This window comes from Dysgonomonas sp. BGC7 (assembly GCF_001261735.1).
Taxonomy (GTDB): Bacteria; Bacteroidota; Bacteroidia; order Bacteroidales; family Dysgonomonadaceae; genus Dysgonomonas.
Map to the genome: position 1 here is coordinate 115,343 of NZ_CVRP01000013.1, position 57,671 is coordinate 173,013.

Genomic DNA, 57,671 nt, shown 5'->3' on the forward strand with positions numbered 1-57,671 from the left:
TCCATACAGGATTCAATATTTCAGTTCAATGCAAAAGACTATCCAAGAGTCGAAATTATAGACCTTCGCTAAAATAGATATTGTTTATTGCTTAATAAAAAATAAGAACCGGATAAATTTGGGCAAAATCAATACATTCTATACCTTTATATAAAATATAAACAAAACATATAATTGTAATAATATGAACGAAAAAGTACGTTGTCTTATCATTGGATCAGGTCCTGCGGGATATACAGCCGCTATTTATGCCTCAAGAGCAAACCTTTCACCTGTGTTGTATGAAGGAATACAACCCGGAGGACAGTTGACGACTACCACCGAAGTAGAAAACTTCCCAGGCTATCCAGAAGGAATCACAGGGCCCGAACTTATGGAAGATCTGAAAAAACAAGCATCACGCTTTGGAGCCGATATCCGCTTTGGTATTGCTACAAGTGTTGACTTCAACTCTTATCCTCGTAAAGTAACTATAGATGGAGAAAAGATAATAGAAGCAAATAGCGTAATTATAGCAACCGGAGCCAGCGCCAAGTATCTTGGTTTAGCTGACGAAACCAAATATGCCGGTATGGGAGTTTCTGCCTGTGCTACCTGCGATGGATTTTTCTACCGCAAAAAGACTGTAGCTGTAGTAGGAGGCGGAGATACTGCCTGTGAAGAGGCTATTTATCTGGCAGGATTGGCAGAGAAAGTATATCTGATTGTTCGCAAGCCATTCCTTCGTGCATCAAAAGTTATGCAAGACAGAGCCATACAGAACCCGAAAATAGAAATTCTATTCGAATGTAATGCAGTAGGACTATTTGGAGATAACGGAGTGGAAGGTGCTCATATAGTGAAACATCAGGGAGAAGCCAATGAAGAAAAGTTCGATATTAAAATAGATGGATTCTTCCTTGCTATAGGGCACAAACCAAACACAGACATATTTAAAGGGCAAATCAATTTGGATTCTGTAGGTTACATTATCACAGAAGCCGGAACACCAAGAACATGTGTAGAAGGTGTGTTTGCCGCAGGAGATGTAGCAGACCCTCATTACCGACAAGCTATAACAGCAGCAGGAACAGGATGTCAGGCTGCTATAGAAGCAGAAAGATACCTAAGCGAAAAAGGCTGGTAGTTGCTCTTCTACTCAAAATATTATTAAAAGCCTATAGATGCACTTTCTATAGGCTTTTTTATTATTTTTAGACGTTGAATTAATTAAACCTGCACATGAACTGGAAGAACTATTTCTATTTCCAAAAAGGTGATAAAACCGCCATTATATTACTGCTCATACTTATAAGTATAAGCGGCGTTTTCTATTTGGTGACACGGCCTCAAAAACAAACAGACACAGATGAAAAAGGCCAAGAACAAACACTCTTATTTGAAAAATTCCAGAAAGGATTAAAAGAGACCAAGCATACCGAATATATAGATAACAACACACACAATAACCCTTATAAGTACACCCCACGCCTACAAAAGCTAAAACAAGGAGAAACAATCGAATTAAACAGTGCAGACACTACAACATTGAAGACCATCCCCGGCATAGGTAGCGGATTCGCCAACAGGATTGTAAAATACAGAAACTCTCTGGGAGGATTCTGCTATATAGACCAGCTAAAAGAAGTATGGGGAATGGACGATTTTCTCTTCAACGATATTGTACCGTACATAAAAATAGAGGTCAAAGTGTCGAGAATAAAGGTCAATTCTACTGACTTTCGAGAACTCAACAAACACCCCTATATAAGCTACAAACAGGCACAGGCAATAATAGATATAAGAAAAAGAAAAGGAAGTATAGAATCTATCAAACGTTTAACCTTACTGGATGAGTTTCCAGAAAAGGATATACTACGCCTGACTCCTTACTTAGAGTTCGATTAAATATAATAATCGGCCATATCTACTAATCCCGCGCGCATAGCATACTTTGTAGCCTCATGTATGTTATTCACTTCCAGCTTTCTGAATATATTCTTTCGGTGAGTGATTATCGTGTGAAAGCTTATATTACGATGAGCAGCTATTTCTTTTGTCGTGTGCCCCAATGCAATCTCCTTCAATATTTCTTTCTCTGTAGCCGTAAGAATATGATCCAGTGTGTCTGATGCCGGCTTCTGAGTCTGGAGTAATTGATTTGTCACTCGCGCACAGATAAACCGATCTTCCTTAAGAAGATGTAACAATCCCAAATTAATCTCATCCAGATCACATGATTTTAATACAACACTAAACGCTTCGCTACTAAAGACCAGCCGTCGAAGAAATTCATTTGTTAATTCTTCCGAAAAGAGTAACCAACGTGTATCAGGGAAACGATATCCTACATTCAGAAGCTCATCCACACTGGCAAAATCAGAAAGAGTATAATCCAAAATAATAGCTACCTGAGAGTTTACAACCAGCCTTTTTATCAATTCGGCTTTTGTTTCCACGTGTTGTACAGAAGCAGTTCTTCTGGTCTCAGCCAAAAGAGCTTCTATCCCTATTCGTGTAATATCCTGCCTATCTATAATAACAACATCTTTCATCCTGCCATTGTATATTTTATAAACAAAGAAAAGAAATTATTCCTGATCAAAAAACTTAGAGAAAAACTGTAATTGATAATCTACTGCGTTATTCCAATATTCGTGCGTATGCTTACCCGGACGTATAATATAGTCATGGGGAATATTCCTATACAGCATTTCTTTATGTAGCTCTTCATTTACCTGATAAAAAAAGTCGTCTCTTCCACAGTCTATGATAATAGAAAGACTATTAGGCTCTATTTTATCCAATTGATTTATGACAGTATAACTATCCCAGATTGCAGTATTAGTTTTGTATGTTCCAAGCCTCTTTTTCATATCCCAATTGTTAGGAAAAGGACGTATATCCACACCTCCGCTCATAGAGCCGCATGCACCAAATACATCGGGATGATTTATTCCCAACCATAGGCCACCATGCCCGCCCATACTAAATCCTGTGACAGCACGACCTTTGGAAGAAGATATTGTTTTATAATTAGCATCAATATAGTTTACCAGTTCAGAACTTACATATGTCTCAAACTGCATTTTAGGATCGATCGGACTATCCCAATACCAACTGTTCTGACCATCGGGACATACAACAATCATCTGCCACTTTGATGCCTCCTGAGGTAGAGATTTCTTTGTTCTTCTTACCCAAGTATCATATGATCCACCATAACCATGAAGAAGGTATACTACGGGATATGTACGAGACGCTGATTTATCATAACCTTGGGGTAGAACAACTACATTTTTGATATTACGTCCCATTTTCTGACTAAACACCTCTATTGTATCCACTATCTGCGCCGAGATAGTACAGCATAGAAATACTACAAACAAAAATAACAGACCAATTCTTTTCATTTCACATTCTAATTTTAACTAAAACCTGACAAAGTTGTACACTTTTCACCTCGTTTTCTTATCCCTTGTTTATTCTGTATTACCAAAACAATATACTCCTAAGTATAGATAAACAGACTGGTAACTGATAAGGTCAGCTACTAACCGATTTTGTTCCAAACGATTTCTTTACCCAGCGGGGTACAATCAAAGCCCCTACAAACAAATAATTATAATAGGTCAATAAACGCCATAGTAATACAATCAGAGGAACAACCCCTGCCAATGGAATAAACTCACTGAGGTATTGCTTGAATATAAACTCACTAAATCCGCTTCCTCCAGGTGTAGGGCTCACCACCATTACTACCCACATCACAAACTGACGGGCAAAAATCAACAGATTATCATGCACTTCGAAGAAAGCCATAAAAATAGCATTCACAACCAAATAACGAGAGCACCACGACAATATAGTCGCTATTATCAAAGGATACCAATACGAAAGACCTTTTCCTCTGATTTCTCTCGAACTAACAATAATATCATCACCTGCTTTTGCCGCTCCCTTGTGCCAGCGGCGAAGCAATGGCAAACGGAAAATCTTTATTATCAGCCAGCGTATAGCCTGAGGCCTGAAAAAAAGACCTATGATAAGAAGTGTACATATCAACATCTTTATAATATACGCTGCAATAAATAGCACCAACACGCCCGACCCCAAAGCTGTATGATCAGCGAAAAGAGTATGAAATGGGAGAAACAGCAGCAAGATAGGAAAGGTTATTATAAAAAACATCTCGTCGAGCAATAATGTAACAAACACCATTGCCGTACTTCGCCCCACAGGAATATTCTCTTTGGCCAAAAAGAGAACAGCCATACTCGAACCTCCCACGACAGAAGGTGTGATAGCTGTACCAAACTCGGCCAATAGAGTAACCTTAATACACTGCATCCACGAAAGCTGCTTTTCTGTGAGATAGCGATAACGGATCGTAAAGCCAATATCTCGCCCTAACATGAAAGCAAAAGCAACAAGAATCCAGAATATAGTATTACCCGTTATATTTATTTGATTCAGATCGTCAATATTGAATTCTCGGCTAAACATATAAGCAACTACCCCCAATCCTATAAAGGTTGGTAGCAATACTTTCCAAATACTAAACCCTGACGCCGTTTTTTCCATCTTACATTTGACAATTGTACAAAAATAAGAAACTTTCTCCTTTCTTTTTGTACATTTACAGTAAAGATATAATATGAAAATATTTACCTTTAACAATAAACACTAATTATAACTGACTTTACATTATGATAGATGGATTGGGGACAAGCGAAATTGTTATTTTCGGCATCATAGGAATCATTGTTTTAGTAATTCCAATTATATTTGTTATCGGAATTATAGTATGGTTCATTAAGCGCAACAAGAAAAAGTAAATCTCTGTAAAAGAGTGGTAAAAAACGTTCTTCACATAATAAAAAAATACAGTAACAGTCTTTTTGAGAAATATAAAAAGAGCAAACTAAAATACCGGATAGGAATACCAATCTGTCTGATATTACTTATTTGGTATATCCTATGCCTGCCCTCTCCTCTTTTTCATGTACCATACAGTACCGTAGTGTCCGACAGATATAATAACCTCTTAGGCGCACGTATTGCCGACGACCAGCAATGGCGCTTTCCTACCTCCGACTCCATACCCGAAAAATATAAAATATGCCTGATAGAATTTGAAGACAGGCACTTCTTCAAGCATTGGGGCATTAATCCTCTGGCTATAGGCAGAGCCATTAAACAGAATATAAGCAGTGGACACATCGTAAGTGGCGCAAGCACCATAACTATGCAGACAATACGCCTGTCGCGAAAAGAAAGCCGCACATTTGGCGAAAAACTGATAGAAACTATACTTGCTACCCGCCTAGAGTTTTCGTATTCTAAAGACGACATATTGAATCTGTACGCATCGCACGCCCCTATGGGGGGTAACGTAGTGGGTATAGAAGCTGCATCGTGGAGATATTTTGCCCATCAGGCAGCAACCCTGTCATGGGCCGAAGCAGCAACTCTAGCCGTGTTGCCCAATTCTCCCTCACTGATGCATTTCAACAAGAACAGGGACAAATTACTGAACAAAAGGAATAAACTTCTGGAGCAATTATACAACCGCAATATTATAGATAAAGTAGATTACGAACTTGCTGTATCAGAGCCCCTACCCTTTCAGCCACAAGCACTGCCGCAAATAGCACCACACTTGGTAACAAAGCTCTATCAGGAACAAGGAGGCAAGCACATCGTGTCTACAATAGATAAGCACCAGCAAGAGCGTACCGAGTCTATCCTTAGTCGCTGGAATGCTGAATTTGCGCAAAACGGAATAAATAATATAGCTGCAATAATATTCGATGTACAGAAAAATGAAGTCATAGCCTACTGTGGCAATGTAGACTTCGAAAAAGATATCTCAGCCAATCAGGTAGATATAATACAGGCGTCAAGAAGTACAGGCAGCATCTTGAAACCGTTTCTTTACTGCGCTATGTTGCAGGAAGGACTGTTGCTACCCGACGAGTTATTGCCCGATGTACCCATCAACATGAACGGCTTTGCTCCTAAGAACTTCAGTCTGCAATATGATGGGGCTGTACATGCATCCGAAGCATTGGCTCGCTCGCTGAATGTTCCTTTCGTAGTCTCTTTACGTAAATATAATGTCCCTAAATTCTACAATATATTGAAAAGAGCAGGAATGACTACTCTGAACCGTTCTGCCGACAATTACGGACTTTCCCTAATTTTAGGAGGAGCAGAAGGCAAGCTTTGGGACATAACATACATGTATCTGCAAATGGCTCAGCAGCTAAATATATTTAACGAAGAAGGACGATACTATGATATGAAATCTCCGGCATACATACTACAAGAAAACAATAATGAACTGGGAGATCGCAATCGTAATCCACTCTTTTCGGCAGGAGCTATATGGCAAACATTCGAAGCCCTTACCAATGTAAACCGTCCCGAAGAAATAGACTGGAAATCCATTCCATCTATACAAAAAATAGCATGGAAAACCGGAACCAGTTTTGGGTTTCGCGATGGATGGGCAGTCGGAGTAAACCCCAAATATGTAGTAGGAGTGTGGGTTGGCAATTCCGATGGAGAAGGACGCCCCGGACTTACGGGAGCCCGAACCGCAGGAATGGTAATGTTCGACATATTCAATTCACTCCCTCAGAGCCGTTGGTTTACAAGACCCGATCAGGACTTGGTGCAAGTAGAAGTATGCCACGAAAGTGGATGTCTGAAAAGCATGAATTGCCCGGAAGCAGAAATAGATACTGTATGGGTATCTAAAAAAGGTCGGGATGGTGCTGTATGTACATATCACAAGCTTGTACATCTCTCGGAAGACAGAAAATTTCAAGTATATAATGATTGCGCAGGTAGCAGAGGGATCATCCATATCTCATGGTTTGTACTACCTCCTACATGGGAATGGTATTATAAACAACAGCATTCAAATTATGAGCCTCTCCCGCCTTATTCCCCCGAATGTAAAGACGACTCCGATATTAAGTTAATGGAATTTATATACCCTTTCCCTAATGCTATAATAAGTTTACCTAAACAGCTGGATGGTTCTCCCGGAAAATTGATCTTTGAATTAGCACATAGATCTCCTCAAAACAAAGTATTTTGGCACTTAGATGGTCAGTATATCGGAGAAACTGAATATTTCCATAAAAAGGAGTATTCTCCGGCTAAAGGTACCCATATTTTGACCGTTGTTGATGAAACAGGATTAAGCAGCACAATAAAATTTAATATAAAATAGTATTTTTCAAAAGCTCATAAAAAGCTCATAAAAAGCAACATACACAAATAAATAGAAAATAAATAAAAATATATTCACTTTTTCAGCAACATCAATGCAACATTTTTATGATATTAGCATCTTATATATAGAAAGCACAAAATATAGCATGATGCTTTCCTAAGACTTCCCAACCTTGATACGAAATTTGTAGAACTATGGGGAAAGAAGCGAGATTCGCACTTCCCCATGATAAGAGATTCAAGAACTAACCGAGTTCTAATGCGGCTATCTTTTCCAAGATAGCCGCTCTTATTTTATAACCAAAGAGGACTAAAAAAACAAAAAGGGATGTATTGATAAAATACATCCCTTTTCTATTTATAAGAATTTCGTCTTACTTATTCTTCTGTTTTAGGAGTTTCTTCTCCTTCAACAGCAGGCGCTTCAGAAACAACAGGTGTCTCAACAGGAGCTTCTGCTACTACTTCTTCAGCTTTTTCAGCCTTAGCTTTTTTAGCAGTTTCCTTAGCTGCTACAGGTTCATTTTCTGTAGTAGCCTTTTTAGATCTACGAGTTCTTCCTTTCGAAGCAGCTTTCTTCTCTTTCAGCATATTCTCGTTGTAGTCTACCAACTCGATAAAACACATTGCTGCATTATCTCCCAGACGGTTACCAGTTTTAATTATACGAGTATATCCACCCGGACGGTCAGCTACTTTCTGAGATACGTTTTGGAAAAGCTCAGTCACAGCACTCTTATTTTGCAAATCCTGGAAAACCAAACGTCTTGAGTGAGTTGTGTCTTCTTTAGATTTAGTAATAAGTGGTTCTACAACTTTTTTCAAAGCTTTAGCCTTAGCTACAGTCGTAAAAATACGCTTATTAGGGCTTAGGATCAAAGACGAACACATATTAGACAACATAGCATTTCTATGTGAACTTGTACGTCCTAAGTGGTTAAATTTTTTATTATGTCTCATGTCGCTTACTAATCTTTATCTAATTTATATTTAGAAATATCCATGCCGAAAGACAAGCTTAGGCTGTCCAGCAATTCATCAAGTTCGGTAAGAGATTTCTTACCAAAGTTTCTGAATTTAAGAAGGTCGTTCTTATTGAATTGCACTAGCTCACCTAAAGTTTCCACTTCTGCTGATTTCAAACAGTTAAGTGCACGAACCGAAAGGTTCATATCAGCCAACTTAGTTTTCAGCAATTGACGCATATGAAGTATTTCTTCGTCAAATTCCTCGTTTCCGTCAACTTCATTTTGTTCCAACAGAATCTTTTCGTCTGAGAACAACATAAAATGATGAATAAGAATTTTAGCAGCTTCCTTCAAAGCATCTTTTGGATGAATAGATCCATCAGTTGCTATTTCTATAACAAGTTTCTCATAGTCCGTTTTTTGCTCTACACGATAGTTTTCGATAGAGTATTTTACATTACGGATCGGAGTATAAATAGAGTCAATAGCTATAACATTAACATCGTCGGACAAATTGCGATTTTCATCGGCAGGTACATATCCACGGCCTTTGTTAATATTCAACTCGATTTGGAAGCTTGCATTCTTGTCTAAATGACAAATTTCGAAGTCAGGGTTCAATACTTCAAATCCTGACAGATGCTTTCCTATATCTCCAGCTTTGAATACATCAGTACCTGAGACAGTTATACTTACCTTCTCATTTTCTATCTCTTCTACTATCTGTTTGAAGCGTACTTGCTTCAAGTTCAGAATGATATTTGTAACATCTTCTATAACACCCGGCACGGTGGCAAATTCATGCTCAACACCGTCGATTTTTATAGAAGTGATAGCAAAACCTTCAAGAGATGAAAGCAGAATACGACGCAAAGCATTACCTACGGTAATACCATAGCCGGGTTCTAGCGGACGGAATTCGAATTTTCCGAAAAACTCATCCGATTCTAACATCAATACTTTATCCGGTTTTTGAAATGCTAATATAGCCATGAATTTAATTAATTTTTAGAATACAACTCTACGATCAACTGTTCTTTAATGTTTTCAGGGATATCAGCTCTCTCTGGTATGTGAAGGAATTTTCCTGTCAGAGAAGCTTGATCCCACTCGATCCAAGGGTATTTACTATGGTTGAAACCAGACAATGCTTCACTTACAACTTCAAGAGATTTCGATTTTTCACGAACTCCGATAAGTTGTCCCGGCTTAACTACAAATGATGGTATATTTACCACAGATCCGTTAACGGTGATATGACGGTGCGAAACAAGCTGACGGGCTGCTGCTCTTGTAGGTGCAATTCCCAGACGATAAACAACGTTATCTAGTCTCGATTCCAACATTTGCAAAAGAACTTCACCGGTAATACCACGCGAAGCTAGCGCTTTGTCGAACATGTTACGGAATTGTTTTTCAAGAACACCATAGGTATATTTTGCTTTTTGCTTTTCACGCAATTGAATACCGTACTCTGACGATTTTTTCTTTCTTCCGTTACCATGCTGTCCCGGAGGATAATTCTTTTTAGAAAGAACTTTGTCAGGTCCGAATATTGGCTCTCCGAATTTACGGGCGATTTTTGATTTTGGTCCAGTATATCTTGCCATTTCTTTTCTAATTAATAATTGATGAAAGCTAAAATTGTGCAGCCGCGATTACAGAGAGGGTCGTTGCAATCAAATTCACAATTCAAGTTCCAATTTTTAAATTTGATTAAACTCTTCTGTGTTTTGGAGGACGACAACCATTGTGAGGAAGTGGAGTAACGTCAACAATTTCTGTTACTTCAATACCTGCTGCATGGATTGTGCGGATTGCAGACTCACGTCCGTTACCCGGTCCTTTTACAAATACTTTTACTTTTCTCAATCCTAAGTCAAATGCAACTTTAGCACAGTCCTGTGCTGCCATTTGAGCTGCATATGGGGTGTTCTTTTTTGAACTGCGGAAACCCATTTTCCCTGCTGACGACCAACTGATAACCTGGCCATCGCCATTCGTGATCGAAATAATGATATTGTTGAAAGAAGAATGTACATGAGCCTGTCCTGTAGCATCCACTTTAACGATTCTCTTTTTCGCTGCGACTGTTTTTTTTGCCATATCAAATTAATTATTTTGTAGCTTTTTTCTTGTTAGCAACAGTTTTCTTTCTACCCTTACGTGTACGGGCATTATTCTTAGTACCTTGACCTCTCAAAGGCAGACCGATACGGTGACGGATACCTCTGTAGCAACCTATGTCCATCAATCGCTTGATATTAAGTTGCACTTCTGAACGTAAGTCTCCTTCTACTTTAAACTGAGCGGCGATGATTTCACGCACTTTTCCTGCCTGATCGTCATTCCAGTCTTTTATTTTGATATCTCTATCAATTCCTGCTTCAGCGAGGATTTTGTTAGCAGAGCTACGTCCGATACCATAAATGTATGTCAAGGCTATTTCGCCTCTCTTATTTTGTGGTAAATCGACCCCAACTATTCTTATTGCCATATATTTTTTAGATTAATTTGCAAAATTAATAAATTATCCCTGACGTTGTTTAAACTTAGGATTTTTTTTGTTTATTACATATAAGCGACCTTTTCTTCTGACGATCTTACAGTCATCTGTACGCTTTTTCAGTGATGCTCTTACTTTCATATCTTTGTTTATTTTTTATTTGTATCTGAATGAAATCCGTCCTTTGGACAAGTCATAGGGTGACATTTCTACACGTACTCTATCTCCCGGCAATATTTTAATGTAATGCATACGCATTTTTCCCGAAATATGAGCTGTGATTTCATGTCCGTTTTCTAGCTCGACACGAAACATAGCATTGGATAGTGCTTCTACTATGACTCCGTCTTGTTCTATTGCTGCTTGTTTAGCCATAAATATTATTAAAGATTTAAATTCCGTTATTCCCCAAAACAGCTTCTACAAATTCGAATGTAGATAATATATCAGCTTTACCTTGTCGAATAGCTACCGTGTGCTCGAAATGAGCAGAAGGTTTGCGATCTTTGGTTCTTACAGTCCATCCGTCGCTTTCGAAAACGACATTTTTACTCCCCATGTTTATCATTGGTTCTATTGCGATACACATCCCTTTTTTGAGCAAAGGACCTGTTCCTCTTCTACCATAATTTGGTACTTCAGGAGCTTCGTGCATTTTACGCCCTATACCATGACCAACAAGTTCTCGTACGACTGAATAGCCTTTTTTCTCACAATATGTTTGTACTGCATCTCCGATATCGCCTACGCGATTTCCTTCCACAGCTTTTTCTATCCCCAGATAAAGCGATTCTTTCGTTGTTCTCAGCAACCGTTTAACGTCTTCTGCAACTTCACCTACACAAAACGTATAAGCTGAGTCTCCACAGAATCCGTTCTTTTCAGTTCCACAGTCAACGGAAATAATATCACCTTCTTTCAAAACATAGTCGGTAGGAAAACCATGTACGACTTGTTCATTGACCGAAGCACAAATTGCACCTGGAAAATCTACACTACCCGGAGCTCCTTTATATCCTAAGAAAGAAGGTATAGCTCCATGATCGTGTATAAATTCTTTTGCAATCTTATCTAATTGAGCCGGAGTAACTCCCGGTTTAATATGTTTTGCCATTTCGCCCAAGGTCATCCCCACAAGGCGATTGGCTTCACGCATCAATTCGATTTCTTCGTCTGTCTTTAGAAATATCATCTAAACCTCCTTAATATGCTGCAATTGAACCTGAACGTCCTTTAATTCTTCCGGATTTCAATAAACCATCGTAGTGTCTCATCAGCAAGTGACTTTCTATCTGCTGTAATGTATCCAATACAACCCCTACAAGAATAAGCAACGATGTTCCTCCAAAGAATTGAGAAAACTCACGGCTTACACCAAAGTAGCTGGCAAAGGCAGGAAGAATAGCAACTAATGCCAAAAATAATGAACCCGGAAAAGTAATGCGGGACATTATAGAGTCTATATAGTCTGCTGTCTTCTTACCCGGCTTGATACCCGGTATGAATCCATTATTACGCTTTAGTTCGTCTGCCATTTGCACAGGGTTAATGGTTACTGCTGTATAGAACCATGTAAACGCTATAATAAGAAGGGCAAACAAAACATTATATGCAACACCATCGTGAGATGTAAGCGAGCCTACAAATCCTGTCTTTTCTGTAGAGAATCCAGCCAGTGTAATAGGAACAAACATAATTGCCTGAGCAAAGATAATAGGCATCACGTTTGCAGCATTCACTTTCAAAGGAATGTACTGACGTGCACCACCATATTGTTTATTTCCTACAACTCTTTTAGCATATTGTACCGGAATACGACGTGTTCCTTGCACTAACAATATTGCTCCACAAATAATAAGTAGCAACAATACTATTTCTGCTAAGAACATAATCAATCCACCAGCCTGACTGCTCAATCGGGAAGTAAATTCTCCAATCAAAGCATGTGGCAAACGAGCAATGATACCAACAAGGATGATAAATGAAATACCATTACCAATCCCTTTATCAGTAATACGCTCTCCCAGCCAAAGCACAAACATACTACCTCCAGCCAATATTATGGTAGATGGAACAACAAAGTCCCATGTAGTAGGAGCTGCCTGACCAAGTGCGCCCATCAAATAAGCCGGACCTTGGAACAATAGAATAGCAACAGTCAGATAACGTGTATACTGATTCATCTTAGTACGTCCACTTTCTCCTTCACGTTGCAATTTTTGGAAATATGGCAATGCCATACCCAACAACTGCATAACGATGGAAGCAGAAATATAAGGCATAATACCTAATGCAAAAATAGATGCATTGGCAAATGCCCCTCCTGAGAACATATTAAGGATATCAAGTATACCTCCCGAAGTTTTAGCCTGCAACGCATCAAGCGCTGAAGGATCAACTCCCGGAAGGATTATATGAACTCCGAAGCGATAGATCACTACGAAAAAGAAGGTTATGAGGAGCCTTTTTCTAAGGTCCTCAATCTTCGATATATTTTGCAGTGTTGATATAAATCCCATCTTACTTCAGTTTTGTTGCGGTTCCACCTACTGCTTGTATAGCTGCTTCTGCTGATTTTGAAAACGCATGAGCTTCAACATCTAACTTAGCTGTTAAGGCTCCGTTTCCAAGTATTTTCACTAAATGTTTTGCTGAAATAAATCCGGCATCAATCAATGTTTGAACATCAATTTTTGCCAAATTCTTAGCTTCAGCCAAACGTTGTAAAACATCCAGATTGATAGGTTTATATTCTATGCGGTTTAAGCTTTTGAAACCGAACTTAGGAAGACGGCGTTGAATAGGCATCTGACCTCCTTCGAAACCGATCTTCTTAGAATAACCTGATCTGGATTTTTGCCCTTTATGACCTTTTGTGGAAGTTCCGCCTAAACCTGAACCCGTACCACGGCCGATTCTTTTTCTGGTTTTGGTAGATCCTTCTGCAGGTCTCAAATTTGATAAACTCATATTTTATATTTTTTATCTTATAAACTAAATTACTCTACAATAGTTACCAAATGGTGAACCTTGTTGATCATTCCTCTGATAGCAGGTGTATCTTCATGCTCTATCACTCGGTTTAGTTTTCTTAAACCAAGAGCATCTAAAGTCAGTTTTTGATCTTTAGGGCAGTTGATTCTGCTTCTTACTTGTTTAACTTTAATTTTTGCCATAATAATTTTCTTTGCAAATTAACCTTTAAACACTTTTTCCATCGAAACACCTCTGTTTTGAGCTACAGTATATGCGTCTCTCAACTCACCTAAAGCTTCGATTGTAGCTTTCACCAAGTTGTGAGGGTTTGACGAACCTTTCGATTTTGCCAACACATCTGTTACTCCAACACTCTCAAGCACAGCGCGCATCGCACCTCCCGCTTTCACTCCGGTACCCGGAGCAGCTGGTCTGATCATAACTTCAGATCCACCAAAACGAGCGATTTGTTCGTGAGGAACTGTACCTTTTAGTACAGGAACTTTTATAAGGTTTTTCTTTGCAGCTTCAACTCCTTTAGCAATGGCTGTTGTAACCTCACCGGCTTTTCCTAATCCCCAACCTACGATACCATCTTCGTTACCTACAACTACGATAGCAGCGAAGCTGAATGTACGACCTCCTTTTGTTACTTTAGTAACACGGTTGATAGCTACTAGTCTATCTTTTAGTTCGATGTCGTTAGTCGATTTTACTCTATTGTTAACTCCTGCCATTTCTATTAAAATTTAAGTCCACCGTTACGGGCAGCATCTGCCAATTCTTTGATTCTGCCATGGTATAGATAACCGTTACGGTCAAATACCACAGTTGTGATGCCAGCTTCTTGAGCACTTTTAGCAATTAGTTCGCCAACTTTTGCAGCTATTTCTTTTTTAGGAGCTTTGTCTGTTAATTTAAGAGACGAAGCTGCTGCCAAAGTTTTACCTGTCAAGTCGTCGATAACTTGTGCATATATTTGCTTGTTGCTTCTGAATACTGTCAGGCGCGGACGCTCGGTAGTTCCGGAGATCTTTCCACGTACGCGTAGTTTTATTTTATTTCTTCTATCTGTCTTTGTTACCATGATTACTACAGTTTATGAATTATTTACCTGCGGCTTTACCTGATTTGCGACGGATAACTTCACCTACAAAGCGTATACCTTTTCCTTTGTAAGGTTCAGGTTTACGGAATGAGCGAATTTTCGAACAAATCTGACCGATCAGTTGCTTATCACAAGATTCTAGAATAATTAGAGGTGCCTTATTTCTTTCAGATTTTGTTTCTAGTTTTACTTCACCAGGCAACTGCATATAGATACTATGAGTATAACCTAATGAAAGTTCTAGAAGCTGACCTGTGTTTGAAGCACGGTAACCAACCCCTATTAATTCCAATTCTTTGCGATATCCTTCAGAAACGCCTATAATCATGTTGTTGATCAAAGATCTATACAATCCATGTAGAGAGCGATGAGCTTTTTCGTCTGATGGACGTGTTACTGACAACACTCCATCTTCAACAGAGACTTTAATATCAGGATTTACTTCTTGCGATAATTCTCCTTTTGGTCCTTTTACTGTAACTACGTTATCCTTGCCTACAGTAACTGTTACTCCGGCAGGAAGATTGATGGGTAATTTACCTATTCTTGACATAACTTACTATCCTCCCTCTTAATTAATAAACATAACACATTACTTCGCCACCAACTTTCAGTTCGCGCGCTTCCTTGTCTGTCATCACTCCTTTAGAGGTAGATACTAGAGCTACACCTAGTCCGTTAAGAACACGAGGCATTTCTTTATACCCTACATATTTACGAAGACCTGGAGAAGATATGCGAATCAGTTTCTTGATCGCATTTACTTTGTTTACAGGATCGTATTTCAAGGCTATTTTTATAGAGCCCTGAGGTCCTTCGTCTACAAACTTATAGTTAAGAATGTAGCCTTTTTCCAAGAGAATTTTTGTAATCTCTTTTTTCAAATTTGACGCCGGAATTTCAACAACTCGGTGATTTGCCATGATGGCATTTCTTAGACGCGTCAAATAATCTGCTATTGGATCTGTCATGTTTAAATTGATTTAAATTAATCCCGTCTATCGGGACAATATTTAATTCTATACTAAAAAAAAATTCTTACCAACTTGCTTTTTTAACTCCGGGTATTAATCCCTTAGAAGCCATTTCCCTGAACTGTATACGGGAAATTCCAAACTGGCGTATATAGCCTTTTGGACGTCCTGTGATACTGCAACGGTTGTGCAAACGTACAGGTGAAGCATTCTTAGGTAGAGCTTGTAGAGCTTCGTAATCGCCTTCGGCTTTCAACTGTTCTCTTTTTGCTGCATATTTAGCAACAAGCTTAGCTCTTTTTACCTCACGAGCTTTCATTGATTCTTTTGCCATCTTATATCAATTCTTTTTTTGCGTTCTTAAATGGTAACCCAAATTCTTTGAGCAAAGCATAGCCTTCCTCATCTGTTTTTGCGGAAGTTACAAAGGTAATATTCATTCCCAGAATTTTACTAATATTATCAATATTAATTTCAGGGAAGATTATTTGTTCTTCAATACCCAGTGTATAGTTTCCACGGCCATCTAACTTACTTTCGATTCCTTTAAAGTCGCGAATACGAGGCAATGCCACGCGAACAAGTCTTTCCAGAAATTCGTACATTTTATCGTTGCGTAGTGTAACCATCACTCCGATAGGCATTTTCTTACGCAACTTGAAGTTAGAGATATCCTTTTTAGAATATGTTGCTACAGCTTTTTGTCCTGTAATAGAGGTAATTTCATTAACTGCTGTTTCGATAATTTTCTTATCTGCCACAGCTATACCAAGACCTTGGTTGATAACGATTTTTTTCAAAACAGGCACTTGCATATTCGATTTATAACCGAATTCTTTCATCAAAGAAGCTACAATACGGTCTTTGTATTCTGCTCTGAGGGTTGTTGTATTGCTCATTATTTAATTTCCTCCCCTGATTTTTTAGCGTAACGAACTAGCTTACCATCCACTTCTTTACGACCGATACGTGTAGGTTTTCCTGTTTTAGGGTCTACTACGTTCAGGTTCGAGATATGGATAGGAGCTTCTACTTTCTCTCTTCCTCCTTGCGTATTTTTCGCATTAGGCTTAGTATGCTTGGTAACTTTGTTCCAACCTTCTACTATTGCGCGTTGTTTTTCAACAAACACTTTTAGTACACGTCCAGTTTCACCCTTATTCTTACCAGCATTAATGTATACTATATCGCCTTTTTTGATATGTAATTTACTCATTGCTTTTATTTTTTGGATTATAGTACCTCTGGTGCTAGTGAAACTATTTTCATGTTAGTTGCACGAAGTTCGCGGGCAACTGGTCCGAAAATACGGCTTCCTCTGATTTCACCTGCTGCGTTTAACAATACACAAGCGTTGTCGTCGAAACGTATGTAAGAACCGTCCTGACGACGAATTTCTTTTTTTGTACGAACGATTATTGCTTTTGTTACAGCACCTTTTTTAATATCACTCGAAGGGATCACATTTTTGATAGCAACCACAATCACATCCCCTACCGACGCGTAGCGTCTTCTTGTTCCGCCTAGAACACGGATACATAATGCTTCTCTAGCTCCACTGTTATCAGTAACTACTAGTCTCGATTCTTGTTGTATCATAATTATTTAGCCCTTTCGATTATTTCTACTAATCTCCATCTCTTGGTTTTACTCAACGGACGAGTTTCCATGATGCGTACTGTGTCGCCAATGTTGCACTCGTTCTTTTCGTCATGAGCATGATATTTCTTCGTTTTGTTAACGAATTTTCCATAAATAGGGTGTTTTTCTTTCCATTTCACAGCCACAGTAATGGTTTTATCCATCTTGTTACTGAAAACGACCCCGAATCTTTCTTTTCTTAAATTTCTCGTTTCCATCAGCTCTTAATTATTTTTTAGTTCTCTTTGGCGCAATTCTGTAAGAAAACGTGCGATATCGCGACGTTTTTCTTTAATCTTAATCGGATTGTCCAATGGAGATACACTGTGGTTTAACACCAATTGGTTTAATGCTACTCTTTCAGCATCTAGTCTTTCTTTCAATTCTTTGTCGGAAAGTTCTCTTACTTCTGCAATTTTCATACTTCTTAAGCGTTTTGAGTTAAGTCATAATCTCTGCGTACTATAAATCTAGTAGTCACAGGAAGCTTTTGTGCAGCTAGGCGCAATGCTTCTTTTGCTACATCATAAGATACTCCTTCGATTTCGAATAGTATTCTACCTGGTGTTACCGGTGCAACGAAACCTTCCGGCGATCCCTTACCTTTACCCATACGTACTTCGGCAGGTTTCTTTGTGATAGGTTTGTCTGGGAAAATTCTAACCCAAACTTGTCCTTGACGCTGCATGTAACGAGTTACTGCAATACGAGCCGCTTCTATTTGGCGCCCTGTGATCCATTTGTTTTCAAGGGTTTTGATGCCAAACGAACCGAAAGCTAGTTCATGCCCTCTTTGAGCATTGCCTTTCATACGACCTTTTTGCTGTCTTCTGAATTTTGTTTTCTTCGGTTGTAACATTTTACTTCGAACGTTTTTTTAATTACTTTCTCTTATTTCTCTTGAAACCTTTTCCTTGATCGTCTCTGTTGTTAGAACGACGTTCTCCTCTGTTGCCAGAGTGTCCGCTTTCTTTAGAGGCTACGAATGAAGGAGCCAGGTCTTTCTTGCCGTAAACTTCTCCACGGCAAATCCACACTTTAATACCAATCAAACCAACTTTTGTAAGTGCTTCGGCATGTGCATAATCTATATCGGCGCGGAATGTATGTAGTGGAGTACGTCCTTCTTTATACATTTCCGAACGAGCCATTTCTGCTCCGTTCAAACGTCCTGATATTTGAATCTTGATACCTTCTGCACCCATCCTTATTGTTGAAGCGATAGCCATTTTGATAGCACGACGGTAAGCTATTTTACCTTCTACCTGACGGGCTACGTTATTAGCTACAATAACTGCATCCAACTCGGGTTTTTTGATTTCAAAAATATTGATTTGAATATCTTTATCTGTAATTTTCTTTAACTCTTCTTTCAGCTTGTCTACTTCTTGTCCGCCTTTACCGATAATGATACCCGGACGAGCTGTACAAACTGTAATAGTAACAAGTTTAAGTGTTCTTTCGATAACGATACGTGATACACTAGCTTTGGCCAGACGGGCATTGAGATACTTACGGATTTTGCTGTCTTCCAACAGTGTGTTTCCGTAGCTCTTGCCTCCATACCAGTTAGAGTCCCATCCTCTGATGATTCCTAAACGATTTGCTATTGGATTTACTTTTTGTCCCATCTGCCGATTAATTTTGTTTTTCTTTATTAAGTGTATCTACGTGAAGTGTAACATGGTTTGAACGTTTGCGTATTCTGTAACCTCTACCTTGAGGTGCAGGACGCATTCTTTTCAACATTGCTCCACCATCTACGTTTATCAATGACACATATAGCTCACCACTTTCTGCTTTACGTTCATTTTTAGCTTCCCAGTTTGCGATAGCTGAACGTAATAATTTTTCTACTTTAGCAGCAGCTTCTTTGTTTGAATATTTCAATACGCCAAGTGCCCTGAATGCCTCCATTCCACGAATCATATCTGCTACAAGACGCATTTTTCGAGGAGATGTCGGCACATTGTTCAACTTAGCAAAAGAAACAGTCTTTTGAGCTTCTTTTCTTGCTTCAGCTGCTAAATGTTTTCTTTTACCCATATTAATGTTTTCTTTTTTTTATTAATTAATGGCACTTCAATTATTTCTTCTTGTTACCACCGTGTCCACGGAATGTACGAGTAAGTGCAAATTCACCTAGTTTGTGTCCTACCATATTTTCTGTTACATATACAGGAATAAATTTATTTCCGTTGTGAACAGCAATAGTGTGACCTACAAAGTCCGGTGATATCATTGAAGCTCTTGCCCATGTCTTAACTACAGCTTTTTTCCCTGACTCATTCATAGCCAAGACTTTTTTCTCAAGCTTAACATTAATATACGGGCCTTTTTTTAACGAACGACTCATAATTTCTTTATTAAATCAGGTTATTATTTTTTTCTTCTTTCAATTATGTACTTAGAAGAATGTTTCTTAGGAGCTCTTGTTTTAAGACCCTTAGCATACAATCCTTTACGTGATCTTGGATGACCTCCTGAAGCACGACCTTCACCACCACCCATCGGGTGATCGACAGGGTTCATTACTACACCTCGGTTATGAGGACGGCGACCAAGCCAACGAGAGCGTCCCGCTTTACCTGATTTTTCAAGTCCGTGATCTGAGTTACCTACGCTACCGATAGTAGCTTTACAAGAAAGAAGTATCTTGCGTGTTTCTCCGGAAGGCATTTTTATGATTGCATAGTTTCCTTCACGAGAAGTCAACTGAGCAAAAGCTCCTGCCGAACGAACCATCTTAGCTCCCTGACCAGGACGAAGTTCTATATTGTGAATAACTGTACCGATAGGAATTTTTGCCAAAGGCAATGCATTTCCTACCTCCGGAGCAGCATCTTCTCCGGATATCACTGTTTGACCTACTACCAATCCTTGCGGCGCCAAGATGTATGTCTTTGCTCCGTCTGCATAATACAATAGAGCAAGACGAGCCGAGCGATTCGGATCGTATTCTATTGATTTCACAGAAGCTGGTACTCCGTCTTTTGTTCTCTTAAAGTCTATGAGCCTGTATTTTCTCTTATGACCGCCTCCGAGATAACGCATGGTCATCTTACCGGTATTGTTACGGCCACCAGACGCACTTTTGCCGACTACAAGAGATTTCTCTGGTACACTTGCAGTGATTTCTTCGAATGTACCAATAATTTTGTGTCTTTGCCCCGGTGTTGTGGGCTTTAATTTACGTACTGCCATTTTCTATTTAGATATTGCTAAAAAAGTCTATACTTTCACCATCTTTCAGGGTGATTATCGCTTTCTTGTAAGCAGAAGTTTTACCGTTTATCACACCAGCTTTGGTATAACGGCTTTTACGTTTTCCTGCGTAGTTGAGAGTGTTTACTGATTCAACTTTCACGCCGTAAACTTCTTCTATTGCTTTCTTAATCTCCATTTTGTTTGCACTAGGAGCAACACGAAAACCATAACGATTCGGAAATTTTTCTGAAATCGCTGTTTGCTTTTCTGTTAATATTGGTTTAATCAAAATTCCCATAATATTTACCTCCTTATGCTTTTAAAAGATTATCTATAATAGCTACCGACGACTCAGCCAATACTAAACTTGTACAGTTAAGTATTGAGTAAGCATTTAAGTCAGAAGCTCTTACAACTTGTACTCTTTGCAAATTACGAGCCGACAAATATACATTTTTATTTTGGTCTGGCAAAACAAGAAGTATCTTTTTATCAGCCACTTGCAAATTTTGAACTAGCGCTACAAAATCTTTTGTTTTAGGAGCCTCGAAAGAGAAATCTTCTACTACAACGATTTGATTATCTTTCGCTCTTGTTGAAAGAGCCGATTTGCGTGCCAGTTGTTTTACTTTCTTATTTAATTTGAAGCTATAATCTCTTGGTTTAGGACCAAATACGCGTGCACCACCAACTAACAGCGGAGATTTGATATCGCCTCGACGTGCGCCACCGCCTCCTTTTTGTTTGATCAGCTTACGTGTACTACCAGACAGTTCACTTCTTTCTTTAGTCTTGTGAGTACCTTGACGTTGGTTTGCCAGATACTGTTTGATGTCTAACCAAAGAACATGCTCGTTAGGTTCTATTCCATAAATAGCATCATTCAATACTACTTTCTTGCCGGTATCTTTACCGCTTTTATCTAATATATTCAGTTCCATTATCTTTCTATTCTAACGATTGAACCATTACTTCCCGGTACTGAACCTTTAATCAACAAAAGATTATGTTCCGGTATTATTTTAATGATCACGAGGTTTTGCACAGTAACTTGCTTGTTACCCATCTGACCACCCATTCTTGTTCCTTTAAATACCTTTGCAGGGTATGAACAAGCTCCGATAGAACCCGGTGCACGCAGACGGTTGTGTTGACCCAAAGTAGCTTGTCCAACTCCACCAAAATTGTGGCGTTTAACAACCCCTTGAAATCCTTTACCTTTTGATACTCCAATTACGTCCACATAAGGATCGTCCATAGAGAACATTCCATCTACGGTGATAACATCTCCCAGATTGTATTTCTCTTCATACTTGAACTCGGCCAAGTGTCTTTGAGGTGCAACTCCGGCTTTCTTAAAATGTCCGATCTGTGGTTTTGTGGTGTGCTTTTCTTTCTTTTCGGCAAAGCCTATCTGCACAGCCTCGTAACCATCTTTCTCAGACGTTTTAACCTGAGTAACTACACAAGGACCCACTTCGATAACAGTGCATGGAATATTTTTTCCCTCGGCACTGAAAACGGATGTCATTCCGATTTTTTTTCCTAATAATCCTGGCATTTCTCTAATTATTTATTTAATTCAATATAAAAATTCATCAAACTTTGATTTCTACTTCTACACCACTTGGTAATTCAAGTTTCATAAGAGCATCTACTGTTTTAGCTGTTGAGCTGTAGATATCAATTAATCTTTTGTAAGAAGAAAGCTCAAACTGTTCGCGAGATTTTTTGTTTACGAAAGTCGAACGGTTTACAGTAAAGATACGTTTGTGAGTAGGCAATGGAATTGGACCACTAACTACAGCTCCTGTAGCTTTTACTGTTTTAACGATTTTCTCAGCAGATTTGTCTACCAAAGTGTAATCGTAAGATTTCAGTTTAATTCTAATTTTTTGACTCATTGTCAGTTTAATTAATTATTAAAAATATTACTTATAAAAAGCAGACTGTGATTAAGAGTCATTTACTAACCACAGTCTGCATTTTTTTATTTTATCAAATCTACACGTCCTTTCACTTCGGTCAATACCTGACGTGCAATAGACGAAGATACTGTTTCGTAGTGAGAGAATGTCATTGCCGATGTAGCTCTACCTGAAGTTATGGTACGTAAAGATGTTACGTATCCAAACATTTCAGCCAAAGGAACCTTAGCTTTTACAATACGTGCTCCTGAGCGGCTCGATTCCATACCTTCAACTTGTCCACGACGTTTGTTCAAGTCTGATATTACATCACCCATGCTTTCTTCCGGAGTTACTACTTCCAGCTTCATGATAGGTTCAAGTAATACAGGGCTTGCTTTTTCCGACGCTGTTTTGAAAGCAAATTTAGCACAAAGCTCAAACGACAACTGGTCAGAGTCTACTGTATGGTATGAACCATCGACTAAGACTACTTTCAGTTTATCGAGAGTATAGCCTGCCAAAACACCATTTTTCATTGCAGCAGCAAATCCTTTTTGTACAGAAGGAATAAATTCTTTAGGAACATTACCTCCTTTTACTTCATCAACGAATTGAAGTTCACCTTCAAAACCTTCATCGGCAGGACCTACTTTAACAATTATATCAGCAAATTTACCACGACCCCCGGATTGTTTCTTATACACTTCGCGAATTTCAACTGTTTGAGAAATTGCTTCTTTATAAGACACCTGAGGACGACCTTGGTTACATTCTACTTTAAATTCACGTTTCAAACGCTCGATCAATACATCAAGATGAAGCTCACCCATACCTTCGATAATGGTCTGACCAGAATCTTCATCGGTATGTACACGGAATGTTGGATCTTCTTCAGCTAATTTAGCTAATCCATTAGCCAATTTATCCACATCCTTTTGTGTTTGAGGCTCAATAGCGATACCAATTACCGGATCTGGGAAGTCCATTGCCTCTAGGGTAATAGGAGCATTCTCGTCACAAAGTGTATCTCCGGTACGAATATCTTTAAACCCTACTCCCGCACCAATATCACCACAACCAATAACCTCTTTTGGGTTCTGTTTGTTAGAGTGCATCTGGAACAAACGAGAGATACGTTCTTTTTTGCTCGAACGTGTATTATAAACGTAAGACCCTGCATGTAACTCTCCAGAGTAAACACGGAAGAAACACAAACGGCCTACGAATGGGTCTGTAGCAATCTTAAACGCCAAGGCACAGAATGGCTCTTCCGGGCTTGGGTGACGAACAACCACTTTTTCCGGATCGCGAGGATCAACTCCTTCAATCGCTGGTGTATCAAGCGGGCTTGGTAAATAAGCACAAACTGCATCTAATAGAGGTTGTACACCTTTGTTTTTGAATGAAGATCCGCACAACATAGGAGTGATCTGCATAGAAAGTGTTCCCTTACGGATAGCAACCATAATTTCTTCTTCGGTGATAGTAGACGGATCATCAAAGAATTTCTCCATCAATACATCATCACATTCAGCTACAGCTTCTAACATTTTTTCTCTCCATTCTTCGGCTTCAGCCAAAAGATCGGCAGGAATGTCTTCCACATGGTAGTCAGCTCCCATTGTTTCGTCATGCCAATACAAAGCTTTCATAGACACTAAGTCTACGATCCCTTTGAAAGTCTCTTCAGCCCCTACAGGTATCTGGATAGGACAAGGGTTGGCTCCTAACATTTCGCGAACCTGACGAACTACCTCAAAAAAGTTAGCTCCCGAACGGTCCATTTTATTCACGTAACAGATACGTGGCACTTCATATTTATCTGCTTGACGCCACACTGTTTCCGACTGAGGTTCAACACCTGCAACAGAGTCGAATGTAGCGATAGATCCATCTAGTACACGCAAAGAACGCTCTACTTCTACAGTAAAGTCAACGTGTCCGGGAGTATCTATCAAGTTGATTTTATATGTTTCATTTTCGTACTTCCACTGTGTGGTGGTAGCAGCAGATGTGATAGTGATACCACGTTCTTGCTCCTGATCCATCCAGTCCATAGTGGCTGTACCATCATGAGTTTCCCCAATTTTGTGAGTCAACCCTGTATAGAAAAGAATACGCTCAGATGTTGTTGTTTTACCAGCATCGATGTGAGCCATGATACCGATATTTCTTGTATTTCTTAATGCGTCTAAACCTTTTGCCATCGTTTTTTTACTCCTTACTTATTAAAATCTGAAATGAGCGAACGCACGGTTAGCTTCTGCCATTCTGTGCATATCTTCTTTTCTTTTGAATGCACCACCTTGATTATTGAACGCATCTGTAATCTCTGCAGCCAATTTATCGGCCATAGTCTTACCACCTCTCTTGCGAGCATAAAGGATAAGATTTTTCATACAAACTGATTCTTTTCTATCAGGACGGATTTCGGTAGGAACCTGAAATGTTGCACCACCTACACGGCGAGACTTCACTTCTACTTGTGGAGTTACATTATCCAATGCAGATTTCCATATTTCGAGAGGAGATTTTTCTTCGTTTGGTAATTTTTTCTTTACAGTTTCGAGTGCAGAATAAAAGATATCGAATGCTGTAGACTTTTTACCATCATACATCAAGTGGTTAACAAATTTTGTAACCTTTACATCACCGAAAACAGGATCCGGGAGGATCTGTCTTTTCTTTGGTTTTGCTTTTCTCATTTTTGTTTTTAAAAATTTTGTTTTTGTTTTTGGCTGCCAATTTTTAGCGTCTTCAACGATTCCGCCGAATCATTTACTCAACCTGTATATTGCCTATCCAATAAACTTAAACCGTTTTAATACTTAATTAAAAAACTCGGTTAAGGAGCAGAATTATTTCTTCTTAGCTGCTGCAGCTGGTGCTCCTGGTTTTGGACGTTTTGCTCCGTATTTCGAGCGACGTTGTGTACGACCATTTACACCTGCAGTATCCAGTGAACCACGAACAATGTGGTAACGAACACCCGGTAGGTCTTTAACACGACCACCTCTAACAAGTACAATAGAGTGCTCTTGCAAGTTATGTCCTTCTCCAGGAATATAAGCATTCACCTCTTTAGAATTTGTTAAACGCACACGTGCTACCTTACGCATCGCTGAATTTGGTTTTTTAGGAGTAGTAGTGTACACACGGATACAAACACCTCTACGTTGAGGGCATGCATCTAATGCACGAGATTTACTCTTTTCAACCAAAACAGTCCGTCCTTTTCTTACTAATTGTTGAATTGTAGGCATCTTGTTTTAAATCTTTAGAACTTTAAATTCAATTTTTATTATACATTTTTACTATACGAATACCACAATAAACCGAAGCTATTTCGATGACAATCAATTATTTGCCATCAAAACAAGCTCCTTTTCACGCTTTATTCGGGTTGCAAATGTAGACATTATCAGCTAATTACACAAATATTTACATATTTTTTTCCAATAAAAACCAGACAATAACTATTTTATGATATTACAAAAAAACAAACAGGCATGAAGAGAACCCCTCCATGCCCGTATTTCTCGAATGAGATAATATAAGTAGTGTGTATGTAAAAGTGTAAGATTAGAAAGAAAAGTCTACTCCGGCAGCAAATACTTTATTCGTACGAGAGAACACATCTTTTCCTGAAATATAAACAGGAGGATTAGATCCTACTACTGCTGCATATTTAGAGTTCTCTTTTGTCCAATCAGAGTATGTAGTCCAGAAATAGCCGATATTTATCATAACGTTCTTAGCCACATTCACTGCTCCTCCAAGTCCTATAGAGTAGGAATTGATAGAGAAGCTCAAGTCTTTTTGATAGTCATCAGTAACGCCATAACGCGTTATTTGACCACCGGCACTGATTAAAAACATTTTATTTACACGAAACTCTAATCCTGCAAGATATTCATTTGTCCCTCCATTAATAAATTTTTGTTTATCATCAGCCATATCTGCATCGGAATCGAAAAAATGATGATATCCTACACTCGCCAGCAACTGAGGAGTTATCTGATATGATGCACCAACAGTAAACAAAGCCGGAATATCGTGCGGAGTATTAACACCATCTTTAAACTGAGCCAAACCGGCATCTTTTCCATCAACAGTTTTACTCTCCACATTCAGACTTGTTTTGAACTCATACTTCATACCTATATTCAGAGCCTTATAGTTGAAGTTGAGACCAAGTATAGGAGCTACCCCCCAACCAGACTGTTTATTATCTATTTCTCTATCTGCAACCAAAGCAGCCATTTCAGGTTTTCCGGCAGCAGTAAGAAAATCTGTAGCAAGCATCATTCCTCCTGTAGGATTTACTAGCGGATGCTTAGGGTTAATCTTTATATTTTTCAAATAGCCTTCATAACCATTATTTACAATATTAAGACGGAAACCTGCGTATGCAGAAAACATATCATTGATAGCATAACTACCTCCGAGTTGTGCCCCATATATAAAAGATGACCCTCTCATATATGCGTCTACCGAATATTTATCAGTAGGAACACCCATCGCCGATATAGCTAAAGGCATTGTAGCAATCATAGATTCGAAAGAAGGTAAACCATCATTAAATGTAGCTTTACCTCCGCCTCCTGTTACTGCAATATTACCCGAAAGAACCCACTTTCCCGTTTTATACGCAGCCTGCAAACTAGGAATAATAGGAGCAGAAGCTGTTCCTTTAAATTTCTTAGTTGCATTATCTCCAAAGCCAGCAAAAGGGGCAAATGTAGATGTTATTGTACGAGTTTGAAATGCACTTTGATTTGTGAACGAAAAATGAAAGCCATCTTCCAGTTTAACCAATCCGGCAGGGTTAGTATAAGCCGCATCTATCTGCAAGGAAGCATCACGGGCAACCATACGTATAAAGTGGGCACTTTGATTTGTATTAGTCAATATTCCTCCTGCAAAAGCGGGCAGGACACCAGATAAGGCTAGGACACAAAGAGATAATAATTTCGCTTTATTCATTATATGTAAAATTAGTTAAATGAGGCTGCAAAGATAGAAGTATTAAATTAGTTTCAAAAGAAACCAGCCTAAATAATTACATTTATATACCTGATAATCAAATATTTGTTGTCTATGCAACTAATAAAAGGGAGCTTAAAAAGCTAATTTATGCGAATAAGTAATTGAAACTGTATCTCATGTAAAAAAAGATTCACAGTCGAAATAAAAAAACTTTATCTATTATACAACTCTTCCCCCCTTACCTGAGAGCTTAGACGAAGCTAAGAGAGATGAATAACGACAATTACGAAAGGAGGATAAAAGGGTACAACTTTGTCAGGTTTTAGTTAAAATCACATTTTACAGAGATCGATCAACCAACGGCCACAGGAGCACAATGTATGTAAATAGTTGTTTTTAAATAAAGATCAATTAGCAATCGGCATAATTCGATAAAAATCATATATCTTTGCCACCCCTAAAAAAGGAAGGGCAGAAATATAAAAAACAAGAATCTCTAAAAAGCCTTAAAAACTAATCAATTTACAGACATAATTGTTTAAACAAACGCAAACCCCACACAGATGACATTGGCTCACCTGTTACTCACAGACACTATTTATGAATAATTGGAAACGTACATTTGCTATAATATGGTCCGGACAGTTTTTTTCTATGCTCACAAGCTCCATAGTAGGGTTTGCTGTAGTATTTTGGCTGAGTACGAAAACCGGATCGGCAGAAGTCCTGGCCTATGCAATGCTTGCCACTCTCATGCCTTTCATTATACTGGGCTTGTTTACCGGAGTATTCGTCGACAGATGGGATCGCCGTCGGACTATGATTCTGGCTGATAGCTTTGTCGCTTTCTGTTCGGCAATTCTTGCATTGCTATTTTATTTCGACAGAATAGAAATATGGGAAGTGTATGGACTTTTAGCACTTCGCTCGGCAGGAAGTGCATTTCATACTCCAGCTATGCAAGCTTCGGTTCCATTGCTTGCACCAAGCAGCGAATTAATGCGTGTAGCAGGAATAAACCAGATAATTCAGTCGGTGAGCAACATTGCAGGCCCTGCTCTTGGAGCCGTATTTGTTGCATTCTTTGACATGACTTACGTAATGTTACTCGATGTAGTAGGTGCTGCAATAGCCTGCACCTCACTCTTATTTGTAACAATACCTAACCCTAAAAAAGCAGAAGGCGTAATACCCAATGTATTGGGAGAGATAAAAGAAGGCGTAAAACATATGTTTGCGGAGAAGGGGCTTTCTTATCTTCTGGTATGTGTCATTATTGTTACATTTTTTATGGTACCCGTAGCGGCATTATTTCCGCTTATGACTATCAATCATTTCAATGGAGACGCCTTTCAAATGGGAATTGTCGAAGTAGCATGGGGTTCAGGAATGCTAGTAGGAGGTGCTATCGTAAGCCTGAAGTTCATGAAGAGAATCAATAAGATATATATTATAAATGTAATGACCATAATAGTCGGGCTCTCCTTTTGGCTATCGGGTCTACTTTCCACATCCGCTTTTATTCTTTTTTCAATCCTCACTACCATCGGTGGTATAGCAGGATCAATATACTGGAGTACATTTATTGTTATCTTACAGACTAAAATTCATCCTGCCGCACTTGGACGCGTATTCTCTATTTATGACAGTATAAGCCTTATGCCTACAATCCCAGGACTATTGGCTACCGGCTTCATTGCTGAACGCATAGGATTACTGAACGCATTCATTGTTGCAGGAGTAGCCACTGTTGCTGTCGGAGTGGTTGCATTTTTCATTCCCGTCATAAACAGATTAGGGCGCTCTACTATTCCCGAAGCAGAAACAATAGAGCAGGAATAAGAGGTATTACTTACTATACTTTCTCCTGTATTCGCTAGGAGTTACATTTGCATGTTGCTTAAATATCTTATTAAAATAAGACACATTATCGAAAGATAATTCGAATGCAATATCAGATATGGACATCCTTGTTGTGAGAAGTAGTAGCTGTGCCTTCTCTATTTTTTTCTGATTGATATACTTTACAGGAGTACAACTCATCTCACGCTTGAATACTCTGGTAAAATGATCTTCTGTAATACAAGCAATATCTGCCAATTCCGAGATTGATACATTCTTATTAGAGTTCTCATGTATGTACTTCAAAGCGTTGTTGATACGAACATCAATGTTATTAGACTTAGCTTCTGCATGGTCTACAAACCGCGACAATAGCTGATACAATATCCCTCGAGTCTCTAAAGCGTAGTGAGCTTCCATTTTATTACTATCCGACAAATACTGGGAAAAAGTAGGTGGATTATCATAAATCTTGGGATCGTAATACTTCAAATACCTGTCCGGGTTTATATGTAAAAGACGCTTTGTAAGAGCCAAATCTAAAGAAGAAGCTTCTATTTCGAGAGGAAAAGTATATTTATCAAATAAGGATTCCTGATTTATTACCTTTTCATAAAAATGAATATAATAAAGAGCAAAAAAACTATCACATTCATCATCATGTAATGTAAAAGGAGGTGTCAAATACAAATGTCCGGGCCTCAGCAAATAAGTTTTATCACCAAACCGCGTTATGGCTTCTCCCCCTTCAACATAATATATACGGGCAAAAGGGCTATAAATTTTCGTCCAGTTCCAATTTGCATTCAATTCGGAATAGCCAATATTCAGCAGTATCAGATCCAGGTTTTGATTAAATTCAGACATATACGAGTATCGTTTTTATACCATATATTACATCTCGTAAATATACTTATTTATAGTGAATAATAGCACATTGTTTAAGTACAAGATCGAAAAAGTATTATTTATTCGTCGGAATAGTGAAAGCGATTGTTGACTACTATCTATATATTTGTTATGATAAAAAAATCAAATTGACTAAAATCATGAATAAATCATTATCTATTCTTACTATTCTTTGTTTTTTCATCCCCATACTCATAAACGGGCAAACATCAAATAAAGAGATAGAATTGTTCCGAAACGAGAAATTCGGTCTGTTTATACACTGGGGGCTATATTCTCAGGCCGCAGGAGAATGGAAAGGAAAGCCGACTAAGGGAGGCGAACACTTCATGCTATATGAACGAATACCTCTGAAAGAATATGCATTGTTAGCCAACGATTTCAACCCTCCAGGTTTCGATGCTAAAGAATGGGTTGAAACCGCAAAGCGATCGGGTATGAAGTATATCGTGTACACGACCAAGCACCACGATGGATTCGCAATGTATGACTCTAAATGCAGTGATTACAACATCGTGAAGAAAACTCCGTTCGGAAGAGATCCTCTGAAAGAACTGGCAGAAGCCTGTCGAAAAGAAGGCATACAACTAGGTCTGTATTATTCTCTTGGTCGAGACTGGGAAGATCCGGACGTGCCGACCAACTGGCCTGAAAAAGCCGGTCGAAGCAATACATGGGACTATCCAGACGAAGATGGAAAAGTTTTATCCCGATATGTAGAACGAAAAGTAAAACCCCAACTTCGAGAACTCTTAACGGAATATGGGAACATCGCTACAATATGGTTCGATACCCCCGAACTGATAACAAAAGATCAGAGCAGGGAGCTAAAAGAATTGATCAACACTCTACAGCCAAACTGTTTAATAAACAATCGGATAGGAAACGGACTGGGAGACTATTCCATTGTCGAACAAAAGCTCATGGACAAAATAGACAATCGTCCATGGGAAGCCTGTCTCACAATGGGGCGAAACTGGGGATATAACAAATTCGACACAATATATAAAGCCCCGGAGGAAATGATCCGCCATTTAGTAGACATAGTAAGTAAAGGAGGAAACCTCTTGTTAAACATCGGGCCAACAGGAAAAGGTAACTTCCCGAAACAGACGAAACCCGGACTCGAAGCATTTCACAAATGGTTAAAATCGAACGGAGAAGCCATCTATAATACAAAACCTTGGATCGTATTTGGAGAAGACTTATCCGATTCTCCTAAAGAGGTTCTTAAGACAGGCTTCCATGATGCCGAATTTGACGGAACGCCTAAAAGCCGTATCCCTGATATAAGATTTACATCGAACGGAAAAACAGTATATGCCATTGCAAGAGATGTTGCTGACAAGAACTATACAATCAAATCTATAGATAAAGATAAAAAAATAAAAAACATCAAATTGCTGGAAAACAATAAATCTATAAAATGGTCACAAACCGCAGAAGGATTGAATATACAATTCGACAGGGTAGGGAAAACTCAATTTCCAATCTATGTACTGAAAATAGAGTTTGAGTAGAAGCTACTACCTAACCATTGAAAAGAGAAAACACACCATACAATTAAATCGAAATAACCATGACAAGAAAAAGATTTCAGGGCGAATGGCCTAAAATAGGCATACGTCCGACCATAGACGGGCGAATGGGGGGAGTAAGAGAATCTCTCGAAGACCAGACCATGAATATGGCAAAAAGCGTAATAGACCTATTAACGACAAACTTAAAGAATCCTGATGGCACGCCTGTGCAATGCGTTGTGGCAGACAACACTATCGGTCGTGTGGCAGAAAGCGCTGCCTGTGCCGAAAAATTCAGAAGAGAAGGCGTAGGAGTTACCATTACAGTAACCCCTTGCTGGTGCTATGGAAGCGAAACCATGGATATGGACCCGCATACAGTAAAAGCAGTATGGGGCTTCAATGGAACAGAACGCCCCGGCGCCGTTTATCTGGCTGCAGTACTTGCCGGACATGCTCAAAAAGGATTACCCGCTTTCGGCATATACGGACACGATGTGCAAGACGCCGGAACGACAGAAATACCATGCGATGTAAAAGAAAAGCTTATCCGTTTTGCTAAAGCAGGTATGGCCGTAGCTACGATGAGGGGGAAGTCATATCTTTCTATCGGAGCGGTGTGTATGGGAATCGCCGGTTCGATCGTAAACACAGACTTCTTTGAAGAATACCTGGGAATGAGATGCGAAGGAGTAGACGAAGTAGAGATCATTCGCCGAATGACAGAAGGCATATACGACAAAGACGAGTTTGAGAAAGCTCTAGCATGGGCTAAAAATAACTGTAAAGAAGGCGAAGACAATATAAACCGACCAGACCTGAAGAAAGACAAGGCAGCCAGAGACAAAGATTGGGAGTTTATCGTAAAAATGACTCTCATTGTGCGCGACCTCATGGTTGGTAACCCCAAACTTAAAGAAATGGGATTCGGCGAAGAAGCTCTCGGACACAATGCAATTGCAGCAGGATTTCAGGGGCAACGCCAATGGACAGATTTCTATCCTAACGGAGACTTCACGGAAGCTATCCTAAACTCATCTTTCGACTGGAGTGGCATACGTGCGCCTTACATCCTAGCAACAGAGAATGATGCGCTCAACGGAACTACGATGCTATTCGGATACCTGCTGACTCACACCGCTCAGATATTTGCCGATGTGCGTACATATTGGAGTCCCGAGGCAGTAGAACGTGTAACAGGAAAGAAACTAGAAGGACTCGCCTCCGGCGGCATGATCCATCTCATCAATTCCGGAGCGGCTACCCTTGACGGATGCGGTTACCAAAACGACAGCAAAGGTAATCCTACAATGAAAGCCTTCTGGGACATCGCCGATAAAGAAGCTCAAGCTTGTCTTGATGCAACAAAATGGATACCCGCTAACCGTGAATATTTCAGAGGAGGAGGTTTTTCATCCAAGTTTCTGACCAAAGGAGGAATGCCTTGCACAATGGCTCGTCTCAATCTGGTGAAAGGTCTTGGCCCGGTGCTACAAATAGCCGAGGGATGGACTGTCGATCTAGATCCGGAAGTACACAAAACTCTGGATGACAGAACAGACAAAGGCTGGCCTACCACATGGTTTGTACCTCGTTTGACCAACGACCCTAACTTCAAAGACGTATATTCCGTTATGAACAACTGGGGAGCAAATCATGGTGCTATCAGTTGCGGACACATTGGTGCCGATCTCATCACCCTTGCTTCTATGCTCCGTATCCCTGTGTGTATGCACAATGTAGACGATCAAAATATTTATCGCCCTGCGGCATGGACTGCTTTTGGCATGAATAAAGAGAGCTCCGACTACAAGGCTTGTCAGACCTACGGACCATTATATAAATAATAACAAGACTCATAAATCCATAATTTTACTTATTTTTACTACCGCTCTTATATTAAAACAGGGCGGTAGTAAACAATACAAAGCGAATTACAGTTGATTTTAACTAAAAGGTGACAAAAGTTACACTTTTTCCTGTTTTTTAGATTGTTACTTTCGACTCTGTCTAAAAGGATTTTTCCTTTATAGATAAAGTTTAAAAAGTTTGCTACAATAGAAGACTTCAACTAATAACTCACATAAATAAGTACAAATAATGGATTTGAAAGAGGGATATATCAACGAATCATCTGGCAAGACAAAACGCTATTGTCAATTTATCAGACTCAACTCTGAGACTATAAATCAATACAAATATTGGCATAAGAGTAAAAACGTATGGAAAGAAATACCTGTAGGAATCAGAAAAGCGGGTATTATCGACATGGAAATATATGTTATCAACGATACGGCTTTTATGATAATAGAAACACCAACCGACTTTGAGTGGGATAGTGCTTTTGGCAAATTAGCAACTTATGAACGGCAAGCTGAATGGGAAGAATTTACCTCCCGGTTTCAAATAACGAAAACATCGAACCGATCGGAAGAAAAATGGCAGTTGATTGAACGTATATTTTCCCTCAATGAGGCATTAAAGGAAATATAGACTCAATCACATATCCAACAATAATGATAACAAAAGAACAAATAGCAAAATTTATAGAACAAGCTCATCGTGTAGGTAAAGAACGTTTACAACTTTGTAGTAGTGGCAACCTCTCGTGGCGTGTAGAAGAGAATACGGCATTAGTGTCTGGCACGGGATCATGGCTACCTCGACTTGCTGAAGAAAATGTAGCAATATGCGACATCTCTACCGGACAGAGAATAGACGGACCTAAGCCCTCGATGGAGAGTGTTTTCCATTTGGGCGTACTACGCCAACGCACAGACATGAATGTAGTCCTGCATTTTCAATCGCAATATGCAACTGCAATATCTTGTATGAAAAATAAACCTTCAAGTTTCAATGTTATTGCAGAAGTTCCATGCTACTGTGGTAGTGAAATTCCGGTAATACCGTATTTCAGACCGGGATCTAAGGAGCTAGCAGATGCTGTTACCAAAGCACTTACCAATCACGATTGTGTATTGATGAGTAAACACGGGCAAGCCGTATGTGGAAAAGATTTTGACGATGCTTTTCAGAAAGCAGTATTTTTCGAACTGGCTTGCAGTATAATTGTACATGCCGGCGAAGGAAACTATCTCACTCTTACAGAAGAAGAAATACAAGATCTCAATATCTATATCTTAGGTAAATCCGGCAAATAAGAATACTATGGCTTACTTAGCTTTAGACTTAGGTGCGGGCAGCGGCCGGGCAATTGTTGGAACAATAAAGAATGGTAAAATAGAGATGGAAGAGGTGCACCGCTTCACAAATCATCCTGTAAAAATAGGAGATACCCTCTATTGGAATTTCCCATCTTTATTCAGCAATATCAAACAGGGAATCAGCATTGCCATAAAAAAAGGTTATTCTTTACGAGGCCTTGCAGTCGACACATGGGGGGTAGATTATGGGCTTTTGGACGATAAGGGCAGATTGTTGTCAAACCCCGTATGCTACAGAGATTGTCGTACATCGGGCATGAGTGACAGAGTGGAAGAGATCATCTCCAAAGAAAAGCTGTATAAAAAAACCGGAATTCAACAGATGGAAATAAATACAATATTCCAATTGTTCAGCCAACAAGAAACAGAAGACCCCACTCTTGGATGTGCAGAAAAGCTGTTGTTTACTCCCGATCTTATAAATTACTTTCTTACGGGTATTGCCCGAAATGAATATACAATAGCATCTACATCTCAACTGTTGAATGCAATAGAAAAAAAATGGGACACAGACATTTTTGAAAAGCTCGCTCTACCCTATCGCCTGATGCAAGAAACAATCAATCCCTGCTCTCTGCTGGGTGTACTCAGCAAAGAAATTGCAGACGAAACAGCAGCAGGGGAAATCAATGTGTTTTCTGTCGGTTCGCATGATACAGCTAGTGCCATAGCGGTCATACCCGAAGAGGGAGAAGAGTGGGCCTTCCTGAGTTCAGGCACATGGTCATTGCTTGGCATTCTTTCCGACTGTCCTATTCTCGACAGAAATGCAATGCAGAACGATTTTACCAACGAAGGAGGTGTAGACAATAAGATTCTGTTTATGCGCAACATCACTGGATTGTGGCTACTCCAACGACTGATTGCAGAATGGGAAAAGGACGAAGAAGATTGTTCCTATGATTTTTTACTCTCGGAATGCTCCGCTTCCAAGCCTTTTGGCTCGGTGGTGAATAGCGACCATCCATTGTTTGTTCATCCTATATCAATGACCGAAGCTATACAAACCTACTGTAAGCAGACTAATCAAACCATCCCTCAGACCAAAGGAGAATATGTGAGGTGTGTTTTGGAATCTTTGGCCGTGAAGTATTATTTTGTAATGGATAAGTTAAAAGAATGTACAGGGCGAAATATTACAAAATTGCACATAGTGGGTGGCGGCAGTCAAAATGAATTGCTCAACCAATATATAGCAGACGCAATAAACATCTGTGTCACTACCGGACTCACAGAAGCCACTGCTGTCGGAAATATTATTCAACAAGCCATTGCAGACAGAAAAATAGAGAATTGGGCAAAAGGACATGAAATAATAAAAAATAGTTTTAATTTTAAGATCTATCAGCCTTCAGAGCATAATTTATGGACAGACTTTGTAATACGACACACGGAATTATTTGAATAACTGAAAAGAACCAAAACATAAAATCACATACCAAAAAGTTAATACCAATTATTATATGAATAGCACAAAGAAATCTTTATTCACAGGAAGCCAGGGACAGAATTATCTCTTTCCTTTCATTCTTGTCACCAGTTTATTTTTCCTCTGGGGATTTGCACATGCCTTACTGGATGTACTCAATGCCCATTTTCAAGAAATACTACAAATATCGAAAGCACGTTCGGCATTGGTGCAGTTTGCTTTATATGGAGGCTACTTTGTTATGGGTATTCCGGCAGGATTGATAATAAAGAAATACGGATATAAAAAAGGGATTGTTTTCGGACTGATCGTTTTTGCAATAGGTGCATTTTTATTTTATCCGGCAACTCTGATAAAAACGTTCTTCCCTTTTCTTATAGCTCTTTTTGTAATTGCTTGCGGACTAACATGTCTCGAAACAGCAGCCAATCCATATACTACAGTATTAGGCCCTGCCGAGTCGGGTGCAAGGCGTATCAACCTCGCTCAATCGTTCAACGGACTAGGGTGGATACTAGGCCCATTGGTAGGCGGAATGTTGATATTTTCCGACGAAGGAGACCCTTTTGCCGCATTGGCAACGCCTTATATAGGTATAGGCATAGTAGTGCTTCTTATAGCCGCTTTATTTATACGCACACCTTTACCTCAGATTTCGGCTGAAGATAGCAGTCAATCAGAGGTAACTCAGACACAAGCAAAAAGCAGATACAGAGACTTATTGAAACATCCTCTGTTTATCTTTGCCGTAATAGCTCAGTTCTTTTATGTGGCAGGCCAGACCGGAATAGGCAGCTTCTTTATCAATTATGTAATTGAAGTGCGCCCCGACATTTCACACCTGCAAGCATCGCAGATACTTGCCTTCGGAGGAATGGGAATGTTTATGGGGGGACGAATATTGGGTAGTTACATTATGAAGTTCTTCAATCCAAAGAAACTACTGGCAATATACGCAACAATGAATATTTTACTCATGGCAGTCGTAGTAATGAGCTTGGGCATGACTTCTGTTGTGTGTTTATTTGCCTCTTACTTCTTCATGTCCATCATGTACCCTACTATTTTTGCTATAGGCATTAATGGGCTAAAAGAAAATACAGAAAAAGGCTCATCACTCATAGTAATGGCAGTTGCAGGCGGTGCACTCATCCCAATGCTGATGGGACGCATTGCCGACATATACTCTATGGCTACAGGCTTTTTGATTCCTTTAGTGTGTTTTATTGTTATCCTTCTCTTCGGTCTCAGTAAATTAAAGAATTAGGTTGCTCTTCTTTAGAGCAAGAAAAAAGGAAGATTGTATTTGCCTAAGTTGCAAATACAATCTTCTCTTTTTTACTCTGCCTCAACAGAGTTTTCCCAAACAATCTTGATATTTATTACTTCATAAATCTAAATAAAATTCTATTAAGAGTTATCGAAGAAACTTCGATCCTATTCCCATCCAGAATTCTGTACTAAATTCTTATTTTTATAAAGCTCGCTGTTAGCTATAGGATAGAAATTCATCTTATCAGATATACTATATGTAGCAAGTAACTCTTTAGTATACTTGATTGTTCCATCACCTTGCTTCACGACTCTTACTTTATAGATATTTTTCATTTCAGACAAATCTTTCCAGCGACGAAGATCCCAAAAGCGCTGTCCTTCGAAAGCAAATTCAACTCTGCGCTCATTTTTTAGACGTTTTAAGAAATCAGTTTTACCGAGGCCGACAGGAATATCAGGCATATTCACGTCGGAGCGACTACGCACCCGATTTACTGCATCACGTGCACTCAGACTGTAACTTCCTTTATAATCAGGATCACCGTATGCATTAACCATCGCTTCTGCATAATTTAGCAATATCTCCGCATAACGGAATAGTATCCAGTTATGATGTTGCGATGTTGTTGTTTGCCCCGATTCGAATGTGATACTATTATTCACATATTTTCTCAAATAATATCCGGTAGTTGTAGCATTTGTTATTGGAAGTGCGTTCTTTCCTCCTTCGAATATTTCTACAGCAACCTTAGGCCAAACCATTCCATTGTAAACGATAGTCATACCCAGACGTGGGTCGCGACCTGTATAAGGGCTGGCAGCCTGAGTTGAGTTATTCCAGTCAAATGCAGTTCCATTAGTCATTTCATAGGCACTTACCAGATTTTCGGTAGGACAAGTAGAAGTCTTTCCTCCCGCTACTCCCATAGGAAAATTTGAAGCCTCGAAAGATGTACTTTGACCTGTTGGACGGCATAGAATAACTTCTTTACTCTGGTTGTTAGTAGCTCCAAACAAGGTTGAGTATTTATCTAAAGTATATCCGAACGTGCTTGCATTACTAATGATGTCGTATGCAGCCTGAGCCGCATCTTTCCACTTTTGACTATCGTCTGTCGAAAACAACGGACTTGCCAAATATAAAGCAGCTCTGGATTTTAATGCTAATGCAGCACCCTTTGTTGCACGTTGCAAGTTACCATTACCTCCAGGCATGTCACTCGCTAGATTAGGTAAAACATTGGCCACAGCTGTACATTCAGTTATAATGAAATTCAATATTGTTGCAGCATCGGATGGCTGAGCTATATTTGCTTCATTTTGTGTAATAGTTTTAGTTATCAGAGGTATATTCTGATATCTCTTTACTAATTCGAAATAGAAAAATGCACGTAAAAAGCGTACTTCATATTCATAATTCAAATAATTTTTAAAGTTATCCTCAAATCCATCTGAATTTTTCCATTCATCAAAAGTCAGTCCGACACAATTATCTAAGTAAAAGTTAGCATCATGAATAGCTTGGTAGTACTTACTAAACTGATCATCTACTGTATAATTTGCCGACCATGTCCCATTAACAAACCTCTGAATATTTGTGTCGTATACATGTATTGCATCATCTGTAGCTGCATCTTGCATAGCACTAGATGTATTATTAAAATCCTGAGGTAAATAGCTATAGACTTGTGTCGTCAATTGCTTTACCCGATCCATATTATTTATTATCTGCTCTTTTGTATAATAATCAGCTTCGCTGATATCCATAAAATCACAGGCGCCGAACAAAAGGGTTGTGGCTGTAAGCAACAAAACGCTTTTTTTTATTTTTAGAAATGCCATATTCATCTATTTTAAAAAGACATATTAATACCGAAAACACACTGACTCATCGTAGGGTGATCCACTCCAACACTTTCCGGATCTACTGTTTTTATATTATCAAAACATAAAATATCATGTGCTCGAACATAGAACTTGGCTCCTTTTATAAAACTTTTCTTTTTCAATATACTTGAAGGTAAATTATAATAGAGTTCCAGAGTTCGTAGTTTCAGGTAAGAAGCATCAGCTACCCATAATGAGTTAGTCGTATAATTATTAGCAGAGCCATCAGAAGTCAATCTAGGATATTTAGCATCCGGAGTTTCCGGCGTCCAACGATTGTTATAATATTCTTTAGATATTGTTCTGTTGCTATACATAGGCCAATATACACTAGATGTGTTCAACAGTCTACTCTGATTTCCTGTTCCTTGAAACAAAGCATACAAACCTATACCTTTATACTCCAGATTCAGATCAAAAGAGTAATATATTTCGGGCATCGTACTATATCCTAATGCTACTTGGTCATATGCGTCTATCACTCCATCATTATTCTGATCTTTGTATTTTAAGTCGCCCGGACGAACTGTAGATAAATTTTGCTTAGGACTGTTATCAATTTCATTCTGATCTTGAAATGTGCCTATTACTTCATAACCAAAAAATTGTCCTAGTCTTTTACCTGTACGCTTGAGATAATCATGTGGACGATATTCTTCATTCATATTTACAATTTCATTTCTGTTAAATGTAAACATTCCTCCAATCTGATACTTAAAGTTTTCTATATAGTCAGTCCAGCGCAAACTGGTTTCAGCACCATAACTATTGACTACACCATTATTGACATAAGGTGATGTCATACCAAATATAGAAGATACAGCATTTTCTCCACTTATCAGAATATCTGTACGATGGTCATGGAATCCGTCTAATGTTGCAGACAGCTTATTGAATAACATAACATCAAGTCCAGCATTAAATTTATGTGACTTTTCATAAGTCAAATCATTTATGCCAAGCTGGGTTATTGTCATTCCATTTATACTGGTTGGGTTGTTTCCGAAATAATAACCTCCACCTGTACCATATTTATCTAAATACAAATCTACAGCATAATCTGCCCGGCCTGCAATTCCGTATGATGCACGAAACTTTAATAAATTTAACCAATCATTTTTCAAAAAGCCTTCTTCAGACAATACCCATGCAGCACCTACAGACGGGAAAATACCCCATCGTTTATCCGGATCCAGAATACTGGATGCTGACCCGGACAAAGAGAAATCAAGAATATAGCGGCGATCGTAAGAATAATGAGCTTGCCCGACAATATCCATAAAGGCCCTTGAGTTGTTTTGACCTTTAACGCTCTTCTTATCCATACTGTAAAAGACTGTTGCATTTAAGTTATGTTTATCCCAGCCCTTTTCGTAATTGGCATATGCATTAAAATTGAATTGGTTGGTATTAGTTCCCACACTTTTTGTAAAAGCCAGTGAACCTTCATTTCGTAATACAGTATAAATCATCTTATCATTAGTCCAATCCATTGTAGAAGACTCGTAACCAAAATCCTTAGTATTATTATCCCAATACGAAGCTGTATTATCTAATCCGATATTGAATCCAGCAGATAGACCTTCAAGAATACTACTCAGATCTTGTTTCAACTTCATATCAGCATACATAGTCCGAATTTGTGAACGAGCGTAACCTGTGCCAGAAATAGAAGCTATCGGATTGTTTGAATAGACAGTCGATCCTCCCCACACATCTCTCTCCGTTTTAACAGGAAAAGCTCCGGAAGGTACCTGATACAAAGCCGAAAAAATATTAGTAGTAGTAGTTCCCGGACGATTGTGTTCAGAAAAGTTTCCATACAAATTAAGTTGTACGCTTGTTGTTGGACTTATTATTACATCAAGATTAGTACGAATATTCAACTTAGAATATTTGAATTGAGTAGAATAACCGTCATTATCTGAAGTAGGATTCAGAATACCACTGTCATTTAGATAGTTTAATTGAGTATAGTAACGTACATATTGCCCTCCTCCTCGTGCAGAGAAAGTTAGATTATTACCATAACTATGATCCCGTAATGCTTCGTTCCACCAATCAACATTCGGATAAGCATCCGGATAGCTTTGATCTTTAAAAGCATTCAATTCATTATCATTATAACGTGCAGAATGCCCATCATTTATCAGAGACTCATTCAGAGCTTTAGCATAAGTATAACCATCAACAAGTTTAGGCAGGCGTATAGGAGTCCCCATATTGAAAGAATAGGAAACATTTATTTGAGGTTTACTAATAGTCCCTCTTTTTGTTTTCACCAATATTACGCCATTACCACCCCTGATACCATATATAGCGGTTGAGGCATCTTTCAGAAGTGATATTGATTCTATCTCATCAGCACTTATTTCATTAAGGGAGCGCTCAAATCCGTCAATTAAGATCAACGGAGACGTAGAACTGGAAGTCCCCCAACCTCGTATATTTAATGTAGCGGCATCATCCCATGCATTACCTGCATTTTGTTGCACTTGTAATCCAGGAATTAACCCATAAAGAATATTAGAACTGTTGATACTTCTTTTATGAGAAAGGCCTTCTTCTGTAACGATAGCTGTTGCTGTAGTGGATTCTTTCAGATCATAAGAAATGTTTCGTCCATACTCTATCAACATTTTCTTTTTCTGTACAGAAGTACTGTCTTGTTGTGCAATGGCGAAGACCGGCATTGACAACAGGAAAACTATTAATATCTTGATACTTTTATTCATAAGTATTTTTTTTTCGATTAACATATTAACTACTCCCAACCAGGATTTTGTATTAGACCATATCCTTTATTTACTTCTTTGGATGGGAATGCACTTAAACACCATCTAGCTTCGAAACCACCAGTCCACCATACACGAGAATATTTTGTCAATGGAAATACTTCAAACTTATATTCTTTAGTATTCTTATTCTTATAGACATGTAACCCATGTAAAGGTTTTTCAAACACACTGTATTGTCTCCAGCGAATCAGATCGAAGAAACGAACTTCTTCATAGCCAAATTCACAAGCGCGTTCGCGTAATATGGCCTCTCTAAATTGCTTTTGGTTCAATCCGCTCAAACCCGGCAGACCAACACGTGCTCGAACAGCATTAACGGCTGCATATGCTTCACTGGTAGGAGCTCCATAATACTCATTTAGAGCCTCTGCATAGGTATAGTAAATTTCTGCAATACGTAGGAATGGCCATTGAATCGGACGACTCGACCATGCAGCATTACGATCCAATCCCCACTTTCTCACTGTCAGTCCTGTAACAAGACTCAGTGTATGTAAATTACCTACTGCCCAATGGCTACCTTTCGGATAATTTTCTTTATCAGTAGACAATTCTTCTGTAAGGCTGGCTATCGTACCATTATATGGTTGTCCATCGAGAATAAAAGTTTCAAATAATCTCGGATCTCTATTGATAAACGGATTCTTCGCATGCTCTGGATTATTCCAATCAAAATCGGTACCATTTGCCATTTGGAACATATCAAAATATTCTTTTGTTGGACAATATCCTCCCCAACGAATAGAGTTACTCATTATAGAATTATTACTCTGTGTATAAATATTTCTTCTCACAGAAATCAAAGTTTCTGTTGTACCTCTGTCATAATAAGCATGAGTAAATGCCTCACCAACACTAGCTGTACCATCATCTCCAGCCTGCACCAATTTATGATATCCATTTGAGTTTAAAGCTGTAAAAAATTCTTCGCATGCGTCAATAGCCAACTTCCATCTATTTTTATCATAACTTCCAAACCATGTCATCAGTTTTGAGGAAGCCTCGCCTTCATAATAAGGCGTATCAGAGTTAAATAAAGGACTAGCAGCAAAGAGTAGTACGCGGGCTTTCAAGCCCATCGCTCCTGCTTTTGTCATTCGTCCATCCCAATTGCTAAGCTCTTCATCTGATATACGCCATGGAAAATCAGAGTTGCCAATTGCGTCATTTAGTAGACCTACAATAAAATCTATAGTTTCCTGTAACGTTGCTCGTTTAGGCAAATTAACATCCTCTGGATCGATAGCATGGTCGACAATAGGTAATGCTCCATAATGACGAAGCATGTGAGAATAGTATACAGCTACTACCATTTTAGCTTCTGCTTTCAGTCTCGACTTCTCACTAGCACTCATATCAGGAACCTTGTCTACATTTTCAACCATTAACCAAGCATGTCTAATACCAGTCCATACACCTGACTCATTATTATTGAAACGCATTTTTGTTGCCATATACGTCCCTCTGGGGCTATCTTCAAGTGCAGCATTATAATTCCCGGGATAATAGATTTTTGTCAGCCCTGAGTAGCCAACATTATCATAATTCAAATCTGTCAACCCCTCTAAGGTACCTAACCACATTTGAGTCCAATATCCAGATGTTTCTATTCCATATGGTAGACTTTGATAGCTTTTCCATAAAATACGACGGGCATATTCCGATGTTGAAAATATTGTATCTATAGTAACATCTGTACTAGGAGGTTTCTGTAAAAATTTATCGCCGAAAGCCAAATCTTCACAGGAAACAGCCATCGTAAGCATTCCTACAATAATTGTTGTATATATTGTTCTAATTATTGATTTCATAATCTTTTATTATTAATATTTAAAAGCCCAACTTTAATCCGAAATTAATAATCTTCATCAATGGATAAACTTGGCCATCTGTGTCAGCCTCTGGATCAGCTACTTTCAACTTATCGAATGTAAGTAAGTTATATCCTGACGCATAAACTCTCAAAGAACCCAGTTTCATACTTTTCACAACTTTTGCCGGAAGTGTATAACCTATTTCCATATTCTTCAGACGGACATATGATGCATCTCTCAACCAAAGGTCAGAATCATAATAGTTATGAGACTTGTTTACAAAGGTTAGAGCTGGTGCTTTTGCAGCATTTCCCTTTTCCGGAGTCCAAGCTTCATCTATCATATATTTCATTAGAGAGGAGTTGTTACTCTCTCCAAAGGGAATACGGTATGTTGAAGACAACAATCGGGATGTCTCAAATGCTCCAGCCCATGTCATACTAAAATCAAAGCCTTTGTAAGAAAATCCTAAATTTATTCCTAATGTATATAGAGGATATGTTGGTTTACCAATAGCTGTACGGTCTTTTTCATCTATTTTTCCATCTCCATTTAGATCTCTATATATAACATCCCCGGCAAGAGGTATATATCCTGATCCCTGATCAGGGATACCACCTTCTTTTCCTTTGAGAGACTCATAATTAGCAACATCACTTTCAGTAAAATACCCATCAAAGACATAACCAAACTGCTGACCTACAGGCTTTCCTTCTGATTGCATCCAACTATATGGATATTGAATTTCGTCGATAAATACAACTTTGTTTTTTGCATAAGAAAGATTTGCTCCGATATAATATCTTAAGTCATTAATTCGATGATCCCATTTCAAACTAACTTCATATCCTTTATTATCCACCTTCCCTATATTAGCAATAGGTAGAGTAACAGCAAGATAGCCCGGGCTTACAGAACGAGATAACAATATATCTTTACGATGTTCAATAAAGTAATCAAAATTAAAACTCAAACGATCGGACAGAAATCTTGCATCCAAACCATAATTTTGTTTAGCAGATGTCTCCCAAGTTACATTTGGATTTCCTTTTGTAGACTCAGCAGCCCCAGGAACTAAAGTAGAAGTATTGGTTCCAAAGCTATAATTTCCAGAACTTATTAAATATTTATCAGGTAAATATAAGAATCGAGAGTTATCACTTACCCTGTCATTACCAACAATACCATATGAACCTCTTAGTTTTAGAGTAGATACTACATCCTTAATACGTTCGAAGAACTTCTCTTCTGAAACAATCCATCCCAATGATGCTGCAGGAAATAGACCAAAACGTTGCCCTTTTGCAAAATTCTCAGACCCATTATATCCCACACTTAAATCCAGTAGGTATTTCACCTTATAATTATAAGTAGCACGTCCAACTAATCCAACATAGCTACGAGGAATTCCAGCAAACTCGGAAGGGCTATTAGGATAATAATAGATCATAGATTGATTATACATTGCTAAAGCAGTAACACTATGATCTCCAAAGGTTCTATTATAATCCAATGCTCCTTCCAAATACCAATCCCGAGATTGTCCTGTAGACTCACTGTAACTTAAAACTTGGTAATCTTGTGTTTTCTTTAATGTCAATTCCTGGTCAGTATTATAATAAGCTTCATATCTGTCAACTCGCCCTTCACGACGTTTCGTTACAGTAACTCCACTATTATAAGCACCTTTTACTGAGGCCTTCAGTCCTTTTGTAAATGAATCCAGTTTTTGAGACAACTGAAAGTCAAAGTTTAATATATTTTGAGTTCTGTTATTATATCCTTTACCATAATAGGAGTTTAAGGCATCATAGTAATTACCTACAGAGAAAAGCTTACTATCGGAAATAATCCACTTACCATCAATAATACCACTTCCTGCAAATGGAACAGCAGTATACACATCCCGAAACAAATACTTTATATCTGTATATGTTCCATTATTATAATTCGGCTCTTGCTTATTATTTAAATAACCTCCTAAGTTGATCTTTACAGAAGTCGTTTTTGTCAAATTAATATCCATATTTATACGATAATTGTAACGGTTATATTTAAAACCTTTATCATTACCATTTTCAAATGTTTTGAAGAGTCCATCTTGAGTAAATGCACCCAAAGACGCATAATACTTAACATCGTCTGTTCCACCCGAAATATTGAAGTTATGCTGTGTCTGCATGGCAGAGCTCTTGATCAACATATCTGTCCAATTGGTACTTGGATATACTATAGGGTCACTACCTGTCCTAAAACTTTCTATAACAGAAGGGGAAAAGGCTAAAACATTTTCGCTCTTACCATCATGGCGCTGCGCGTTAACATAAGCTGATGCATAATCATAGCTATTTGCAAACTCAGGTATCCGAGATGGTATTTGCCATCCATAAGAAGTAGAAAAGCTAATCTGTGATTTACCCGTAGTTCCCCGTTTAGTAGTAACCAAGATAACACCATTGGCTCCACGAACACCAAAGACAGCAGTAGCGGAAGCATCCTTTAATACTGTAATATCTTCCACATCATTAGGATCTAACTGTGAGAAAGAACGTTCCACCCCATCAACTAATACTAAAGGCGAGGAGAGTCCTGTAGTCAGAGACCCAACACCACGAATGAATAATTTAGCATCATCTGCACCCGGCTGCCCTGAAGCTTGCACTCCTGCCAGACCGCTTACTTTACCCATCAAAGCTGTAGTCATATTACCAACAGGTGTCTTCAAAAGCTCTTCACTACCAATAGAGGAAAGCGCACCGGTAATAGTTACCTTCTTTTGTGCACCATAAGCAATAATTTGAACTTCCTCCAAAATATTGTTTTCTACAAGTCGAACTTGGAGTGAACTCTGTTCTGTAATCAGAATTTCTTTCGTTTCAAAACCAATATAAGAAATAACAATATAGGACTTTACAGGAACGCTTAATTTAAAATAACCGTTCTCATCAGTAAGAACAGCTTTAGTAGTTCCTTTTACCGCAACAGTAGCACCAATGAGAGGTTCAGATCCGTCAGTTACAGTTCCAGTAACTTCTACATCCTGTTGCGGAGCCAGCCCCGAAACAGAAGAAGGGAAAACTTCAAGTACTACCAAGAATAAGACCATTATTAGTCCTATTCTACAAAGAATCTTCGATGAAAAGACTCGTTTTTTCATAGGCTTAAGATTTTAATTTTTTTACAATTAATTAGATTTAACAAACTCATATACTGTTTTATAAAAAGTATAACATAGAAGAATATTTTTCCACATATCTGGGTCAATATATTATTATTCAAAGTGAATAATTCAATAGATTCAAGATTCCGCACTCGTTAAAATATGTAAGCAAATATTGAAATAAATTAAACGGAGATAGGGGGTTTCTTGTCCACAAAAAGGGATAAAATCGTACAAATACGTCATTTCACCTTATTTAGCTGATATTATTCGTTAAAACAATTAACGAACATTATCAAATACACTACTCCCTAAGATGTCAAAAAATTATAAGGGCAATCTTGACTTTAAAAACTCTCTTTTGCAACACTACTTTATTGAATAAAGACACAGAAGACTATAATATGAGATCTTGATTTCTCAATTACAATAAGCCTAAGCTAGATTATAGTCTCTTGGCTTTTTCTTTTATTAATTAAAAGATACTTATTTACAAACTATTTTTTAAAGAGCGGCTATTGTCTCTGATCTATAGACAATAGCCGCTCTTATTTATTCAAAAATTATATCAATTAATACTTTTTGCCACTATGATTAGTATGAGAATCCGACCTTCTTGGATATTTCATTTACTTTATTGATAGGAATAAGAGTGAAACCCCAATTGTATTCCTTATCTACATAAATAGTTGCATCCGTAACTGGTCTTGCACCCCAACTATCGTATCCTCCTACACCTTGTTGTTTCATATCGAGACAGATTTCTACAAAATCGCGCGGTTTAATATCATTAATATGGGTATGCTTACGCAAAATATCCTTAGCATCTGATTCTTTCTTATTCGCTATTTCTTCAGGGCTAAAATTATTCCACTGATATGGAGCATCAGCCTCCTGTCCATCAAAATCTTCTACAGAATTACGCAAAGAGTTAAAACCAAGTAGATTATCCGACTGTACCAAAAGACCTTTTCCTGTATTCCCTGTAGCAGCTATCCAGCGAACTTCTGTACGATGTCCATTTTCTTGTGGTCTTACATAATGAGTGTACATTTCCCAAGCTGTTGTTTTATACAGACCAACCAGAGTCCCTTTGTAACGGTCACAATAGTTTTCTTCGGGACCACGTCCAAAATATTGTATATTATCCATTGCTACAGGAAGCCTGAAGCGGACACCTATACGAGGCACTTCGAGAGTAGAACGGCGCACCTTGTCTCCTTCTGCCTGAGGTGTATGAGTTGCCATAAGCTCAGCCTCCGATTTAGCCACAACTTCCTCCTCTTTAACAATCGGAGTAAAACGGGCAGAAACATTAACTATACCACCCGGATAAATCTTATAGTTTACAAAATAGTGATTGCCCGCAGGAAGAGAATAGTCTACTTGCAGTAATATATTCTGTCCCTCTGAAACTGCTTTACACTTTGCAATATTAAAATTCTTACTCGCCTGTTTCCATACCTGTAACCTCTTTGGAGCACCATTACCATAGTCATTATCGTTAGGGGCACGCCAAAAATTAGGCTGAATTCCAAAACCCTTATCAAAGTATTCAGTACCATCCACTTTGTAAGAAGTAGCTATACCTTTTGTTTTATCAAATACGAAATTCAATTTAGAAGATGAAACTATAATGACACCTTCTGTCTCTGCGAAAGAAAGCTTCGGATTACCTGACTCGCGATAGTCTTTTTTAGTCCCTTTCATTGGCAATTCGAATTGATCGTATGCAATAATATGCCCTACAGGAACAAGAGGCTCCGGAACTTTAGTCGTAACCTCAAAGTTTACGAAATATTCTGTGCCTGCTAATTGCTTTAACCCCGAAATAGGGATAGTCACATTTTCCGACTGCTGAGGTGCTAGCGATAAGGAGAGAATAGTTTCTTTTATTTGTTTTTCATTCTGATATATACGGTACTTAATCTGATACTTGGATAAATCTGTAAAATAGAAACGATTTGTTATTTTAATTATACCCTTAGATAAATCGACAGCCTCAAACCCTATATTCTGAAGATTGTATTTTACTTCTGCCATTGCAGGATGAGGTTTTTGATCGGGCCCGATAATACCATCGGCGACAAAATTACCATCCGACGGTTGATCTACCCCATAATCACCACCATAAGTCCAATACGGAGTACCTTCTTTATCGTGAGCTAATAAGGAATGGTCGATCCATTCCCAAATGTACCCTCCTTGCAGATGAGGATATTTATAGATCATGTTCCATTGCCCATACAGGTCACCTGTAGAGTTACCCATTGCATGAGCATATTCGGAAGGAACTATTGGCCGGTCTGCCCCCTTCTCTCCTATTTCTCCAAGCCATGCAGCCGAAGGATATTGAGGCACGAACATATCAGTATTCCAATCCCAAAGAGCACGTTCGTAGCACACAGGACGATTCATCAGATTCTTATCCAAGTCTTTGAGAAGTACATATGCGTTGTAAAAGTTATAACCATTTCCTGCTTCATTACCCAACGACCAAATAGTGACTGATGGATAGTTTTTATTCCTTTCGAACATATTTCGAATCCTATAAAGATGATTGTCAAGCCAATCAGGGTTCTGTCCTAACGTACCTTTCTTATTTCCATCCAGATGACCATCTGATCCTTTACGCATATCGTCTTTATAGATCGTATAATACATACCATGAGACTCTATATTTGCCTCATCATATACATATAGCCCGAATTCATCACACATTTCATAAAATCTGCGATCTTGCGGATAGTGGCTCAGACGAACGGTATTAATATTATTTAGCTTCATCAGCTCAAAGTTGCGTTTCATTTCCTGCGGAGTCACATAATGACCTGTATATTGGCTCACTTCATGTATATTAACACCTTTAAGTTTTATTGGCTGCCCATTTACATAGAACAAACGAAGTTTCTTACCATTCACTTCATAGTTGCTCTCTTTGATCTCTATTTTTCTGAAACCTACGTTGAAAGGAATTATCTCCTCTGTCTTTCCTTCTTTCTCTATCAAGATTAGTAGTTTATACAAATTGGGATATTCGGATGTCCATGTTGCCACATCTTTTATTTCTCCATTGAATGTAACTGTAGATAAAGAATTCGGCTGCAACTGTACTGCATCGGACGAAGACAATACAACTTTCTTATCCTTATCCAGCAATCGATAACTTACAGTTGCACTACTATTATTGGCCGATGTATTCTTAACATCTATCCCCAGTTTGAAGACACCATCCTTGTAACTATCATCGAGCGTAGAAACTATACGGAAATCATTTACTGCGGTTTTAGGCTGAGACCAAAGAAATACATCACGCTCAAAACCACTTATACGCCAAAAGTCCTGACACTCGAGATACGAGCCTGTACTCCAACGGAATATTTTTACCACTAAAGTATTCTTACCTACATTGACATAATTATTAATCAAGAATTCGGCCGGATTCTTAGAATCTTCGCTATAACCCACTTCTTTGCCATTGATGTAAACATATACACCCGATTTAGCTCCAGCCATATGCAAGTATATATCACGCCCTGTCCAATCGGCAGGAATTTCTATCTCACGACGATAAACTCCAACAGGATTTTCGTCCGGTAAGAGAGGAGGAATAGGGTATCTCGGTTTAAATTCATAACCATGATTTATATAGATAGGTACACCAAAACCCTGTACTTCCCAGTTACCGGGTACTTTTATATCAGACCATTTGGAGAGGTCTACATTTACATCTGTAATATTATCAGACAGCTGCTTATACCCATCAACATAATAGAACTTCCAAGTCCCATTCAGCAGTCTATAATATTTACTATTTTCATAGTTTCCACTCAGAGCACTTGCTTCACTATCATAAGTCATAAACGAAGTCCGTGGTTTCTCTTTATTTACGGAGAGAACATTTATGTCTCTCCAATACGGCAAATCCTGAGCCATCAGAGAAAATACAAAACAAATGGATGTGCAAAAGATTAACAGTCTATTTTTCATATTCTACTTATTCTTTTTTTAGATTTTTATATCTCACCAATGCCTCTAAAAAGTAATAATCAGCATAAGTAAGAGGTTTATCAATTTCTACTTTATGAGGGATACTCCCCACGCTGTGCATTAGCAAAAAATCGGCATTTTCGCCTAATTGAGCCCTATAAGCCGGAGAGGCCAAACTGTGAAGCATCTTTATAGCAGTCTCTGTATAAGTCTTATTTTGCGCCAATTGTCCTAATTCAAAAAGAGCAGAGCAAGTTATGGCCGCAGCGGAAGCATCTTTCAACTTCTCCTCGAAGGTCACTGCATAGGATTTTCCTTCGGGTGTATATCCGGCTTCTCCTACATTGAAATCCCATAAAGGAACTAAATCTTCAGGTAAGTTTTTAAGATAAAAATCGGCGGTCTTAATTGCTGTTTCCAGATACTTACTATCCTTTGTCTCTCTATACATCATTGTGTAGCCATAAATTATCCAAGCCTGACCTCTCGACCACGTAGAATTATCACTGAATCCCTGACATGTTCCCTGATATTTTACATTACCTGTAATGGTGTCGTAATCTACAACATGATATGAACTATAGTCTTCTCTCAAGTGATTCTTCATTGTTGAGTTTGCATGAGTAACAGCTATATCGTAATATCTTTTATCGCCCGACAACTGAGATGCGGCAAAAAGCATTTCCAGATTCATCATATTATCTACAATAACAGGAAAAAACCACTCGGTAGTATCGTTCCAAGCTTTACGGTAGTTCCACGATTTTATAGATTTGGTACGTTCATCGTAACGGGTAGATAAAGATTTTGCACTTTCTATTATTATATCTTTATACTCCGGTTTAGGCGCTAATCTTTCAGCATTTCCATAACTACAGTAAACCATAAAGCCAAGATCGTGATGTCCGGTAAATGTTTTCAGAGGTTCCAGTGTTGTTGTCCATTTTTCGGCCTGATTGCGCCAAATGGTATCTCCTGTTAACTCATAAATATACCATAATGAACCGGGAAAGAATCCGGGAGTCCAATCATACATACCGGTAACAGCCAAATCGCCATTATCTTTCATTGTACGTGGATAGTTTTTACCTGTTGGCTCTCCAACTCTATCTAGCATCAATTGTGTTTGTTTTACTGCAAAATCAGTATTCTCCGCTATAAAGATCTCCTTTTTACTGGTACAAGAAAAATTTATAACACAAAAAAATGTAAGTAAACACAAAAAAACCTTTTTCATACTATATCCCATGAATTTATATTTCTTTTATTTATTGAATTAGTCAATTTATTATTTCTTCTGATAAACATGGACGTAATCCACATAATATTTAATAGGCAAAATAGACGGATCTAAAGGGCCGCCCAAAGTAGAAGCTACATCTGACCCAAGAGCAAGGTTGAGCAGTACAGAAAACTTTTGGTTAAAAGGGTTTTGAGCAGACGGAATAAGTGTAAGATCGACCGTATGAGTCACTTTGTTGTCGATAGCAAACACAAGTTGCTTTTCATCCCAATGAAGACTATAGACATGGAAATCATCGGCAAGAGAAGAACCATAACTATATTTTTTAGTCGAATGCACCGCTTTACCGTCACTACCTCCGTAAATAGCATTGTGGATCATAATATTAGAATCCTTTCCTGCATATTCCATTACATCTATCTCTCCACAATTTGGCCAAGAAGATCCAGTATTCTGGCTATCGCCTTTCATCCAAAATGCCGGCCATGAGCCTTTTCCCGCAGGAATTTTAGCACGAATTTCAAACCGACCATATTTCCACGATTTTTTCTTATTTGTAATTATACTAGCCGAAGTGTACTGTGCTTTATCCTGATAAAGAGGATCTTCTTTCCGCCCTTCTATAACGAGCATGCCATCTTCGATTCTACAATTTTCGGTGCGATGAGTTGTATAATATTGATTTTCCTTATTTCTTACATACCCTTGTTCATATGTCCAAGAGGTTTCATCTACCATTGTCCCTGAAGCGAAATCGTCGCCCCAAACCTTCTCTAGTCCTGTATAATCTAAAACATCTCCAACTTTGTATATTTTTCCTTCAGAAGGTGTCGGTGGATTTACTTCCGGATATTGAGGTTCATCACTAGAATTAGAACATCCCGCAAACTGACACCACAGGATAAATAATAAGATTAATATGCGATTCATCGGTCTTAAGTATTAAGTTTATAACAATATTAGTTTAATGTATATTTCACTGTTGAGCCGGCATAGGCATCAGGATAGACAGTAAAAGAACAGTCCTGCTGAGCATCTACGAACTGTGTTTTCAGAGCAATTTTTATCAAAGACACCTTTCTGCTAGGGTCAGCAACATACAATTCCGGTGTTTCTTTGTCAAAACCCTTTATCAGGAGTACACAAGCCTTATCTACGGTCACAGAAACAGAATCATTAGAGAAGTTACCGGGCTTGTAAAAAACAATTCCTAAAATATTTGCTTTTGTATTCACTACAGCTTGAATTTCATCTGTATTCTGCAATATTGATAAGTGAGAATAGTCATGTTTTTGCATTTCCGATACACTCTTCACACCAGGTATAATATAATAAGCATATTTGTCATTCTGTGGAGATACTCCATGATCGAACCACAACTTAAATACACCTTTCTCTATTAATCTATCCGAAGCAGAGGTGTTAATAGAACTCCATGCCCCTATTTGGATCTGATTACTCACAGTTATGCTGCTTTTCTCCGGAAAGTAATATCCTACACCATCGTGTAAAACCCATGACAGATCGGTATATCCTTGATTCGTATTGTTTGCAATCTGCTTTGCATTTCCTCTTTCACTGGCAACCACATCTCCTTTGAGTAAACATTGGTTTACTGTTGTATGAATATTCTCTTTGGCCTCTGAGTTTATTCCGGCACCTAAACAAATTATTTCATTATCGAACATAAACCATGACTTCTTTGCTGATGTATTTATATTATATGCAGTGTCATTGAGTACATATGTAGAAACGGAATATATATTATTAGAAACTCCTCCCGCAAACTCACTTGTTCCTGGTGTTTGCCATGGACTTGGACGAGGGATTTCTTTTATAGCCGGATTTGTAACACCCGGAATGGCAGCCCAATCCCAAACCGGAAATATATTATAATATTCGTCCCCATTGCGAACTATAGTGGTAGCTCCATCGGTAAGGAAATAGCCATCCAAGCCTTCGCCATTTCCATTTTCGTTACGACTGGTATATATTGATGCCGTTCTTACATCAAAAGTATAGGCTGGTCTCTGATGTAATGTGTAATCAGACCGCCAGAAGTGAGTACTGGCAGGTGTAAGGGCATAATCTGCTTTTTGCTTACCCGTTAGTCTCTGGATTGCATCTGCATATATTTTTTCATTATCAGAATCCAGTAATATCATTCGCCTTAATATGGCAGCAAAAGAAGCCTGGTTTAAAGAACCTTCTCTCGAGATCCCTCTGCCTAAAATATTATACAAATAGTATTGTCCTCTGATTGTAGGCAAATATGATTTGAGAAGGAAATTGCACAAGAGGTGTTTCTTTTCTTCGGGTAAGGCATACGGAGTATCTCTGAGAAAAGATGCCAACTTAGTCATACCTTCTACAATAACATAACCATACCCCCCTATATACAGTTGGTCTCCATGCTGATGATACGAGTAGTCGTGTTGAAGCCCTTCGTTCACAGTCAACATCAATGGATAAAAGGCCTGATTTACGGCAAAACCAAGCATATCCGAATTTTTCAGTAAACAAGCTCTGTATATCCAATGGGTAGCTATATCCATCTTATTAGCACCTGTTCCTAAAGAACCATGCTGATCAGGACGGTTGCCATCAATCTCCATTCTTACAATGAGCTTATTCTCTAAATCTACAGGCAATTGCTTTTTTCCTGACTTCATCAATATCAATAAAACTCCCATACGTTGGGGAGCTGCAATCTGCTGCATAAACCAGTTGGTACTTGTAGGATGCTTATCATACCAGAAATTAAGAGCAGATACAATATCCGCATATAGCTTTTCGTTCTGATAATACTTATTACCTACTTTCACATAAGCAGCAACCATATTGCCCAATCTATCGAGATGTGCCAGAGGTGTCCAAGCTGTCTGTGCCCTATCCGAATAGTTAATATCTTTAAAACGTCCGTCCTTTTGCAGTTTTGCAGAGTATCTGACAACAGAGTCTTCTAATTTAGAATTATCTGTAGTCAAATGAGATTCTCTGACTCTATCCATTATGAGTTCAAAGATACCCGCAGAATCAGCCTTTTGTACCTGTTTTGCAAATGCTCCGGTTGCGGTTATAATTAATAATGCGAGTAAAAGAACTAATCTTGCAGAGTTATACCTATTCATTTAATTAGAGGGTTTATAATTTTATGAGTTGTTATTATACTTATAGCCTGTTTACAAAAATATTTATTGAATTCTCCTATTGATTCACCTTCACTATATGTAAAATACTGAGAGAAGGATTTAGAAATTCCCACAACTAGAAACAAGATATAAATACACATCATCAATTGTGTGTTTCTCAATATTTATTTTGATATTACTGGCGAAATCTATTTATCCGGCAGCTTCCACAGTAGAGTACTTAATGACCAAAAGTAATCTTTTAGGCAAGACTACAACGGGTAATTTTGTCCCAAAATAGGGCTATTTTTATCTCTACACCTCACTTTGTATAAATTTATTGTTACACTTAACAAAAGATATTCTAACTTAGGCTTACTTTGTATAAAAGACTTTCCAATGAAACATTTTTTAGTCCTCTTCTTCATTATCACATCCGTATATGCGAGTGCATATGCAGATAATATATATTTTAATCACTTGGGTAATAAAGACGGATTGCCTCAAATAAATGTACTATCTATTTATCAGGATGAAACCGGAGCCATGTGGTTTGGAACAGTAGAAGGCATATGCCGATACAATGGCAAAGATACCGAAAGCTTTACCTCTTCGTCTAAGGACACAGGACTGACACAAAATATCATATATGCTATTTGTGGCGACAAGAAAGGGAATATATATATAAAGGCAGATTATGATCTTGTGAAGTATAATCTCTCGAAACAGAAATTTGAAACTATAAGACAAGGGAATACCAGAGCTCTTTTTTACAAAGACAATATTTTATGGTATGTCACAGATTCTGCAATATATCAATACATAAATGGTGAAATAAGAGAGTATTGTAAACTGGAGAAATCTACAGGCCGTATAACATATATGTACATAGACAATGATGGTGCTATATGGCTTGGGGCGGATAGCGGTATTACAATATTGTATTCAAACAATTATCAGAACAGACGTAAGGTATTAGATAATACTTTCGTTACTACAATATACGAAGACAGCAAACAAAACATATGGGTAGGAACTGCTAACGATGGTGTTTTTCTTTTAAGCAAAAATGCTCAGCAATTGGCGCACTATACACATATGGTAGGGCAGCAATCTCTTTCCAATAATCAAATACGCACGATCGTAGAAGACCGTTCGGGAAAAATGTGGATAGGCACATTCTTTGGACTAAACCGCTACGATCCTGTAATTCAAGAATGGCATGCTTATATCCATGTCGATAATATTCCTCACAGCATAAGCCACACATCTATATTCTCTTTATATGAAGACACCCAGGGGACAATGTGGGCGGGAACATATTTCGGGGGAGTAAACTACTTCAATACCGACATGGATAAATTCAGATTCTACAATGCAAATCACTCCAGTCAGAACCACCTGAGCTATCCTTTTATCGGGAAGATGGCAGAAGATGATGCGGGTAATCTCTGGATTTGTACAGAAGGGGGAGGCCTCAACTGTCTGAATCTTGCTACCAGACAATTTTCTCATTATATGTACGATGAATATAATTATGAGTCGACATCAAAAAACAATCTGAAAAGTATCTGGTACCATCAAAACAAACTATACATAGGATTGCACAACGGAGGGTTAGTGATATTTGATACTACTACAAAAAAATACAGAACCCTTACCTCCGACAAACAGAATCCTTACTCATTGTCTTCGAACAGTATTCGTGACATGCAATATTACAAAGGAGATCTATATGTACTTACATCGCTCAATCTCATGAGAATGGATATAGAAAATGAAAAATTCTATTCAATGAGCGATGACCCAACAATAAAGGATATAATAAAAAAGGATTTCATATATGCATTTTATATCGATAGTAAAGATCGGCTTTGGATATCATTATCCAACAGATTGCGATATATAAACTTAAAGACGAAAAAACATGAAGATTACACATA

Annotated in this window: 58 protein-coding genes (2 of these 58 running past the window's edge); 12 read left to right on the forward strand and 46 right to left on the reverse strand. The window is 38.4% G+C overall.

From position 1 onward, the window contains the following. From BGC7_RS12690 to BGC7_RS12700, 3 genes are all read left to right on the forward strand, one after another. Positions 1-72 carry the 3' end of an outer membrane lipoprotein periplasmic chaperone LolA1 gene (locus BGC7_RS12690; RefSeq protein ID WP_050701974.1) on the forward strand. 567 nt of this gene lie to the left of the window's left edge, so the window shows 72 of its 639 coding nt (coding positions 568-639); its start codon lies beyond the left edge, outside the window; it ends in the stop codon at positions 70-72. A 112-nt stretch (positions 73-184) separates the two neighbouring features. Next, entirely contained in the window at positions 185-1,126 is a 942-nt protein-coding gene (gene trxB, locus BGC7_RS12695; protein WP_050701975.1) for a thioredoxin-disulfide reductase, read from the forward strand. A 95-nt stretch (positions 1,127-1,221) separates the two neighbouring features. After that, the gene (locus tag BGC7_RS12700) at positions 1,222-1,887 is read left to right on the forward strand and encodes a helix-hairpin-helix domain-containing protein (RefSeq protein WP_050701976.1); all 666 of its coding nucleotides are present in this window, start codon (positions 1,222-1,224) and stop codon (positions 1,885-1,887) included. Here the strand turns inward: BGC7_RS12700 and BGC7_RS12705 are convergent. The 3 genes from BGC7_RS12705 to BGC7_RS12715 all read right to left on the reverse strand — a co-directional run bounded on the left by BGC7_RS12705 (position 1,884) and on the right by BGC7_RS12715 (position 4,563). Further along, positions 1,884-2,534, reverse strand: a complete 651-nt coding sequence (locus tag BGC7_RS12705) for a response regulator transcription factor (RefSeq protein WP_050701977.1) — start codon at positions 2,532-2,534, stop codon at positions 1,884-1,886. The two genes, BGC7_RS12700 and BGC7_RS12705, sit on opposite strands and share 4 nt — an antisense overlap. 36 nt (positions 2,535-2,570) lie before the next feature. Beyond that, positions 2,571-3,392 carry an alpha/beta hydrolase gene (locus BGC7_RS12710; RefSeq protein WP_050701978.1) on the reverse strand — a complete coding sequence of 274 codons (822 nt, stop codon included), beginning with the start codon at positions 3,390-3,392 and terminating at the stop codon, positions 2,571-2,573. A 133-nt stretch (positions 3,393-3,525) separates the two neighbouring features. Continuing rightward, entirely contained in the window at positions 3,526-4,563 is a 1,038-nt protein-coding gene (locus BGC7_RS12715) for a lysylphosphatidylglycerol synthase transmembrane domain-containing protein (RefSeq protein WP_050701979.1), read from the reverse strand. Between the two features lie 268 nt (positions 4,564-4,831). Between BGC7_RS12715 and pbpC the strand changes: the two genes are divergently transcribed. Continuing rightward, the gene (gene pbpC / locus BGC7_RS12720) at positions 4,832-7,225 is read left to right on the forward strand and encodes a penicillin-binding protein 1C (RefSeq protein ID WP_050701980.1); all 2,394 of its coding nucleotides are present in this window, start codon (positions 4,832-4,834) and stop codon (positions 7,223-7,225) included. A 380-nt stretch (positions 7,226-7,605) separates the two neighbouring features. Here pbpC and rplQ read toward each other — a convergent pair whose 3' ends face one another. The 34 genes from rplQ to BGC7_RS12885 form a co-directional block, all read right to left on the reverse strand. Then, positions 7,606-8,187: a 50S ribosomal protein L17 gene (gene rplQ, locus BGC7_RS12725; RefSeq protein ID WP_050701981.1), complete on the reverse strand. Its 582-nt coding sequence runs from the start codon at positions 8,185-8,187 to the stop codon at positions 7,606-7,608. 8 nt (positions 8,188-8,195) lie between these two features. Beyond that, positions 8,196-9,188, reverse strand: a complete 993-nt coding sequence (locus BGC7_RS12730) for a DNA-directed RNA polymerase subunit alpha (RefSeq protein ID WP_050701982.1) — start codon at positions 9,186-9,188, stop codon at positions 8,196-8,198. Positions 9,189-9,196: 8 nt separating this feature from the next. After that, positions 9,197-9,805 carry a 30S ribosomal protein S4 gene (gene rpsD, locus BGC7_RS12735; protein ID WP_050701983.1) on the reverse strand — a complete coding sequence of 203 codons (609 nt, stop codon included), beginning with the start codon at positions 9,803-9,805 and terminating at the stop codon, positions 9,197-9,199. 106 nt (positions 9,806-9,911) lie between these two features. Further along, positions 9,912-10,301 carry a 30S ribosomal protein S11 gene (rpsK, locus tag BGC7_RS12740; RefSeq protein WP_050701984.1) on the reverse strand — a complete coding sequence of 130 codons (390 nt, stop codon included), beginning with the start codon at positions 10,299-10,301 and terminating at the stop codon, positions 9,912-9,914. 10 nt (positions 10,302-10,311) lie between these two features. Then, a complete protein-coding gene (rpsM, locus tag BGC7_RS12745) occupies positions 10,312-10,692 on the reverse strand; it encodes a 30S ribosomal protein S13 (protein WP_050701985.1) in 381 nt (126 codons plus the stop codon). A gap of 33 nt (positions 10,693-10,725) precedes the next feature. Next, positions 10,726-10,842 (reverse strand): type B 50S ribosomal protein L36, encoded by a 117-nt coding sequence (gene ykgO / locus BGC7_RS17680; RefSeq protein WP_082206710.1) that lies wholly within the window; start codon positions 10,840-10,842, stop codon positions 10,726-10,728. A 15-nt stretch (positions 10,843-10,857) separates the two neighbouring features. After that, positions 10,858-11,076 carry a translation initiation factor IF-1 gene (gene infA, locus BGC7_RS12750; protein WP_006800239.1) on the reverse strand — a complete coding sequence of 73 codons (219 nt, stop codon included), beginning with the start codon at positions 11,074-11,076 and terminating at the stop codon, positions 10,858-10,860. Between the two features lie 16 nt (positions 11,077-11,092). Then, positions 11,093-11,893, reverse strand: coding sequence for a type I methionyl aminopeptidase (gene map, locus BGC7_RS12755; RefSeq protein WP_050701986.1), 801 nt, complete (start codon positions 11,891-11,893; stop codon positions 11,093-11,095). Positions 11,894-11,903: 10 nt separating this feature from the next. Continuing rightward, positions 11,904-13,220 carry a preprotein translocase subunit SecY gene (gene secY / locus BGC7_RS12760; RefSeq protein WP_050701987.1) on the reverse strand — a complete coding sequence of 439 codons (1,317 nt, stop codon included), beginning with the start codon at positions 13,218-13,220 and terminating at the stop codon, positions 11,904-11,906. 1 nt (position 13,221) lies between these two features. After that, positions 13,222-13,671: a 50S ribosomal protein L15 gene (gene rplO, locus BGC7_RS12765; protein ID WP_050701988.1), complete on the reverse strand. Its 450-nt coding sequence runs from the start codon at positions 13,669-13,671 to the stop codon at positions 13,222-13,224. A gap of 29 nt (positions 13,672-13,700) precedes the next feature. Next, entirely contained in the window at positions 13,701-13,877 is a 177-nt protein-coding gene (rpmD, locus tag BGC7_RS12770) for a 50S ribosomal protein L30 (protein ID WP_050701989.1), read from the reverse strand. Between the two features lie 18 nt (positions 13,878-13,895). Further along, positions 13,896-14,414: a 30S ribosomal protein S5 gene (gene rpsE, locus BGC7_RS12775; protein ID WP_050701990.1), complete on the reverse strand. Its 519-nt coding sequence runs from the start codon at positions 14,412-14,414 to the stop codon at positions 13,896-13,898. Between the two features lie 5 nt (positions 14,415-14,419). Next, positions 14,420-14,764 carry a 50S ribosomal protein L18 gene (rplR, locus tag BGC7_RS12780; protein WP_050701991.1) on the reverse strand — a complete coding sequence of 115 codons (345 nt, stop codon included), beginning with the start codon at positions 14,762-14,764 and terminating at the stop codon, positions 14,420-14,422. A gap of 19 nt (positions 14,765-14,783) precedes the next feature. Then, positions 14,784-15,338 (reverse strand): 50S ribosomal protein L6, encoded by a 555-nt coding sequence (rplF, locus tag BGC7_RS12785; RefSeq protein WP_050701992.1) that lies wholly within the window; start codon positions 15,336-15,338, stop codon positions 14,784-14,786. Positions 15,339-15,360: 22 nt separating this feature from the next. Further along, positions 15,361-15,756, reverse strand: a complete 396-nt coding sequence (rpsH, locus tag BGC7_RS12790; RefSeq protein WP_050701993.1) for a 30S ribosomal protein S8 — start codon at positions 15,754-15,756, stop codon at positions 15,361-15,363. Positions 15,757-15,823: 67 nt separating this feature from the next. After that, complete coding sequence (rpsN, locus tag BGC7_RS12795) at positions 15,824-16,093, reverse strand: 30S ribosomal protein S14 (RefSeq protein ID WP_050701994.1); 270 nt, start codon at positions 16,091-16,093, stop codon at positions 15,824-15,826. 1 nt (position 16,094) lies between these two features. Then, a complete protein-coding gene (rplE, locus tag BGC7_RS12800) occupies positions 16,095-16,658 on the reverse strand; it encodes a 50S ribosomal protein L5 (protein WP_050701995.1) in 564 nt (187 codons plus the stop codon). Further along, the gene (rplX, locus tag BGC7_RS12805) at positions 16,658-16,975 is read right to left on the reverse strand and encodes a 50S ribosomal protein L24 (protein WP_050701996.1); all 318 of its coding nucleotides are present in this window, start codon (positions 16,973-16,975) and stop codon (positions 16,658-16,660) included. The genes rplE and rplX overlap by 1 nt, the downstream gene beginning before the upstream one ends. A gap of 17 nt (positions 16,976-16,992) precedes the next feature. Beyond that, on the reverse strand, positions 16,993-17,358 hold the full coding sequence (gene rplN / locus BGC7_RS12810) for a 50S ribosomal protein L14 (protein WP_050701997.1): 366 nt from the start codon (positions 17,356-17,358) through the stop codon (positions 16,993-16,995). 2 nt (positions 17,359-17,360) lie between these two features. After that, positions 17,361-17,618: a 30S ribosomal protein S17 gene (gene rpsQ / locus BGC7_RS12815; protein ID WP_029903260.1), complete on the reverse strand. Its 258-nt coding sequence runs from the start codon at positions 17,616-17,618 to the stop codon at positions 17,361-17,363. Positions 17,619-17,624: 6 nt separating this feature from the next. Then, a complete protein-coding gene (gene rpmC, locus BGC7_RS12820; protein ID WP_050701998.1) occupies positions 17,625-17,822 on the reverse strand; it encodes a 50S ribosomal protein L29 in 198 nt (65 codons plus the stop codon). A 5-nt stretch (positions 17,823-17,827) separates the two neighbouring features. Beyond that, the gene (gene rplP, locus BGC7_RS12825; RefSeq protein ID WP_050701999.1) at positions 17,828-18,259 is read right to left on the reverse strand and encodes a 50S ribosomal protein L16; all 432 of its coding nucleotides are present in this window, start codon (positions 18,257-18,259) and stop codon (positions 17,828-17,830) included. Between the two features lie 22 nt (positions 18,260-18,281). Next, a complete protein-coding gene (gene rpsC, locus BGC7_RS12830) occupies positions 18,282-19,031 on the reverse strand; it encodes a 30S ribosomal protein S3 (RefSeq protein ID WP_050702000.1) in 750 nt (249 codons plus the stop codon). Between the two features lie 7 nt (positions 19,032-19,038). After that, positions 19,039-19,446, reverse strand: coding sequence for a 50S ribosomal protein L22 (rplV, locus tag BGC7_RS12835; RefSeq protein ID WP_050702001.1), 408 nt, complete (start codon positions 19,444-19,446; stop codon positions 19,039-19,041). 40 nt (positions 19,447-19,486) lie between these two features. Continuing rightward, positions 19,487-19,756, reverse strand: a complete 270-nt coding sequence (gene rpsS, locus BGC7_RS12840) for a 30S ribosomal protein S19 (RefSeq protein WP_050702002.1) — start codon at positions 19,754-19,756, stop codon at positions 19,487-19,489. Positions 19,757-19,779: 23 nt separating this feature from the next. Next, positions 19,780-20,604 carry a 50S ribosomal protein L2 gene (gene rplB, locus BGC7_RS12845; protein ID WP_050702003.1) on the reverse strand — a complete coding sequence of 275 codons (825 nt, stop codon included), beginning with the start codon at positions 20,602-20,604 and terminating at the stop codon, positions 19,780-19,782. Positions 20,605-20,611: 7 nt separating this feature from the next. After that, on the reverse strand, positions 20,612-20,905 hold the full coding sequence (rplW, locus tag BGC7_RS12850) for a 50S ribosomal protein L23 (protein ID WP_050702004.1): 294 nt from the start codon (positions 20,903-20,905) through the stop codon (positions 20,612-20,614). 13 nt (positions 20,906-20,918) lie between these two features. Beyond that, complete coding sequence (rplD, locus tag BGC7_RS12855; protein ID WP_050702005.1) at positions 20,919-21,548, reverse strand: 50S ribosomal protein L4; 630 nt, start codon at positions 21,546-21,548, stop codon at positions 20,919-20,921. Next, positions 21,548-22,168, reverse strand: coding sequence for a 50S ribosomal protein L3 (gene rplC, locus BGC7_RS12860; RefSeq protein WP_050702006.1), 621 nt, complete (start codon positions 22,166-22,168; stop codon positions 21,548-21,550). The genes rplD and rplC overlap by 1 nt, the downstream gene beginning before the upstream one ends. 37 nt (positions 22,169-22,205) lie before the next feature. Further along, positions 22,206-22,511, reverse strand: a complete 306-nt coding sequence (gene rpsJ, locus BGC7_RS12865) for a 30S ribosomal protein S10 (RefSeq protein ID WP_006841785.1) — start codon at positions 22,509-22,511, stop codon at positions 22,206-22,208. A gap of 86 nt (positions 22,512-22,597) precedes the next feature. Then, positions 22,598-24,724 carry an elongation factor G gene (gene fusA, locus BGC7_RS12870; RefSeq protein WP_050702007.1) on the reverse strand — a complete coding sequence of 709 codons (2,127 nt, stop codon included), beginning with the start codon at positions 24,722-24,724 and terminating at the stop codon, positions 22,598-22,600. Between the two features lie 21 nt (positions 24,725-24,745). After that, the gene (gene rpsG / locus BGC7_RS12875; RefSeq protein WP_050702008.1) at positions 24,746-25,222 is read right to left on the reverse strand and encodes a 30S ribosomal protein S7; all 477 of its coding nucleotides are present in this window, start codon (positions 25,220-25,222) and stop codon (positions 24,746-24,748) included. 153 nt (positions 25,223-25,375) lie between these two features. Continuing rightward, positions 25,376-25,780 (reverse strand): 30S ribosomal protein S12, encoded by a 405-nt coding sequence (gene rpsL, locus BGC7_RS12880; protein WP_050702009.1) that lies wholly within the window; start codon positions 25,778-25,780, stop codon positions 25,376-25,378. A 319-nt stretch (positions 25,781-26,099) separates the two neighbouring features. Then, on the reverse strand, positions 26,100-27,503 hold the full coding sequence (locus BGC7_RS12885; RefSeq protein WP_050702010.1) for an OmpP1/FadL family transporter: 1,404 nt from the start codon (positions 27,501-27,503) through the stop codon (positions 26,100-26,102). 603 nt (positions 27,504-28,106) lie between these two features. Here BGC7_RS12885 and BGC7_RS12890 point away from each other — a divergent pair. Continuing rightward, on the forward strand, positions 28,107-29,348 hold the full coding sequence (locus BGC7_RS12890) for an MFS transporter (RefSeq protein ID WP_050702011.1): 1,242 nt from the start codon (positions 28,107-28,109) through the stop codon (positions 29,346-29,348). A gap of 6 nt (positions 29,349-29,354) precedes the next feature. Here BGC7_RS12890 and BGC7_RS12895 read toward each other — a convergent pair whose 3' ends face one another. Further along, positions 29,355-30,215 carry an AraC family transcriptional regulator gene (locus tag BGC7_RS12895; RefSeq protein WP_050702012.1) on the reverse strand — a complete coding sequence of 287 codons (861 nt, stop codon included), beginning with the start codon at positions 30,213-30,215 and terminating at the stop codon, positions 29,355-29,357. A gap of 182 nt (positions 30,216-30,397) precedes the next feature. Here BGC7_RS12895 and BGC7_RS12900 point away from each other — a divergent pair, with 182 nt between their 5' ends. The 6 genes from BGC7_RS12900 to BGC7_RS12925 all read left to right on the forward strand — a co-directional run bounded on the left by BGC7_RS12900 (position 30,398) and on the right by BGC7_RS12925 (position 37,697). Beyond that, positions 30,398-31,777, forward strand: coding sequence for an alpha-L-fucosidase (locus BGC7_RS12900; protein ID WP_050702013.1), 1,380 nt, complete (start codon positions 30,398-30,400; stop codon positions 31,775-31,777). A 59-nt stretch (positions 31,778-31,836) separates the two neighbouring features. Further along, on the forward strand, positions 31,837-33,624 hold the full coding sequence (fucI, locus tag BGC7_RS12905; RefSeq protein WP_050702014.1) for an L-fucose isomerase: 1,788 nt from the start codon (positions 31,837-31,839) through the stop codon (positions 33,622-33,624). A 253-nt stretch (positions 33,625-33,877) separates the two neighbouring features. Next, positions 33,878-34,270 (forward strand): L-rhamnose mutarotase, encoded by a 393-nt coding sequence (locus tag BGC7_RS12910; RefSeq protein ID WP_082206712.1) that lies wholly within the window; start codon positions 33,878-33,880, stop codon positions 34,268-34,270. A 23-nt stretch (positions 34,271-34,293) separates the two neighbouring features. Then, entirely contained in the window at positions 34,294-34,938 is a 645-nt protein-coding gene (locus BGC7_RS12915; RefSeq protein ID WP_050702016.1) for a class II aldolase/adducin family protein, read from the forward strand. Between the two features lie 7 nt (positions 34,939-34,945). Continuing rightward, complete coding sequence (locus tag BGC7_RS12920) at positions 34,946-36,409, forward strand: rhamnulokinase (protein WP_050702017.1); 1,464 nt, start codon at positions 34,946-34,948, stop codon at positions 36,407-36,409. 55 nt (positions 36,410-36,464) lie between these two features. Beyond that, the gene (locus BGC7_RS12925; protein WP_050702018.1) at positions 36,465-37,697 is read left to right on the forward strand and encodes a sugar MFS transporter; all 1,233 of its coding nucleotides are present in this window, start codon (positions 36,465-36,467) and stop codon (positions 37,695-37,697) included. Between the two features lie 170 nt (positions 37,698-37,867). Here the strand turns inward: BGC7_RS12925 and BGC7_RS12930 are convergent, their stop codons facing one another. The 8 genes from BGC7_RS12930 to BGC7_RS12965 all read right to left on the reverse strand — a co-directional run bounded on the left by BGC7_RS12930 (position 37,868) and on the right by BGC7_RS12965 (position 55,728). Next, on the reverse strand, positions 37,868-39,547 hold the full coding sequence (locus tag BGC7_RS12930; protein ID WP_050702078.1) for a RagB/SusD family nutrient uptake outer membrane protein: 1,680 nt from the start codon (positions 39,545-39,547) through the stop codon (positions 37,868-37,870). Between the two features lie 11 nt (positions 39,548-39,558). Beyond that, entirely contained in the window at positions 39,559-42,327 is a 2,769-nt protein-coding gene (locus BGC7_RS12935; protein WP_050702019.1) for a SusC/RagA family TonB-linked outer membrane protein, read from the reverse strand. 29 nt (positions 42,328-42,356) lie between these two features. Further along, a complete protein-coding gene (locus BGC7_RS12940) occupies positions 42,357-44,201 on the reverse strand; it encodes a RagB/SusD family nutrient uptake outer membrane protein (protein ID WP_050702020.1) in 1,845 nt (614 codons plus the stop codon). A gap of 19 nt (positions 44,202-44,220) precedes the next feature. After that, entirely contained in the window at positions 44,221-47,361 is a 3,141-nt protein-coding gene (locus BGC7_RS12945; protein ID WP_050702021.1) for a SusC/RagA family TonB-linked outer membrane protein, read from the reverse strand. A 597-nt stretch (positions 47,362-47,958) separates the two neighbouring features. Then, positions 47,959-51,300: a glycoside hydrolase family 2 TIM barrel-domain containing protein gene (locus BGC7_RS12950; protein ID WP_087880076.1), complete on the reverse strand. Its 3,342-nt coding sequence runs from the start codon at positions 51,298-51,300 to the stop codon at positions 47,959-47,961. A gap of 61 nt (positions 51,301-51,361) precedes the next feature. Further along, entirely contained in the window at positions 51,362-52,591 is a 1,230-nt protein-coding gene (locus tag BGC7_RS12955) for a glycoside hydrolase family 88 protein (protein WP_050702079.1), read from the reverse strand. Between the two features lie 51 nt (positions 52,592-52,642). After that, complete coding sequence (locus tag BGC7_RS12960; RefSeq protein WP_050702023.1) at positions 52,643-53,527, reverse strand: glycoside hydrolase family 16 protein; 885 nt, start codon at positions 53,525-53,527, stop codon at positions 52,643-52,645. Positions 53,528-53,556: 29 nt separating this feature from the next. Further along, positions 53,557-55,728 carry a polysaccharide lyase 8 family protein gene (locus BGC7_RS12965; protein WP_050702024.1) on the reverse strand — a complete coding sequence of 724 codons (2,172 nt, stop codon included), beginning with the start codon at positions 55,726-55,728 and terminating at the stop codon, positions 53,557-53,559. A gap of 399 nt (positions 55,729-56,127) precedes the next feature. On the opposite strand from BGC7_RS12965, the gene BGC7_RS12970 reads away from it, so the two are divergent. Continuing rightward, positions 56,128-57,671, forward strand: partial view of a hybrid sensor histidine kinase/response regulator transcription factor gene (locus BGC7_RS12970; RefSeq protein ID WP_050702025.1) — the start only. The gene runs 2,503 nt beyond the window's last position; only the first 1,544 of its 4,047 coding nucleotides appear in the window; it begins with the start codon at positions 56,128-56,130; its stop codon lies off the right edge, out of view.

Excerpts from the sequence above, each read along its gene's own strand:
- infA (WP_006800239.1), bottom strand. The coding sequence starts at position 11,076 with ATGGCTAAACAAGCAGCAATAGAACAAGACGGAGTCATAGTAGAAGCA.
- BGC7_RS12930 (WP_050702078.1), bottom strand. The coding sequence starts at position 39,547 with ATGGCATTTCTAAAAATAAAAAAAAGCGTTTTGTTGCTTACAGCCACA.
- rpsG (WP_050702008.1), bottom strand. The coding sequence starts at position 25,222 with ATGAGAAAAGCAAAACCAAAGAAAAGACAGATCCTCCCGGATCCTGTT.
- rplN (WP_050701997.1), bottom strand. The coding sequence starts at position 17,358 with ATGATACAACAAGAATCGAGACTAGTAGTTACTGATAACAGTGGAGCT.
- BGC7_RS12700 (WP_050701976.1), top strand. The coding sequence starts at position 1,222 with ATGAACTGGAAGAACTATTTCTATTTCCAAAAAGGTGATAAAACCGCC.
- BGC7_RS12710 (WP_050701978.1), bottom strand. The coding sequence starts at position 3,392 with ATGAAAAGAATTGGTCTGTTATTTTTGTTTGTAGTATTTCTATGCTGT.
- BGC7_RS12705 (WP_050701977.1), bottom strand. The coding sequence starts at position 2,534 with ATGAAAGATGTTGTTATTATAGATAGGCAGGATATTACACGAATAGGG.
- rpsE (WP_050701990.1), bottom strand. The coding sequence starts at position 14,414 with ATGGCAGGAGTTAACAATAGAGTAAAATCGACTAACGACATCGAACTA.
- BGC7_RS12920 (WP_050702017.1), top strand. The coding sequence starts at position 34,946 with ATGGCTTACTTAGCTTTAGACTTAGGTGCGGGCAGCGGCCGGGCAATT.
- rpsH (WP_050701993.1), bottom strand. The coding sequence starts at position 15,756 with ATGACAGATCCAATAGCAGATTATTTGACGCGTCTAAGAAATGCCATC.
- rplR (WP_050701991.1), bottom strand. The coding sequence starts at position 14,764 with ATGGTAACAAAGACAGATAGAAGAAATAAAATAAAACTACGCGTACGT.
- rplD (WP_050702005.1), bottom strand. The coding sequence starts at position 21,548 with ATGGAACTGAATATATTAGATAAAAGCGGTAAAGATACCGGCAAGAAA.
- rpsC (WP_050702000.1), bottom strand. The coding sequence starts at position 19,031 with ATGGGACAAAAAGTAAATCCAATAGCAAATCGTTTAGGAATCATCAGA.
- BGC7_RS12940 (WP_050702020.1), bottom strand. The coding sequence starts at position 44,201 with ATGAAATCAATAATTAGAACAATATATACAACAATTATTGTAGGAATG.
- BGC7_RS12910 (WP_082206712.1), top strand. The coding sequence starts at position 33,878 with ATGGATTTGAAAGAGGGATATATCAACGAATCATCTGGCAAGACAAAA.
- BGC7_RS12925 (WP_050702018.1), top strand. The coding sequence starts at position 36,465 with ATGAATAGCACAAAGAAATCTTTATTCACAGGAAGCCAGGGACAGAAT.
- BGC7_RS12885 (WP_050702010.1), bottom strand. The coding sequence starts at position 27,503 with ATGAATAAAGCGAAATTATTATCTCTTTGTGTCCTAGCCTTATCTGGT.
- rpsD (WP_050701983.1), bottom strand. The coding sequence starts at position 9,805 with ATGGCAAGATATACTGGACCAAAATCAAAAATCGCCCGTAAATTCGGA.
- BGC7_RS12890 (WP_050702011.1), top strand. The coding sequence starts at position 28,107 with ATGAATAATTGGAAACGTACATTTGCTATAATATGGTCCGGACAGTTT.
- BGC7_RS12730 (WP_050701982.1), bottom strand. The coding sequence starts at position 9,188 with ATGGCTATATTAGCATTTCAAAAACCGGATAAAGTATTGATGTTAGAA.
- BGC7_RS12955 (WP_050702079.1), bottom strand. The coding sequence starts at position 52,591 with ATGAAAAAGGTTTTTTTGTGTTTACTTACATTTTTTTGTGTTATAAAT.
- BGC7_RS12715 (WP_050701979.1), bottom strand. The coding sequence starts at position 4,563 with ATGGAAAAAACGGCGTCAGGGTTTAGTATTTGGAAAGTATTGCTACCA.
- rplB (WP_050702003.1), bottom strand. The coding sequence starts at position 20,604 with ATGGCAGTACGTAAATTAAAGCCCACAACACCGGGGCAAAGACACAAA.
- BGC7_RS12945 (WP_050702021.1), bottom strand. The coding sequence starts at position 47,361 with ATGAAAAAACGAGTCTTTTCATCGAAGATTCTTTGTAGAATAGGACTA.
- rplC (WP_050702006.1), bottom strand. The coding sequence starts at position 22,168 with ATGCCAGGATTATTAGGAAAAAAAATCGGAATGACATCCGTTTTCAGT.
- rpmD (WP_050701989.1), bottom strand. The coding sequence starts at position 13,877 with ATGGCAAAAATTAAAGTTAAACAAGTAAGAAGCAGAATCAACTGCCCT.
- rplX (WP_050701996.1), bottom strand. The coding sequence starts at position 16,975 with ATGAGTAAATTACATATCAAAAAAGGCGATATAGTATACATTAATGCT.
- rpsK (WP_050701984.1), bottom strand. The coding sequence starts at position 10,301 with ATGGCAAAAAAAACAGTCGCAGCGAAAAAGAGAATCGTTAAAGTGGAT.
- BGC7_RS12935 (WP_050702019.1), bottom strand. The coding sequence starts at position 42,327 with ATGAATAAAAGTATCAAGATATTAATAGTTTTCCTGTTGTCAATGCCG.
- rpsN (WP_050701994.1), bottom strand. The coding sequence starts at position 16,093 with ATGGCAAAAGAATCAATGAAAGCTCGTGAGGTAAAAAGAGCTAAGCTT.
- rpsQ (WP_029903260.1), bottom strand. The coding sequence starts at position 17,618 with ATGGAAACGAGAAATTTAAGAAAAGAAAGATTCGGGGTCGTTTTCAGT.
- secY (WP_050701987.1), bottom strand. The coding sequence starts at position 13,220 with ATGGGATTTATATCAACACTGCAAAATATATCGAAGATTGAGGACCTT.
- BGC7_RS12950 (WP_087880076.1), bottom strand. The coding sequence starts at position 51,300 with ATGGCTCAGGATTTGCCGTATTGGAGAGACATAAATGTTCTCTCCGTA.
- BGC7_RS12960 (WP_050702023.1), bottom strand. The coding sequence starts at position 53,527 with ATGAATCGCATATTAATCTTATTATTTATCCTGTGGTGTCAGTTTGCG.
- fusA (WP_050702007.1), bottom strand. The coding sequence starts at position 24,724 with ATGGCAAAAGGTTTAGACGCATTAAGAAATACAAGAAATATCGGTATC.
- ykgO (WP_082206710.1), bottom strand. The coding sequence starts at position 10,842 with ATGAAAGTAAGAGCATCACTGAAAAAGCGTACAGATGACTGTAAGATC.
- rplF (WP_050701992.1), bottom strand. The coding sequence starts at position 15,338 with ATGTCAAGAATAGGTAAATTACCCATCAATCTTCCTGCCGGAGTAACA.
- rpmC (WP_050701998.1), bottom strand. The coding sequence starts at position 17,822 with ATGAAAATTGCAGAAGTAAGAGAACTTTCCGACAAAGAATTGAAAGAA.
- fucI (WP_050702014.1), top strand. The coding sequence starts at position 31,837 with ATGACAAGAAAAAGATTTCAGGGCGAATGGCCTAAAATAGGCATACGT.
- rplO (WP_050701988.1), bottom strand. The coding sequence starts at position 13,671 with ATGAGTTTATCAAATTTGAGACCTGCAGAAGGATCTACCAAAACCAGA.
- rpsS (WP_050702002.1), bottom strand. The coding sequence starts at position 19,756 with ATGAGTCGTTCGTTAAAAAAAGGCCCGTATATTAATGTTAAGCTTGAG.
- rplE (WP_050701995.1), bottom strand. The coding sequence starts at position 16,658 with ATGAGCAATACAACAACCCTCAGAGCAGAATACAAAGACCGTATTGTA.
- trxB (WP_050701975.1), top strand. The coding sequence starts at position 185 with ATGAACGAAAAAGTACGTTGTCTTATCATTGGATCAGGTCCTGCGGGA.
- BGC7_RS12915 (WP_050702016.1), top strand. The coding sequence starts at position 34,294 with ATGATAACAAAAGAACAAATAGCAAAATTTATAGAACAAGCTCATCGT.
- BGC7_RS12965 (WP_050702024.1), bottom strand. The coding sequence starts at position 55,728 with ATGAATAGGTATAACTCTGCAAGATTAGTTCTTTTACTCGCATTATTA.
- rpsJ (WP_006841785.1), bottom strand. The coding sequence starts at position 22,511 with ATGAGTCAAAAAATTAGAATTAAACTGAAATCTTACGATTACACTTTG.
- rplP (WP_050701999.1), bottom strand. The coding sequence starts at position 18,259 with ATGTTACAACCGAAGAAAACAAAATTCAGAAGACAGCAAAAAGGTCGT.
- BGC7_RS12895 (WP_050702012.1), bottom strand. The coding sequence starts at position 30,215 with ATGTCTGAATTTAATCAAAACCTGGATCTGATACTGCTGAATATTGGC.
- BGC7_RS12900 (WP_050702013.1), top strand. The coding sequence starts at position 30,398 with ATGAATAAATCATTATCTATTCTTACTATTCTTTGTTTTTTCATCCCC.
- map (WP_050701986.1), bottom strand. The coding sequence starts at position 11,893 with ATGATATTTCTAAAGACAGACGAAGAAATCGAATTGATGCGTGAAGCC.
- rplW (WP_050702004.1), bottom strand. The coding sequence starts at position 20,905 with ATGGGAATTTTGATTAAACCAATATTAACAGAAAAGCAAACAGCGATT.
- rpsL (WP_050702009.1), bottom strand. The coding sequence starts at position 25,780 with ATGCCTACAATTCAACAATTAGTAAGAAAAGGACGGACTGTTTTGGTT.
- rplQ (WP_050701981.1), bottom strand. The coding sequence starts at position 8,187 with ATGAGACATAATAAAAAATTTAACCACTTAGGACGTACAAGTTCACAT.
- rpsM (WP_050701985.1), bottom strand. The coding sequence starts at position 10,692 with ATGGCAATAAGAATAGTTGGGGTCGATTTACCACAAAATAAGAGAGGC.
- rplV (WP_050702001.1), bottom strand. The coding sequence starts at position 19,446 with ATGGGTAAAAGAAAACATTTAGCAGCTGAAGCAAGAAAAGAAGCTCAA.